Origin of the sequence: Nocardia sp. NPDC050630, from assembly GCF_044457245.1 — a bacterium.
GTDB lineage: Bacteria > Actinomycetota > Actinomycetes > Mycobacteriales > Mycobacteriaceae > Nocardia.
Map to the genome: position 1 here is coordinate 1 of NZ_JBITGN010000013.1, position 56,447 is coordinate 56,447.

Consider the following 56,447-nt stretch of genomic DNA (forward strand, 5'->3'; position numbering starts at 1 on the left):
AGCCGTCGAAGCGCATGCGCCGCAGGCGCGAGTCTCGACGGCTCGGACGCGAGACACCAGGGGGCCGCGAACACGCCGCGCCGAAGGCGCGGCAATTAAACAGAGCTCCAGCGGCCGAGGGTTTCGGCCTTGTACTCATCGAAATAGCCGCCCTCGATGCTCTCGCGGATTCGGTCGACGAGCCGAATCGTGAAGCGCTCGTTGTGAATTGTGCACAGCGTCGAGGCCAGCATCTCCTTGGCCTTGAACAGGTGGTGGATATAGGCCCGGGTGTAGTTCGCGCAGGTGTAGCAGTCGCAGGTGTCGTCGATTGGGGTGAAGTCGCGACGGAATCGGGCGGTATTGATATTGAATCTGCCCTCGGCGACATAGATCGCCGCATTGCGCGCGACCCGGGACGGATTCACACAGTCGAAGGTGTCCGCGCCGTTCTCCACCGCGACGAACATGTCCTCCGGTTCGCTGATGCCGAGCATATGCCGCGGCTTGTCCTCGGGCAGTTCGTCGCAGCACCAGCCGACAATCGCGCCGAGATTATGCTTTTCCAAAGCACCGCCGATGCCGTAGCCGTCGAAACCTGTTCCGGCACTGCCGCGCAGCGACTCCAGCTCCCGGCAGGCCTTGCGCCGCAGGTCCTCGTATTGCGCGCCTTGGATCACCGCGAACAGCGCCTGATACGGGCGATGCGTGCGCGCGGCGGTCAGCCGTTCGTGCTCATCGATGCAGCGCTGCGCCCATTCGTGCGTACGCTGCAGCGACTTCTCCTGGTAGGCCCGGGTATTCAGCAGGGTGGTCAGCTCGTCGAAGGCGAACATGATGTCCGCGCCGAGCTGATGCTGGATGCCCATCGAAATCTCGGGGGTGAATCGGTGTTTCGAGCCGTTGAGGTGCGAGCGGAAGGTGACACCGTCATCGTCGACGGTGGCGAGGCGCTCCTTGCCCGCGGCGATCACGTCATCGCTTCGGACGTTGACCGCCTCCATGGCCAGTACCTTCTTGAAGCCGACACCCAGTGACATCACCTGGAAGCCGCCGCTATCGGTGAAGGTCGGGCCCGGCCAGTTCATGAATTTGCTCAGCCCACCCGCCTCGTCCACGATGTCCGGTCCGGGCTGCAGGTAGAGGTGGTAGGCATTCGCCAGCAGCGCCTGCGCACCGAGTTCCTTCATGGTCTCCGGCAGCACCGCCTTCACCGTTGCCTTGGTGCCGACCGGAATGAACGCGGGCGTCGCGATATCCCCGTGCGGTGTACTGATCACGCCCGATCGACCGTGCCGCCCAGCCAAGCGGGCGCCGACGGTGAACGAAAAGGATTCGGGCTCAGACACCACGTCATCTTCCCAGCCCCACATCCGCGGCGACGTCGGCCCCCGGTGTGGTCGAGCCGCACCGACGGCAATCGTTACCGCCTAGGCGTCGGCGGCGGCCGCGGCGAACTGGGCGTTGTAGAGGCGGTAGTAGGCGCCGCGTTCTTCGAGTAGGCGCTCATGGGTGCCGTGTTCGACGATGCGGCCCGCCTCCATGACGACGATCAGGTCGGCGTCGCGGATGGTGGACAGGCGATGGGCGATGACGAAGCTGGTGCGGTCACGACGCAGCGCCGCGGTCGCGTGTTGGACCAGAGCCTCGGTGCGGGTGTCGACCGAACTGGTCGCCTCGTCCAAGACGAGGATGGACGGTTTGGCCAGGAAGGCGCGGGCAATGGTGATCAGCTGCTTCTCACCGGCGCTGACGCCCGAACCCTCCTCATCGATGACCGTGTCGTAACCGTGCGGCAGGGCGTGTACGAAGCGGTCGACATAAGCGGCGCGCGCGGCTTCGAGAATCTCCGCTTCGCTCGCATTCGGATTGCCGTAGGCGATGTTCTCCCGAATTGTGCCCTTGAACAGCCAAGTGTCCTGTAGCACCATGCCGATCCTGGAGCGCAGGTGATCGCGGGTGGTCTCGGTGATATCGACGCCGTCGATGGTGATGGTGCCCGCATCGAGTTCGTAGAACCGCAGCAGCAGATTCACCAGCGTGGTCTTGCCCGCACCGGTCGGGCCGACAATGGCGACCACATGTCCCGGCTCGGCGACCAGCGACAGCCGCTCGATGACCGGCTTCTCGGGTTCGTAGCGGAACGACACCGCCTCGAACTCCACCCGGCCGCGATCGACCGGCCTGGTGTTCTCCATGATCGGATCCGGCGACTGCTCCTCGGCATCGAGGATTTCGAAGATCCGCTCGGCGGATGCGACACCGGATTGCAGCAGGTTGGCCATCGCACCGATCTGGGTCAGCGGCTGACTGAACTGCCTGGAGTACTGGATGAAGGCCTGCACCTCACCGAGCGACAGATTGCCGGTCGCCACCCGCAGGCCACCGACCAGCGCCACCAGCACGAAGTTCACATTCCCGAGGAACATGATCGATGGCATGATCAGCCCGGAGATGAACTGCGCCTTGAAACTCGCCTCGTAGAGGTCGTTGTTGCGCTTATCGAATTCCTGTCCGACCTCGCGATTGCGCCCGAATGCGGTGACCACCTCGTGCCCGGTGAAGGCCTCCTCGACCTGGGCGTTCACCATGCCGGTGTACTTCCACTGGTTCACGAAGTGCGGTTTGGAGCGTTTGGCGATCTGCGTGGTCACCACGATCGCGGCGGGCACGGTGAGCAAGGCGATCAATGCGAGCAGCGGCGAGATCCAGAACATCATGATCAGGATGCCGATCACCGAGAACAGCGAAAGGATCAGCTGGCTCATGGTCTGCTGCAGGGTCTGCGACACGTTGTCGACGTCATTGGTGACGCGGCTGAGCAGGTCACCGCGCGGCGTGGAATCGAAGTAGCGCAAGGGAAGTCGATGGATCTTGTCCTCGACATCGCTGCGCAGCCGCTTCACCGTGCGGTTGATGACGATATTGAGCAGGAAGGATTGCAGCCAGCTGAAGACCGCGGCGCCGATGTAGAGCAGCAGCACCAGCATCAGCACCCGGCCGACCGCGCCGAAATCCACACCGACGCCCGGGATGACATCCATGGCGCCGAGCATGTCGGCGAGGGTGTTGTTGCCCGAAGCCCGCAGTTGCTGGATCGCCTCTTCTTTGGTGATGCCACTGGGCAATTGGCGACCGACTACACCGTCGAAGACCACATTGGTGGCCTTGCCGAGAATGTAGGGGCCCAGCGTATTCAGCACCACCGAGACGATCGCGAGCGCGACGATCACGCCGACATATACGCGCTCGGGCGCCAACCTGCGCAATAGCCGCTGCAGCGACGGACCGAACGATTTCGCCTTCGCATCCGGCGCACCGGGATTCACCGCTCCGGGTCTCATCGGATCTCCTCCTGCCGGGTCCGATACCCGTCACCGCTCGGATCGGGCGGCGATCCGTTGCGCTTGGCGAGCACGACCGCCTCATCGGCGCCGAGCTGCGAGGCGACGATCTCCTGGTATTCCGCGCAATCGCGCATCAACTGGTCATGGGTGCCGATCCCGGCCATGACGCCGTCCTCGAGCACCACGATCTGATCGGCCTCGCGGATGGTGGTAACCCGTTGCGCCACAATGATTACCGAGGCATCCCTGGTCTCCGGCCGCAATGCCGCGCGCAGCCGGGCATCGGTGGCGACATCCAGTGCGGAGAACGAATCGTCGAACAGGTAGACCCGCGGCTTCTTCACCAGCGCCCGTGCGATGGCCAACCGCTGACGCTGACCACCGGAGACTGTAGTGCCGCCCTGCGCGACCGGTGTCTGCAAACCCTGGGGCATATCACGCACGAAATCGGCGGCCTGCGCGATCTCGAGACATCGCCACAGTTCCTCGTCGGTGGCGTCCGGATTGCCGTAGCGCAGATTGCTGGCGATGGTGCCGGAGAACAGATATGCCTTCTGCGGCACCAGCCCGATCTGTTCGCGCAGCACTTCGAGGTCGATATGACGAACGTCGGTGCCACCGATATAGACCGCACCATCGGTCACATCGATGAGCCGGGGAATCAGATTGAGCAGTGTCGTCTTGCCCGCGCCGGTGGAGCCCACGATCGCCGTGGTCGTCCCCGGCTCCACCTGGAACCGGATTGCCGACAGCACCGGCTTTTCCGCACCGGGGAAAGCGAATTCGGCGAATTGCAGATCAACCTGCGCCGGATCGCCTTTGAACGCCTGCGGCAGCCGCGGCGGCAGCACCGAGGTCTCGGTCTCGAGCACCTCCCCGATCCGGTCCGCCGAGACGGCCGCGCGCGGCGCCATCATGGCCAGGAAGGAGGCCATCATGACGGCCATCAGGATTTGCAAGATGTAGGACAGCATCGCGGTGAGCGAGCCGATCTGCATTTTGTCTTCGTTGATCAGATGTCCGCCGAACCAGATCACCGCGACAGCGGTGATATTGCTGATCAGCATCACCAGCGGGAACATCAGCGCCATCAGCCGTCCGACCCGCAGCGAGGATTCGGTGAGTTCGGTATTGGCCACCCCGAAGCGCCAGGTCTCCTGCCGTTCGCGCACGAACGCACGCACCACGCGGATACCGGTGATCTGCTCGCGCAGTACCCGATTGACCTCGTCGATGCGGTGCTGCATATCACGGAAGCCGGGCACCATCTTCGCCACGATGACGCCCATTGAAATGGCAAGTGCGGGCACCGCGATGAGCAGCAGCCAGGACAGCCCGAGATCCTCGCGCAGCGCCATGAAGACGCCGCCGATACACATGATCGGTGCCATCACCAGAATGGTCGCCGACATCACGATCAGCAGCTGAACCTGCTGAATATCGTTGGTATTGCGGGTGATAAGCGAGGGCGCGCCGAATATGCCGACCTCGCGCGCGGAGAAGGTGCCGACCCGATGCAGCACCGCGCCGCGCAGATCCCGCCCCGCACCCATCGCGGCCTGCGCACCGAGATAGACCGAGCAGGCCGACGCGATGATCTGCACACCGGTGACCGCGAGCATCCACAGACCGGTGGTCCAGATGTAGCCGATATCGCCCTTGGTGACACCGTTATCGATCAGGTCGGCGTTCAAGGTCGGCAGGTACAGCATCGCGATGACCGAGATGAGTTGTAGGCCGACGACGCCCGCCAATTGGGCCCGGTATGGGGCCAGATGAGTGCGAAGCAGTCTGATCAGCATAATGAAAAGGAGGCTACCGTCATTCCGTGTGGTCCGTCGCGAACATTCCTGACCAGCACCGATGTTGGTGCGCGCGGCTTTCGGGCCGAAAGACCAGATTCGAATTATCGCCGCGCCCAGGCACCGGGATCCTCGGTGAGCGCACCGATGAATCCAGGCAGCCGATCCTCGGCGATGTCGTCGATGGAGACGTTCTCGAGCACCGCACGGATATTCACCCGCAGGGCGATCCACACCCGCTGCAACGGTTCGGCCGCACCCGGATACCGCACATCCTCCGGACGTTCACCGCGCACCGAGGCCAGGGGTCCCTCGATGGCGCGGATCACATCGGCGATGGAGATCTGCGCGGCCGGGCGGGCCAGCCAATAGCCGCCGTCCGGGCCGCGCCTACTGGTCACCAGATCAGCTCTGCGCAATTCGGCGAGAACCGTTTCGAGCACCTTGGGCGGGATATGCTGCGCGGTCGAAATCGCCTCGGCCTTCACCACCGGCGCGACCTGCACGGCAACCCGATCCGAGGCGCGGTGGGTCTGCGGTGCGCGGGCGATCTCCAATAGGGTCCGCACCGCGTAATCGACCCTCGCGGTGATGTGCACGGCGGCTACTCCCTGGCCTGTTCGGTATTCGAACGAATCTACGCGGTGTGGCAGCCGGTAAGAACACAGGTGGCCGCGTCCAGCAGTGTGCGCTCCACCACCGAATCCTCGACACCGGGCACGAGTTCGGTGGACAGCAGCGCGACCCCGAGCACTTCCAATGCCGCGCTGGCGCGCAGCTTGGCCACATCGTCGGCACCCGGTCCGGCGAGCCATTCGCGCAGTACCCGAGTCGAATCCAGCATGTCCGGATACCGGTCGGCCATGACATTGATGATCGCGACGGTGTCGCGCACACACAGCGCACCCGCGTCGCGATGGCGGATCATGCCGCGCAAGTAGGCGCGCAAAACGGCTCGCACGCCCTCCTCGTCATGGGGGACCGCATCGATATCCTCGATCACCGAGCGCATGTGATCCACGATCGGATCGACGATCGCAAGTAACAGATCCAACTTCGAGGCGTAGTGATAGTAGAGCGAAGCCTTTGTGATTCCTACCGCATCCGCGACCTCGCGCAGGCTCGTCTGCTCGAATCCCTTGGCCCCGAAGAGCTTCACCGCGGCATCGCGAATTGCCATTTTAGTGCCGCCACCTGCCACAACAGCGTTGCCCGCGTCACGAACGGTCATGGGATGATCCTCTCATCACTTATGCGCTGAGCTAACGTTGCCACCAGAATTGAGGTTGTACCTCCGTTTAGCCCCTGGGTAGTCTACCTACCGCACGGTAGGCAGAAAGCGTCAATGGAGGCGGGGTCGGCAGGGCATTCCCCGCGAGTGCTGTCTACGCGCCACGAATCAGCACGTAACGAGCCATCGCCATCGCTAGGAGAACCCCTTCGTGTCCGTTTATCTGTATAGATGGGGGAAGTTCGCTTTCCGCCGGAAATGGATAGTGCTTCCGGTCTGGATTGTCCTCTTCCTGCTGCTAGGCGGCCTCGGCGCGCAGCTCAAGGAGCCGATGACCAATGACTTCAGCATGCCGGCGCTGCCGTCCGCCCGTGCCAACGACATTCTCGACAAGCACTTTCCCGGCGCCTCCGACGCCTTCAAATTCGACGCCGTCACCGGCACCTATGTCGTTTCCGCACCCGATGGGCAGAAGCTGACCGATCCGACGAACCGGGCGGCCCTGGAGGCCTTCATCGCCGAACTCGGCGCGCTCGACATCGTCGACCACAGCAAGCCGGTGATGAATCCGGTCGAGGCCGCCGAGAAGTCGGGCTGCATCACCGACCCGGATCCGTCCAAGTGCAGTGGCGCACCGCTGAACGTGCTCAGTAAGACCGATCCCGATTCGGTGGCCTTCTTCAGCGTTCCGTTCACCATCAAAAAGTTCACCGACGTCACCGACGCGCAGCGCGAGGCCGCCTACAACGTGGCCAGCGATGCCCGCAATGCCGGGCTGCAGGTGGAGATGAGCGGTTCGATCGCGCAGAAGAACGAGGGACCCAGCGGTAAGTCCGAGCAGATCGGCATGGGCATCGCGCTGGTCGTCATGATCATCGCCTTCGGCGCCATCGTCGCCGCCTTCGTGCCGATCATCACCGCGATTGTCGGCCTCGGCGCGGCCACCTCGCTGATCTTCCTCGGTACCTCGATCATCGAGGTGCCGAGCTTCACCACCTTCCTCGCATCCATGATCGGCATCGCCCTGTCGATCGACTACGCGCTTTTCATCGTGTCGCGCTACAAACACGAACTGGCAGTGCAGGATTCGCCGGAGGAAGCGGCCGGTACCGCACTCGGCACGGCGGGTTCGGCGGTGGTGTTCGCCGGTCTGACCGTCATCATCGCGCTCGGCGGACTCAGCATCGTCGGCGTGCAATTCATGACCTTCATGGGCCTGGGTGGTGCGATCGCCGCGGCGTTCGCCGTGCTCACCGCCATCACGCTGATGCCAGCGCTGCTCGGTGCGTTCGGCCGGTTCCTGTTCAAGCCGAAGTTGCCGATCGTGGCCCAGCACGATCCCGAGGACGACAAGTCGGTCACCAACGGCATGCGTGTCGGCCGTCTGATCGGCAAGGCGCCCGCGGTCACACTGCTGCTCAGCGTGGTCGTGCTCGGCTTGCTCGCCGCACCCGCCGCCGGTCTGAACCTCGGCTTGCCCGGCGATGACAGCCAGCCCAAGACCTCCACCATCCGCAAGGCCTACGAGCTGCGCACCGAGGGCTTCGGTGAGGGCAGCAATGGCGTGCTGAATGTCGCGGTCGACCTCACCAATGTGCCCGCCGACCGGCGCGAGGCCGCGGTAACCGCCCTGCGATCCCAGCTCGCGTCCTACTCGGGCATGGATTACGTGACCGAGCCCAAGTGGAGTGGTGAGGACAAGGCGGGCGCACTGCTCGACGGCGTGCCCAAGTCGGGTCCGAACAACCAGGCCACCAAGGATCTGGTCAGTGATGCCCGCGATGCCGAGGCGCAGATGCAGTCCGAGTACGGCATCGAATACGGCATCACCGGCACCACGGCGATCTTCGCCGATGTCGACCATGTGCTGCTGAGCAAGATCGTGCCGTATCTGGCGATCGTGGCCGGTGCCGCATTCCTGCTGTTGATCCTGGTATTCCGCTCGATCCTGGTGCCGCTGACCGCGGCGCTCGGCTTCCTGCTCTCCATGGCGGCCACTTTCGGTGCGACGGTGCTGGTCTTCCAGGAGGGCAAGCTCGGGCTGATCGAGGATCCGCATCCGCTGGTCAGCTTCCTGCCGATCATGCTGATCGGTCTGGTGTTCGGCCTGGCCATGGATTACCAGGTATTCCTGGTGACCCGGATGCGCGAGGAGTTCGTCAACGGCAAGTCGCCGAAGGATGCGATGGTCGCCGGTTATCACCACGGCGCCCGGGTCGTCACCTCGGCCGCGATCATCATGATCGCCGTATTCGGTTCCTTCTTGCTGGAAACCGATATCACCGCGAAATCTATGGGCTTCGCGCTGGCGGCGGGCGTATTGATCGACGCGTTCATCGTCCGGATGGTCGTGATCCCATCGCTGCTGGTGCTGATGGGCAAGTGGTCCTGGTGGATTCCGAAGTGGCTGGATCGGATCCTGCCGGATATCGACGTCGAGGGCGCGAAGCTGCGTGAGCTGCAGCAGCGGTCCGCGGAGACGGTGCAGGTGCCGGTCGGCGTGAGCTGATCGGAGCAAGCGGCTCGGCCCCGCACCCGGATTCGGGTGCGGGGCCGAGTGCGTTCCGGAACGAGGTCGATGGTTTCGCCTCGGCCGCTGGTGTACTGCCGGACGCTTTCATCGTCCGATCGACCTTGATCCCACCGCTTTTGGTGTTGCCGGGCAAAGGGCGTGGAGTGCTGAATATCGATGTGGAAGGGGCCGAGTCGCACGAATTGCATGGGCAGTCGGTGCCCGACACGATGCGACGGCCGGTGCGGGCCGGCTGATCTACGAATTCGGTCTGCTCGCAGTGGATTTCGCTGATTAGCGCTCGAATTCCACTGGGAGACAGGTCATTACTGGCTGGGCTCCGGGATGTCACACTCCTCGATCTTGGGGTTTACACCCATGTAGTTGAGCGGACCGGCCAGCGCCGTCACGGCAATGGTGCCGAACCCAGCACAATTGATCGGGGCGCTGTCGAAGTAATGGCGCTGACCCGCGGCGAGAATACCGATGGCCAGCCAGATCAGGAGAAGCATTCCGAACAGTCGCGCACCAGCGGAAGGCGCTGGCCTGGGGCGGGTCACACGCTCGCGCATCGTCATCGCTTCCTTTCGCACTCGCGTACCAACTCGGGATACCCGCAGGCGAGACGATCACTCTCCCGCCGGATGAGCGTTTGTGCCGATCACCACAGATCGGGCATCGATCGGCAAGGTAAGCACCGTTTTCGAGCAACCGACCGGTCCACTGTCATTTACTTAGGACACCTAGCTTTCGGCTGTGAAGGTTCAGCCACGCACGGCTCGCGCGGCGCCCGCGCCCATCCTCATCCTCGCCGCTATGGTCAGTATCCAACTGGGTGCGGGCTTGGCCAAGTACCTGTTCGACATCATCGGCGCCAGCACGACGGCAAGCGTGCGACTTGCGTTCGCGGGCGCCATCGCAATGCTGCTGTGGCGGCCCTCGCTGCGCGTCGAGCGCGCGGCACTGCCCGGCATCATCGGACTCGGTACGGCCGTCGCCGGGATGAATCTCTGCTTCTATGCCGCCCTCGAACGCATACCGCTCGGTATGGCGGTCACGCTGGATTTCCTCGGACCACTCACCGTCGCGGTCATCGCCTCGCGCCGCCGGCGCAATCTGGTGTGGACGCTCGTGGCCGGGCTGGGTGTACTGCTGATGATGAAAACCGGTGGTCCGGTGTCGTGGACCGGCGTGCTGTTCGCGATTGCCGCTGGCGCTGGGTGGGGTGCCTATATCGCATGCAGTGAGGTGGTCGGCCGGCATACCTCAGGACACGACGGTTTAGCGCTGGCAATGGCGTTCGGCGGTGCACTGGTGCTACCCGTCGCCTTCGCGAACGCGAGCCCGGCACTGCTCGATCCCCTGGTGCTCGTGGCACTCGCCGGTGTCGCGGTGCTCTCGTCGCTGGTGCCGCACACCATCGAACTCGAAGCACTACGCCGGATTTCAGCGGCCACCTTCGGTGTGCTGATGAGTCTGGAACCGGCGATCGCGGCCGCGGCGGGACTGCTTCTGCTCGGCGAAGATCTCGCGCTCGTTCAGTGCGCCGGTATCGGCCTGGTCATCATCGCCTCGGCGGGCGCGGCTGGCAGTGGCTCGGCGGGCGCGGCGGACAGCGCCTCGACGGGCGCGGCGGACAGCGCCTCGACGGGCGCGGCGGACAGCGCCTCGACGGGCGCGGCTGGCAGCGCCTCGACGAGAATTCCTGAATCACAGCGGGTTCTGGATCAGGTGCCGATCTAAGGGCTCGGTTGCGGGACGTTGCAGTCGGCGATTTTCGGGTTCACGCCCATGTAGTTGAGCGGGCCTGCGAGGACAGTCAGGGCGATCGTGCCGAAGCCCGCACAGTTGATCGGACCGCTGTCGAAATAGTGCCGCTGCCCCGACGCCACAACACCGATGACCAACCAGATCACTATCAGCACACTGCCAAGTTTCATTTCGCCCATATCTCTCCCGCGAATCGCGCGCACGGGTTTCAGCGAATTATCGCATCGTGCCGCGGGCGGGCGGGCGCGCCCGACCGCACGGCATGTCGCCGCCCGGCAGAGCACGCCCTCAGCCCCGAGGGGTGGCCGAACCCTCGCAGCTCAGCCCTCAGGCGTTACTGACTTGGTTGGGGCACATTGCAATCGGCAATCTTCGGATTGACGCCCATGTAGTTGAGCGGACCGGCGATCACCGTCACCGCAATCGTGCCGAATCCGGCGCAATTGACCGGACCACTGTCGAAATAGTGCCGCTGTCCCGCGGCAACGACGCCGATCACCAGCCAGACCAGCACCAGCAGACTGCCGAATCGAAAATAAGGCTCTCTCATCTAACTCTCGCGAATCAATCGCGCGCGGCTCGACTGCACCGCATCATCGCAGCGCACCCTTCCCGCGCTTACCTAATCGCCGTATACCCGCCCGCCGCCCACTTACCCAGGAACTGCGCATCCGGCTGATGCGTTGGAGCGACATGGCGAATTTGCTGGGCTGGTCCATCCCTGGCTGGGTCCTACTCCTGATGGCCGTAGCCCTCTACGAAGTCCTGACGCGCAAGCGCCGTAAACGCCGCACCCCCGTCTCCGGCACCTTCACCGACGAGTTCACGGCCATGTTCTACGGAACCAAGCGCATGGAACTGGACCACCGAGACTCGGTGTCGATGCTGCGCGACGAACAAGAACAAGGCGTGCCGCCTGGCTTCGGCGTCGACCTGGACCGGCAGACCGTTGTCCTGCGGCGGCAGGATCCGACCGCATCGTGAATTGGTGGGGCCGAAATCGGTTGTGCATCAGTGAGCATCACTCGGGAGCCTGGGGATTACCATCGAGGTATGGGTGGTATGAGGATCCAAATTGCCGTCCGACGTCCAGAAATGGTCACGTTCATCGATGCGCACAGAGACAATCGGACCGCGAGCGTCGTGGAGGCGCTCGAGCGCGTACAACGCCGCCGATTGCCTGAAGCCGAAGCGATCACTATCGGTGTGCGCCAGGCTTTTCCGGACGCGAACTAGAAGCGATCGATCACTGGACCCGACCGAAAGCTGTGGCGGGCCCCGCGATAACTCGTGCCCACCGCTGCTGTCGCCAAGGCCAACGCGAGCGGTGTACGAACAACTGCGTTGCTCGAATCTCTCGCGCGGAATCGTGCTTTCGTGGACGGCAACAAGCGGACCGCATGGACATCGTCGGTCGTGTTCCTCGCTATCAACGACCGCGTCACGCTCGAGAACGCGCCCCTGCTCGAAACGCGCACCCTTTCGTAGTCGCCGTCACCACAGGCGAACTCGACACCATCGAACGATAGCGGCGCGACTGGCGAAGTTCGCCGGACACCTGTAGCTACCTGCATAACGACGGGCAAGCCCGCGCGCAGGCCGCTGCCCGGTCGCGGGCATCGAACCCGCGAGTTTCGACTTCCAGATCGACTACCGAAATGCCTCCGATATCGGCCAGCACATACCCTCGCCGCATAGAAAAGGACCCGGCCTGAGTCGATCAGGTCGGGTCCCTCAGCGGTGGCGGAGGGATTTGAACCCTCGGAGGGGGGTTACCCCTCACACGCTTTCGAGGCGTGCTCCTTAGGCCGCTCGGACACGCCACCGCCGACAACCATACCGGACGGGGGGCGGATCGCTAAATCGGCTGTGAACGGGGTGGGAGGGGTTAGCGTTGGGGGCGGAAGAAGGCGTCGAGGAGCGCCGCGCATTCGGCTTCGAGGATGCCGCCGCGGACTTGTGGGCGGTGATTGAGACGACGGTCACGTACTACGTCCCAAAGGGAGCCGACGGCACCGGTTTTCGGTTCCCAGGCGCCGAAGACCAGGCGGCCGACCCGGGCGAGTACCAGGGCGCCCGCGCACATGGTGCACGGTTCCAGGGTTACCGCGAGTGTGCATCCCTCCAGACGCCAACCGTCGCCGAGGACCGCGGCGGCCTGGCGCAGGGCGAGGATCTCGGCGTGCGCGGTCGGGTCGCCGAGGGCCTCCCTGGCATTGGCCGCGCGCGCGAGTTCGCGCCCGTCGGCATCGAAGACGACGGCACCGACCGGTACGTCGCGATCGCCCGCATCGGCCGCGGCGGCGATCGCGGCCCGGACCATGTCGGCGTCGTCGGTGAGCAAGCCCACCTCAGCGGGGCAGCTTGTCCAGCACCGCCGTGAGTTCGTTGGCGAAGCCGAGCCGCTGGGCGATCATGCCGAGCTGTTCATCCGGATAGAGATCGGTCTCGGCGAGGATCACACTGAGCACGGGTTCGGGCAGGCCGAGGTCGGCCAGGACGCCGAGGTCGCCCTCCTCCCATGGCTCGACATCGTCGAGTTCGTCCGGATCGATGTCCGGAATTTCGATATTGAGGGCCTCGAGGACGTCGGCGGCGATGTCGTAGTCGATCGCGGCCGTCGCATCCGAGACCAGCATCCGGGTGCCGCTCGGCGCGGGCCGGAGCACGATGAAGAACTCGTCATCGATATCCAGCAATCCGAACACCGCGCCGGAACTGCGCAATGCCTTGAGTTCTGTTTCCGCTGCGGACAAATCGGTGAGTGCCGCCTGACTCAGCGGACTGCACCGCCATTTTCCTTCTTCGCGGACAACCGCCACTGCGAACCCTTCCACGTCGTCGTAATCATCCGACGCAGCCTTGTTCGTGCCCGAGCGCTGTGCTGCCATGGCCGCAACGGTAGTCGGCTCGAGCCGAAATGTTGAAGTCGTATGCGAATCTGTTCCGATGACTCCTGACCAGAAAGCACCGGTGTGTGTCCTCGGGACAGGCTTGATCGGCGGTTCGCTGCTGCGCGCCGCCGTCGGCGCGGGCTATGACGCGTGGGGTTACAACAGGTCAGAGGCGGGTGCGCAGGCCGCACGGGCGGACGGATTCGATGTCACGGGCGAACTGCTCGATGTGCTGAGCCGGGCCGCCGATACCGATGCGCTGATCGTGGTCGCGGTGCCGATGCCCGCGGTGGACCATATCCTCGCCGAAGTAGCGACCTTCGCACCGCGCTGTTCGCTCACCGATGTGGTGAGCGTCAAGGCGCCGGTGGCCGAGGCGGTGCGCAGGCATGGGCTCGCGGCGCGCTATATCGGCGGGCATCCGATGGCGGGCACCTCCGAATCGGGCTGGGCCGCCACCGATCCCGGCCTGTTCCGTGACGCGGTGTGGGCGGTCGGCGTGGACGAGGGCACCCATCCCGAATCCTGGCTTCAGGTGGTGCGGCTGGCGTTGGCCTGCGGTGCCGTGGTCACGCCGGTGGTCGCGGACGAGCACGACCGGGCGGTGGCCCGGATCTCGCATCTGCCGCATGTCCTGGCCGAGGCGCTGGCGGTAGCCGGGGCGGCCGGCGGCGACCTGGCGCTCGGACTGGCCGCGGGCTCGTTCCGTGACGGCACCCGAGTCGCCGCCACCGCCCCCGACCTGGTCCGCGCCATCTGCGAACCGAATGCCACCGCCCTGCTCGACGTGCTCGAGGAGACGCTCACCGTGCTGAGCGCCGCCCGCGACAGCCTGCGCGACGAAGGCACCCTCGTCGACCTCGTCGAAGCCGGGCACGACGGCCGCGAGCGCTACGAAACCACGCAGCGCTGGGAGATCACCGATATCCGCCCCGGCGACCACAACTGGTTGCAGGCGCTGCGCGAGGCAGGCCAGCGCGGTGGAGTGATCACGAAACTGGACTGATCGCAACGAGGAGGCACTGCCAGCGCTCGGACTTGCCGCGGGCCCGTTCCGTGACGGCACCCGAGTCGCCCCCACCGCCTCCGATCTGGTCCGCGCCATCTGCGAACCGAATGCCACCGCCGAGCTGGACGAGCTCGGGAGACGCTCACCGCACTCAGCGCCGCCCGCGACAGCCTCCCGGACGAGGGGCGCACGGCGAGGCCCCCCTAGCCGGAGAGCGCTGCGCACACTTCGGCGCCACGCATGCGCGGCGCGCCAAAGTGTGGCGGCACCCGATCAGATGCGTTCGGCGAGGCCTGGGTAGTCGAGCAGAAAACCCTCGTCGTCGACGGTGACGGTGGCGCTGGAGACCGGGGACAGCACACTGATGCCGGTAGCGCCGCTGCTGTAGGTGAGGCTGGCTTCCTGGACCAGAAGGTCGGGGAGGCGGACATAGACGACCGGGACCTGGATGTTCTCGACGGCGTTCTGCAGGCCGAAGCGGCGGATGGGCAGGGTGTTGAAGAACGGGCTGAGCACGACGTCGACGTCGAGGGCTCCGGCGAAGGTGGAGCGGACATGCCCGCCGCCGGCGTCGACGAGCCAGTAGTCCTCCTCGTCCCTGGCGATCGAGGCCTGGCGTTCCCCGGCGGCGGTGGTGCTGCGCAGCGATAGCCGCTTGGTGACACCGTTCTCGTCGGTGACCAGGTCATAGGACGCGCTGAACGCGGGATGGTCGGCACACGCGCCGCCGATCATGCGACCGGCGGCGCGGATACGGTTGCCGTTGAGCGTCACGCGGACGGACTCCATCCGCGACGCGTTGTGCGCGCGCCATGTGAGGATCGCCGGCCACCGCGATGTCGCCGGTTGGCTGTCGGGGCCGAGGTCTCGGTTCGTCACGTATCTACCGTAAGGGACGCATGCACCGGCATCACACCAGCGCCTCACGCCATGCCGCGTGCAGGCTGGCGAACCGGCCGGTGCGCGCGATGAGCTCGGTCGGCGTGCCATCCTCGACGATCCGACCCGATTCCAGCACCAGCACCCGATCCGCGATGGCGACCGTCGAGAGCCGATGCGCGATGATCACGGCCGTGCGGTCGCGCAGCACCATCTCCAGCGCCCGCTGGATCAGCCGTTCGCTCGGAATGTCAAGGCTCGACGTGGCCTCGTCCAGCACGATCACCGCGGGATCGGCGAGGAAAACCCGGGCGAACGCAACCAGCTGACGTTGCCCCGCCGATAATCGCCCACCGCGTTTGCGCACGTCCGTGTCGAAGCCCTCCGGCAGTTGGGTGACGAAGTCGTACAGCCCGACCGCACGCGCCGCCGTGAACACCTCGGCATCACTGGCCTGCGGCCGACCGAGCCGAATATTGTCGGCCACCGATCCGGAGAACAGATACGACTCCTGGGTGACCATCACGACATTGCGCCGCAGATCCGTATCGGACAACCGCCGCAGGTCGATGCCGTCCAAGGTCACTGTGCCGCCGGAGGGGTCGTAGAACCGCGTCAGCAACTTGGCCAACGTGGATTTGCCCGCACCCGTCGCACCGACCAGCGCGATCACCTGCCCGGCCGGAATCTCCAACGAGAATTCCGGCAATACCGGGCGCGCTCGGCCATGCTCCTCGGCGTGCGGCACAACACCTCCGACCTCGGTCGACGCTGCATCGCTCACGAGCGCCGACTCGCGTGCCCCCGGATCTGTGCCCGGAGATCCGTAGCCGAACCACACTCGGTCCATTCGCACAGCACCGGTCGCCTTCACCAACGCGACCGGCTCATCCGGTTCTCGAACCGAGGGCTGCTCCTCCAGCACACCGGAGATCTTCTCCAGAGCCGCGGCCGCGGACTGGTAGGCATTGAATACCTGAGCCAGTTCATCGAGGGGACCATAGAACTCGTTGAGGTACAACAGGTATGCCGCGAGGACACCGACAGCGAGGTTGCCCTCGATCACCTGCCATGCCCCGACCACGATGACGATTACCGTGGTCAGATTGCCGAGCAGCTTGGTGAGACCGGCGTAGTCGCCCATGCCGCGCATGGCTGCGGTGGTCGCCTGCAGGTATTCGGCGTCCTCGACGGCCAGCGCCGATTCGTTGCGCGCCTCGCGACGGAAGGCCTGTACCGCGCGCATGCCGCCCATCGACTCCACGAACTGCACGACCACCTTCGCGATGGCACTGCGGGTGCGCCGGTATCCCGCCCGCTGTCTGCGCTGCGCCCAGCGGGTGACCACCATCAATGGCACGAATCCGAGCAGAACGATCGCGGCGAGGGTCTGATCGAGGTAGATCAACAGGACCGCGATGGTCAACACCGAAAGAATCGCGCTGAGAGCCTGATTCAGGGCACTCTCCAGCAGCTGCTGCAGTGTTTCGATATCACCGGTCAGTCGCGCGACGACCTTGCCGGAGGTGTACTGCTCGTGGAAGGCCACGCTGAGCCGCTGCATATGCGCGAACAGCCGGACCCGCAGATCGAAAAGCACGCTCTGGCTGAGCCTTCCGGAAATCCGCAGGAAAACGAAGGTGGTGCAGACACCGAGCCCAACCGCCCCGAGGTAACCCGCGACAGTGCGCGCCAAGGGTGCCCAATTCCCCGCGGCACCTGCGGCAATGCCGGTGTCGAGTCCGTGCGCGACGAACAGCGGCGCCGACACCATCGCGGCATTGTCGAGCACGATCAGCAGCAGGGCGAAGACCGCGAGCTTGCGATACGGCCGGACCAGACTCAACAGCAAGCGCCGAGACCGACCGGCCAGCACCAGATTTCCGGTCTCGGTGACCGCCTTGTCCTCATTGGCGATGCCGCGCCAGTCGGCGACCTCGTCGCGGTCGGCCGAATCGTCGGCGGGGACGGTGGTTTCGGTTGTGGTCACGATTCACCTCCCATCAGCTCGCGGTAGCGACTGCTGGTTTTCAGAAGTTGATCGTGTGCGCCCTCAGCGACGATCCGGCCATCGGCGAGCAGGGCCACCCGGTCGGCCAACGCTGCGGTCGAAGGTCGATGCGCGACAAGCAGTGTGGTGGCACCCACCAGCACCGTACGCAGCCGTTCCTGTACGCGCTCCTCGGTCTCCACATCGAGTGCGGACAGCGGATCGTCGAGCACCATGATTCGAGTCCGAGTCCGCTCCCCCGCGCTTGCGCGCGCCAGCACCGCGCGGGCCAGGGCCAGCCGCTGGCGCTGACCACCGGACAGGCTCAGCCCCTGCTCGCCGATTCGGGTGTCGAGTCCCCACGGCAGATCGTTCACGAAATCGGTGGCCTGGGCGACATCCAGCGCGCGCCGCACATCGTCGTCGGTGGCCTCGGGATCGCCGAGCGCGACGTTCTCCCGCACACTCGCCGAGAACAGCACCGGATCCTCGAACGCCACCGAGACCAGCGAACGCAGATCGGACACGCGCATCGACGCGATATCGATGCCGTCGATGGTGATGGCGCCGCCGGTCACGTCGTAGAGTCGCGGGATCAGGTTGAGCAGCGCCGTCTTTCCGCTACCGGTCGCGCCGACCAACGCGACCGTCTCGCCCGGACGCACCTTCAGCGAAATATCGTGCAGTACTTCGCCCTTCGCATCCGGAAAGGCGAACCGCACGCCGCGCATGGTGAGTTCACCGACGATCCGCTCGGGCAGCGCCACCGGATCCGCGGGATCGTTGATTTCGACCGGGGTGTCGATGATCTCCCAGAACCGGTCCGCCGCCGTGCGCGCATCGTTCCACTCGGCGAGCAGGAAGCCGGTCCAGATGATCGGCCACTGCAGGAAGGTCGCCAGTGTGATGCTCGCGACCAGGGTGCCGAGCGTCATCATGTGGTGTGCGACGGCGTAACCGCCGTACCCCAGCGCGAAAGCGATGGCCAGCTGCGGCAGACACACCATCGCCGACCAGAGCGTGGCGTCCAACCGCACCTTGAGCAGCTCGGTCTGCTGCAATTCCCGCGCCTGCGCGGTGAATCGCCCGCCGAAGAACGCACCGCGACCGAATGCCTTCAGCACCCGGATGCCCTGTGCGGACTCCTCGGCGGTGGTGGCCAGATCACCGGCCTGATCTTGCGAGCGCCGCGAGGCCAGGCCGTAGCGCCGCTCGAATCGCAGGCAGACATAGGAAAGCGGGATCGCGATGACCGCGAAGGTCAACCCGATCTGCCAGCTCAGCGCGAACAGCACCACCAAACCGACCGGGATCACGATGAAGTGGATGATCAGGAACGGCCCCGCGAATGCGACGAACCGCTTCATGGTGCCCATATCGTCGACCGCGCGCGAGAGCAGCTGGCCGGACTCCCAGGCATCGTGCCGTCCGATCGAAAGCGTCTGCAGCTTGCGGAATATCTTGGCGCGCATATCGATCTCGAACTGGGCCGCGGGCTTGGCGATCAGCCACCGCCGACCCCATACGCCGCAGGCCTCCAGCAGACCGAGCGTCAGCACCAGCAGCACCGGAAGTACGACGCCGCCGAAATCGCGCCGCTGGATCGGGCCGTCGATAATTCGCGCGATGACCAGTGGCAGCACGATTGCCGTCAGGGTGGCGAGCACCGCAAGCGTGGTGGCGCCGAGCAGGGTGAACCGATGCGGCCGCAGATACGGCCAGAACCGGCGCAGCGATCGCAGGCGGCCCGGCACCGCGGCGGCGGGCCGCTGCGGTCTGTCGACCTCCGTGTCGGCCAATGGCGTATCGAGCGTGACGGACAAAGCTCCCCCTCGTGATCGTCTTGGATTGGCTGTGTCGCGAACCGAACCCCGGTGATGTTCGCATCGGGGTCCGACATTTCAGCGTGGCATCAGTCCGGGGATCGGCCAACCGATTTTCCGCCACGTCCACAGCCAACAACCTCGAGCAAGCTCGAGGTCAAGCACCCCCGAATACACCGACACGACATCGGCGCCCGGATACCCGGGCGCCGATGGCCGTTACTTCGATTGTACCGTCGAATAACCCGAGCTCAGACGGTCATTTGATCCTGGTCCACCGGCGCGTCCGGGAAGTCCTGCTGCTGATAACCGCCGCGCAATGTGCCCTCCAAATACGCCGTGCGACAGGCCCGTCGGGCGATCTTGCCGCTGGACGTGCGCGGAATCGAACCCGCTGGCAACAGCAGCAGATCGCGCACCGTGACGCCGTGGCGCTGTGCGATCGCAACGCGCACGATATCGGCGATCGGCCCCGGATCCAGCTTCGCCGCACCGGTGCCGCGCTCGGCCACGATGACCAACTGCTCGGAGGTGTCATCGGCATCGAAGGTGAGTCCGGAATGGCTGCCCGGTTCGAATACCAGGGCGGGCAATTGATTCGCGGGCACCGAGAATGCCGCGATGAATCCGGGCCGCAGTGCGCTACTGGATTCCTGCGCCGAGGATTCCAGATCCTGCGGATAGTGGTTGCGCCCGTCGACGATCACCAGATCCTTCACCCGACCGGTGATATACAACTCACCGTCCAGGTAGACACCCAAATCGCCGGTGCGCATCCACTTCGCGTCCGGATCGGTTCCTTGTGCGTGGCTGCCCTCCGATAGTCGCCGCACCAGGGTGTTGTGGAAGGTCGCGGCGGTTTCGTCCGGCCGCCCCCAGTACCCGATACCCATATTGTCGCCGTGCAGCCAGATTTCACCGACCTCGCCATTACCGCGTTCGATGCCGGTTTCCGGATCGACGATCACCGCCCACTGCGATAGCGCCACATAACCGCAGGACACCTGTGCGATCGAATTCGGCGTGTCCTTAGGAACTTCCACCATCCGACCCGCATTGAGTTCATTGCGATCGACATAGACGACCTTCGCCTCGTCCTCAGCCTTGGTGGCGGAGACGAACAAGGTCGCCTCGGCCATGCCGTAGCAGGGCTTCAGCGCGGTCTTGGGCAGACCGTACGGCGCGAACGCCTCGTTGAATTTCCGCATCGACGACACCGAAACCGGCTCGCTGCCGTTGATCAGCCCGATCACATTCGAAAGATCCAGTTCTTCATCGGCTTTCGGCTTACCGCGGGCGGCCGCGTGTTCGTATGCGAAATTCGGTGCGGCCGCGAAGGTTCCGGCACCGTCGGAGGCCGCGGCCAGTTCCTTGATCCAGCGATACGGTCGCCGCACGAAGGCGCTCGGCGACATGATGGTGATGAATCCGCCGCCGACGGTCGGCAGGATCACCGACAGCAAACCCATATCGTGGAATAGCGGCAACCAGGTAACGCCGCGCGAATTCTCCTGCACCCCAATGGCATCGATCATCTGCAGCAAATTGGTGCCGACCGACCGATGGGTGATCTCGACACCGGCCGGGGTCCTGGTGGAACCCGAGGTGTATTGCAGATAGGCGACACTGTCGATATTGATATTCGGCCGGACCCAGGTCGCGCCGACACTGTCCGGAATCGCGTCCACCGCGATAATGCGCGGACGCTGCGCCGGCGGGAGATGCCGGAAAAAGTTCCGCACACCGGCCGCGGCCGAACCGACGGTAAGAATCGCCGCCGGCTTGCAGTCACCGAGCACCGCGTGCAGGCGGTCGGTGTGGCCCTGCTCTTCCGGGTCGAACAGCGGGACCGCGATATTGCCCGCATAAACCGCCGCGAAGATCGAGACGACATAATCCAACCCCTGGGGGGCCAGGATCGCCACCCGATCACCCGGCCGGGTCACCTGCTGCAGCCGAGCCGCGACGGCGCGCAGCCGAACGCCGAATTCCCGCCAGGTCAATTCGATGTACTCGCCGTCGCGCTCGCGCGAGTAGTCGATGTAGCGGTAGGCGAGCGCGTCGCCGTTCTCCATGCTGTGCTTGTCGACGAAGTCGATCAGGGTCTTGTTGCCACGAATTTTGATATTGCCCTGATCGTCCAAATAGTCGTCGAATGTCTCGTCGATCATCGCCTTATCCTTTTGTCAACGCAGGCACTCGGGCCATGCGATTACACCGAACACAGGTCGATAACGAAGTGCCGGAAGGCTAGCAGGTGCGCCTTCCCGACGTGCTCAGTACCGCCCGAAGGCGATAGCGACGTTGTGTCCGCCGAAACCGAACGAGTTGTTCACGGCGTAGTCGATTCGTCCGGAGCGGGCCTGTCCCTTGACCACATCGAGCTCGATTTCCGGATCCTGATTGTCCAGATTCAGCGTCGGCGGAACGATTCCGTCACGCACCGAGAGCACCGTCAACACCGATTCGAGGGCGCCGACCGCGCCGATCGAATGGCCGAGTGCGGATTTCGGCGCATAGACCGAAACATGATCGCCCACCGCGGCATTGATGGCCTGCGCCTCGGCGGTATCGCCGATCGGGGTCGCGGTCGCGTGCGCATTGACGTGGCCGACATCGTTTTTAGTGATCCCCGCCTTTTGAATGGCCCTGGTCATCGCCCGCGCGGCGCCCTTGCCATCGAGATCGGGTGCGACCAAATGGAAGGCGTCGGAAGTGATCCCGGCACCCATCAGCCGTGCGTGAATCGTCGCGCCGCGGGCCTTGGCGTGCTCCTCTGTTTCGATGACCATCATCGCGCCCGCCTCACCGAAGACGAATCCGTCGCGATCCTTGTCGAACGGTCGCGAGGCGGCCCTCGGGTCCTCGTTGCGGGTGCTCATGGCACGCATCATGGTGAATGCCGCGATCGGCACGGCCTGGATGGAACCCTCGACACCGCCGGCGACCACCATGTCGGCATCGCCCATCACGATCATCTGCCAGGCACTCGCGATCGCCTCCGAACCCGACGAGCAGGCCGAGACCGGTGTCACCACACCCGCTTTCGCGCCGAGTTCGAGGCCGACGCAGGCGGCCGACCCGTTGGGCATAATGCGCTGCACGGTCAGCGGCGACACCTTGCGATAGCCGCCGTTCTGCAGCCGGTCGCGCGCGGACGTAATGTATTCGCCCCCGCCGAGGCCGGTGCCGATGGCGACGCCGAGCCGATTCTTGTCCACCTCCGGACTTCCCGCATTGCGCCAGACTTCACGCGTAAGCACCACGGCCATCTGCTCCACGTACGACAGGTGTCGCGCCTCCTGCCGCGTGAGGCAATCCGACGGCTTGACCTTCAGATGTCCACCGATGCGCACGGGTAGTTCGAACTGCTCGATGAAACTGTCCTCGAGGACATCGATGCCGCTCTCACCATTGAGCAGGCCCTTCCAAGTCGAGTCGACATCACCGGCGATCGAAGTGGTCGCCGCCAGACTGGTCACTACAACGTTGGGATAGTTCCCGTTCTTGGTAGACGGAATCTGCATTTCGCTCACTTTCCTGGCGTCACTCTTGGGATAAACCGGGAACTGCGCGTGGAAGGTCATCGAACGACCGAGCAAACCATGATCCGACCGTGAGCATTGTCGGCGCATCCGGTCGGATCGGGTGCCCGACACACTACCGTGGCCGTCGCTGGTCGTCGCATCTACGGCTCGAGTAACCTGCTGAGCGGATACGCAGCGCTGGTGGTTCCGAGCGATCCGCGAGCAACCGCGAGAAGGGATGACTGTGACGGGCGGGCGGATGGTCGGGCTGTTCGCCGGTATCGGCGGGCTGGAGCTCGGCCTTGGCCACCACGGTTGGCACACCGAGCTGCTGTGCGAGATCGATCCCGGTGCGCGGGCGGTGCTCGCCGCGCGCTTTCCCGGAATTCCGCTGCAAGGCGATATCACTCGGCTACGTGCCCTGCCCGCCGGTACCCAGCTGGTCGCCGCCGGATTTCCCTGCCAGGACCTGTCACAGGCCGGACGCACCGCGGGCATCACAGGTAAGCGCTCCGGTCTCGTGGACGAGGTGTTCCGGTTGGTGCGCCGTCAGCGTGGGCCGCGCTGGCTGTTGATCGAGAATGTGCCTTTCATGCTGCAGCTGGGTCGCGGGGCCGCCATGCGGCACATCACCAGCGCGCTGGAGGAGCTCGGCTACACCTGGGCATATCGTGTGGTCGACGCGCGCGCGTTCGGGCTGCCACAGCGCCGTCAGCGGGTGCTGATGCTGGCCTCGCGCACCGAGGATCCGCGCCGGGTGCTATTCGCCGATGATGCCGGACCGCTCGATCTCGGTGACCCGGAACAGGATCCGTGCGGCTTCTACTGGACCGAGGGTGTGCGCGGGCTCGGCTGGGCGGTGAATGCGATCCCGACGCTCAAGGGCGGTTCCGCGCTGGGGATCGCGAGTCCGCCCGCGGTTCGGTTGCCATCGGGCGAGATCGTCACGCCGGGCATCATCGACGGTGAGCGCCTGCAGGGCTTCGACGCCGACTGGACCGAACCGGCGACCACGGTGGCCGGAATTCGACACGGGCACCGGTGGAAGCTGATCGGGAATGCGGTGAGTGTGCGGATGGCGTCCTGGGTGGGTGCCCGGCTGGCCGAACCGCTGGACCCGATTCCGGGCGATGAGCCGTTGCCGCCGGGGCGGCCGTGGCCGGTTGCCGCGTGGGGTCGCGCGGGCAGTGCCTATCGGGTGCCGGTTTCGACCTGGCCGGTGCACGAGCCATATGAGGATCTGCACCATTTCCTCACCGATTCGCGGCTGCTCTCGGCCCGGGCCACCGCAGGGTTCCTGCGGCGCACCGGAATGGGCAATCTACGGTTCCCGCCCGGATTTCTGGCCGACGTCGAGAGTCATCTCGATCGAATGGGTGGGTGGGCGGCATGAGGTTTGATACGTCATGAACCCGGCTCGGCGTCCGCTCACCGATGCCGCGACCAGTGCGCGGATGGCCCGCCAGCGGCGCAGCGGCACCCGGCCCGAACTCGCGCTGCGCCGGGAACTGCATCGACGTGGATTGCGCTATTTCGTCGATCGCTCCCCCCTGCGCGGGCAGCGTCGACGGGCGGATCTGGTGTTTCCCCGGCTGCGCGTGGCGGTGTATGTGGATGGATGTTTCTGGCATCGGTGTCCGCAGCATGCGACCGATCCGAAGAACAACGCACAGTGGTGGGCCGACAAATTGACCGGAAATGTGGCCCGTGACCGGGCCACCGATGCGGCAATGGCGGCCGCGGGCTGGCTGGTGATCCGAGTGTGGGAACACGAGGACGCCATCACGGCGGCCGACCGGATCCAGGCCGTATTGGCCGCGCGACGCTAGGTGACTCTTTCGAGCGCCCGACAACCCCTAGCGGCGTTCGCGCACCCGAACCAGCGTGCGAGGCGCGTGCGCGGCCAGGTAGCCCGACACCGCCATTACCGTTAGCACCAGCATTCCGGCGATGGCCGTTGTGATTGCGATCATGGGAACCTCCTTAGATCTACCAACCATCGGGGATGGACCTGACAGAAGCCTGTGTTCGAGTTGGTAATGAGGTGTGTGAAGGACCGGTTGGTGCGGACACACGCACCTACTATTGAACACCGGACCAACCAGAAGGCGGAGAATGGTCCAGTGACTGATCGCCGGAGGCTCGCCGAACGCCACGTCCGGGTCGCCTGCGGGCTCATCGCGGTCGCGATCGCGATCGCCGGACTCTGCTATTCGTCGTGGTTGCTGGAGTTCGTACTGAAGATCGACGTCGATCCGGTCAACTCTTTCCTCAGTGAACTCGATGCCGAGGGCAAACCACATCGCGAGTTGTTCGCTACCGCCGACAAGATCGTCGGCGCATTGCTGATACCCGCCGCGATCGCGGGGCTGCTGTTATTTCCGCGCCGCAGATTCACCACCATCGGCTGGGTCGCGCTGTTCTGCTTCGGCGCCGCGACCATCGGCGATGTGCTGCTCCCACTGCGCGATTGCACCCCGCAGGACAATGCCGAATGCGGCGGTGGTGGTAGCGAACTGTTCCCGCAATTGCATCAGCCGCACGCGCTGACCAGCAGCATCGCGGTCACCGCTATCGCCGTCGCGACCTTCGCGTTCAGCGTGGCCGCCTTCCGTTATCACCGCTGGCGGATTCTGCGCGAGGCCGGTTTGGTGGTGCTGGTGATCGGATCGGCGGCGACCGTGTGGATGTTGGTCGCCGACAACCTGACCGGCAATTACGCACTCGGCATCGCCCAGCGGATCCAGGTCGGATCGATGTCGCTGTGGCTGATCACATTGGCCGCCGCAGTGATTCTGGAAGGCCGCGAATGGCTCGAGAGTGATTCGGGTTAGTCGACCTTGATCTCGACCGTGCGAGTGTCGAGTTCGGCGGGCAGTTTGGTGGTATCGACCTCGAGGATTTCGCCGGTGTCCGGTAAGCCGTTGGGCAGTGTCTTGGGCTCGAGTCCGAAAGGCGGCTGCTCGCCGCTGCTGGCCGCGAGGCCGAAATCGCTGTCGTTGGCGATGTAGAGGGTTTTGCCGCCGTCGAGCGTAGCGACGCCCTCGATCTTGTCGTGACCGAAGAATTCGCCGTCGGCGTTCAGGCTGGTGACCAGGGCGGCGACATCCAGGTTCGCGGTCTTGGCGGCCGGGGTGATGCCTGCCTTCTTCAGTGCCGCGGTCGCGTCATCCGTCGAAACAGGACCGACCAACGTTTCCAGCGGCTTGCCGTCGACCTGGAGGCCACCGCGTTCCGGATCGTATTGCGCACCGGGCACCTTCGCGTCCGGGCCGACGTCGGTGGCATCGGAGATATCGATTGTCCACAGCTTCTTGTCGGCCTTCGGGGGCAGCTCGCCGTCACGTTCGTCGACCAGGAAGGTGGTGGCGCTGAGTGCGGTGATCTCGGAGTCGGCGACCTTGGTGCGCTTCGGATCATGCAGCGGGAGGACGAATTCCTTGACCAGCTTGGATTTCAGGTCGACGGTGACGATGCGGGTCATCGGGACGTCCTTGGCCGAACCGTCGAGGCCGGGGGTTTTCAGGCCGCTCTGTATGACGCCGACGAGGGTAGCGCCGTCGGGTGTGATGGTCAGGCCCTCCATGCCCTGGTTCGGAGTGCGCAGCGAAAGTTCTTTGGGCAGACCGGTTCCCGGGGCGAATCGCTCCAGTTCGGTGCCTTTGGCGTCGAAATGCACCAGGAACGGGCCGTATTCGTCGGAGACCCAGAAGGTGCCGTCCGGCAGCGCGACCAGACCCTCCGGGTCGAGGCCGTGATCGGTGGGCGGCAGGACGTTCCCGGCGAGGTCCCTGATGGTTTCGCCGGTGCTCGCGGCGATGTCGACCCGACCGTTGAACGGAGTGCCGTTCGCGGTGTGCAGTTCGATCGTGGATCGCAGGACCGCGCGATTGCCGGCCAGTTCGAATCGACCGATCTCGGGAACGAAACCTGGGATCGGGGTGAGCTTCTGATTCTTGCCCGGACCGTCCACGTTGGGCCCGCGGTCGGTGAGTCCGTAGAACTGGCCCGGTGCGCCCGGTACCGGCGTCCATGCGGAGCCGTAACCGCTGGCCTGGACGGTGGTGCCGCCGAATTCGCCGAGCGCTGCGATGTCGGCGGTGTACAGACGAACCGCGTCGGTGGTGGTGACCTTCAGCTCATCGGTACCGGCGTAGCCCGGCTTCGGCTGGTAGACCAGTGCGCCGTCGAGGCGGCGGGTCAGCGTGCCGTGGTCCGGATCGGCGATCGACACCGCGGCGGTGCCACCGACGGTCGCCAGCAGGTCATCCAGGGAGATCACCAGCGGCTGGTCCCTGGCCACGGTGAAGTCGGCCTTGCTACCCGAGGATGAGCAGCCTGCAAGCACGCCCACACAAAGGACAGCGACCGCGGTGATACGAGGGTGCGCTTTCACGATGTTTGCCTACCGCATGTCTCCGACAAAAGCCCTACGTCCGAATGACCGGTTGGTGTCATGCTTTCGCCATGGGTGATCGGATGAATATCGTGTCGGGTTCGGAGTTCGAGGATATCGTCGGCTACTCACGGGCGGTTCGCGTCGGAAATACGGTCGCCGTCAGCGGCACCACGGCCTCGCTGCCCGGAGGCAACGCGGTCGGCGGGAACGATATCGGTGAGCAGACTCGAGAAGCCCTGCGCCGCATCGGCACTGCGCTCACCGAGGCGGGCGCGAGTTTTGCCGATGTTGTTCGCACGCGCATCTTCGTCACCGATATCGCGCGCTGGCCCGAGGTCGCGAAGGCGCACGCCGAGGTATTCGGCGATATCCGCCCCGCCGCGTCGATGTACGAGATCAAGGCGCTGATCACGCCAGCACTGCTGGTGGAGATCGAGGCCGACGCGATTTGCGCGACGATTCCGCGCTCGGATCGCTAATGTCGATCCGGTGACCAGCGACGCGCCGGAGACCACCGTTCAGCTCGAAACCGTCGCCGCGGCGACGAACCGTCTGCTCGACACCATTCGCGGGCTGGACGATGACATGACTGTGCCGTCACTGCTACCCGAGTGGACGCGCGGGCATCTGCTCGCGCACCTCGCGCGCAACGCCGACAGCCTGGTCAACTTACTGCTCTGGGCGCGGACCGGGATCGAAACACCGCAGTACGCGAGCATGTTCATCCGGGATGCCGATATCGAGGCCGGTGCGTCGCGGCCACTTGCCGAGCAGTTGGCCGATAACGAAGCGGCGGCGAATCGCTGGCTGGCGCTTGCCGAGGCAATTCCCGAACAGGCGTGGACGGCGACCGTTCGGACCAGGCAGGGACGGCCCATTCCGGCGAGCGAGGTCATTTGGATGCGGCTGCAAGAGGTGGAGATCCATCATGTGGATCTGGCGGCCGGTTACCAACCTGCGGACTGGCCAGCGGATTTCGTTGCGCGGCTGCTGCCGCGAGCCGCTGCTGATCTGACGAAAGGGATTGCCGCTGGGGCTGAACCGGCAGTCACGTTCGAAGTGCGAACCACTGATACGGGCTGCACAGCGACGGTTGGGCGTGGGTCTCCTGACCACACCGTCAGCGGGCCCGCTTGTGCGGTGCTTGCTTGGCTGCTCGGTCGTTCCGACGGTGCCGAGCTGGGCGGTGTGCTGCCGACGCTGCCCTCGTGGAAATGACATCGTGAGCGGCACGTCGCCCGATTTTCGGTAGTCGAAGGGCTGGTTTCCAGCTGTGCGCATGCCCTCGACCGGACCGGCTCGACACAGCGTGGGCGATGAAGACCAGCAACCAGACGAGGATCAAGGCGACCGCCAGTCCGAGGGGGTAGTTGCGGTCCAGGACGGTCGGGTTGCTCGACATGGCGTTGCGCCGGTCGAGGACCGGGAGGGCGATCAGGACCAAGCCGACCGAGCAGATGGCACCGCAGGCGGTGACGGCCCACCAGGTAGGCGGTAGGAGATGGCGTGCGGTGAGTCCGGCCGCGACGCAGATCGGGGCGAAAACCGCATCGTGGAGCAAGATCCCGCCCGCGAACCATATCGCGACAGAGCCGAGATCTGCGGGCGGAAGGTCGAATAACGCGCTGATGCCGTACCAGCCGAGCCAGATGCCGATGAGGAGCAGCACGATACGGGCCACCGTCATGGCAGCACCTCGATTTCGGACAGCCATTTCGTTTGCAGGACGCCGGGCCGGTTGGGTGCGATCAGACGGCATGGATAGCCGTGGTCGAGATCGAGGGTTTCACCATTGATGGTCAGGGCGACCAAGGTGCTGTCGTCGACGGCATGACGCTGCGGGAGAATCGAACTCCCGTAGATGCCGGTTCGCTCCAGCGAACGGAACCGGATATCGCCACCGGAATAGTTCCCGACCACGGCCAGCAGATCCAGCAGGCGTACTCCGGACCAGTCGGCTCCGGCACTCCATCCTTCGACGCAGGCAATCGGCAGACGGGCCCGCGTCTGCGGCAGGGAAAGCAGCTCGTCCCTGGTGAAGCGGCGCTTCCGATCGCCCATGGTGACCGTCAACCGGTACCCGGGGTCGCTCGCAGGCCCACCAACGCCCGCTGCCACAGCTGATCGATTGACCGGAACCCCTTGCGGCCCATGTCCGCTGCGCGGGGCCAGTACGGCCGCCCAGCGCAGAAACGGGATCGTCTGCCCGGCAACGGCCAAGCCCGCGGCTACGGCGGCAAGACCCGCACCTGTCAGCACTGCTCGACGCGAAATATGCGGACGGGCCTCGGTGTCTGGTTCGACGAGCGAACGTCGCAGCGCGTCCCGGATGATGGGCAGCTTGACGGATAAATGCACCGCTAGCGCACCGATGGCAACGTAGGCCATGGCATAGTGCGCGGTGGTAAAGAAGAACTTCCACGGGTAGTACTGGGCGATATTGAGAAGCCCGGTCGACAGCTGGAAGAGGACCGCGCCGACCAGGATCGCGATGGAACCACGTTCGAGGATTCGCAATGGCGAACCGATGATCGGCCGCTGAAACAGCCTGGGGTACACCGCCCAGAGCTTCACCAGCAGCAGCGGGATCGCTACGACACCCGAGATCACATGGGCGCCTTGGGTGACCCGATACAGCCACACGGGATGGGCGGGCCACCAGAACCAGCTCGGCGGATGCTGAATCCAGTGACTCAGCAAACCGGTGATGAAACAGAGCAGTATCGCGCTGCCGAGAGCGATCCCGACCCGACTCGCGACCTCGGGTCCGCGTGCGGTTGTCACGGGTAAGCGCGAGGTAACCGCTTGTCCCCCAATCCTCATATCACGCACCGACTGCTCGATCAGGGCCCCATCGCAACCAAGCGATATGCCGTCCGGACACCTCCACCGCCGCCACCACGCGGAACCCCGCTGCCGCGGCCAGCTCTTCCGCGCGATCTATCCCCACCCGTGCCCACGGAAACCATTCCCCCACTCGGTCTCTCGTCTCGAGCCGAATCGGATTCGTCACCACACCGGCACCAGGACGAGCGAATTCGACCACCGCAATGCCATTGCGGGCAAGGAGTTCGCCCGCTCGGGTCAGTAGGCGGACCGGATCGCCACCGATCCCGATATTGCCGTCCGCGAGAATCGCATAGGACCAACGTCCCGAACCGGGCAGCGGCCCGAACAGATCCCGCTGCAATGCGGGCGCACCGCGAAATCTGGTGGTAGCCACGGCCATCGGCGAGATATCGACACCAAGGGCGATGATCCCGCGGCGCAGCAGCGATGCCACCAACCGACCCGGACCACATCCCAGATCCAGCGTCGGTCCATCGCAACAGCAGGTCAGCACGGCATCGGCCGGACGGTCGGCATCGTCGAAGCCCAGCCAGCGCCGGGTGCGCAGGGGATGACGCCGTCCGTCCGCATCGCGCACCCAGCAATCCTCACCCGCCAGCGCGAGATCGAAGATATCGCTCATCGATGTGCCAGCAGGGCGTGGTGCAACTGATGGATCAAGCGCGCGAACCGCCCGTCGGATTCGCGTGCCACCTGGAGTGCGTCGGCGAAGGTGTCGACATCGTTGTAGTGCGGCAGCGAGCGCACCCGGAGTCCGCAGTCCTGCAAGGCTTCTCGGGTGAGCTCACCGGTTCGTTCCGTCGACATGGGAACGTCGACGAGTATGCGCGCCGGCTGTGGTGTCGGCAGCCCGAGCGCCCACCAGCCGCCATCGTCGGCGGGGCCGAGCAGTGCGTCGCCGCGCAATACCAGTTCGCGGGCGGCCCAGCTCAGCACCTCCGGACCGATCTGCGGCGTGTCCATGCCGATCTGCAAAACCGGCAGCCCGTAGCGCGCGGCATCGGCGTGCGCATTGGCCAAGCGCTCACCGAAAGATGCGCCGCGCTGCGGAATCAGCTCGAAGTCGACTAGCGCCCTCGCTACTTCGTCCGCACACTCCGCATCGGCGAGCTCTCCGGTGAACGCGACGATGTGGTGCGCGACCGGACTGCGTGACATCGACTCCAAGGTGTCCAGCAGCGATGCAGCGGCGACTCGTGCGGCCTCACGCGGCGAAAGTTGCGGTGTCAGACGAGTTTTGGCCAGGCCGGCAATCGGCGCCTTGGCCAGCACGAGCAGTGTCGCGGCTATGGGCGAAGGCCGAAAGTAATTCATCGCAGCACCGCCAGAAAGTCGCGGGTCGCGCGCAGGGTCCCGAGCCACGATCCCGATACCTTCGAGACGCCCCCCGATCGTGGCCGATATGCGATGTCGCGCTCGACCACCCGCCACCCTGCTCCCGCCGCACCGATCAGCAGTTGCAATGGATAGCCGGAGCGCGTGTGCAACGGTCCGAGCGAGAGCAGTGCGGCGCGGCGAGCCACCCGCATGGCGCCGATATCGTGCACGGGTAGCCCGTACCGGCGACGCAGTCGCCCGGCGATTACCGAATTGCCGAGCCGCGCATGCCACGGCCACACACCCCGACGCACCGGCTTGCGCCGTCCGACCGCCAAATCGGCACCCGAACGCACCAATTCGACCAGCGGCGGCAACTCCGCCGGGTCCATCGATCCGTCACCATCGAGAAAGGCGACTAAATCCGTTCTTGCCGAGGCGATCCCGGCTTGCACGGCAGCACCGTATCCGGGCCGGGCTTCGGATACGACAGCGGCGCCGCAGCGGCGGGCCACCTCGGCTGTCGCATCGGTCGAGCCATTGTCCACGACCAACGCATGGAATCCGGCCGGGATAGCCGCGAGCACATCTGGCAACGCCTCAGCTTCGTCTCGGCACGGGATGACAACGGTCACGCCGTCCGGATTATGGAGGGTCTCGTTCACCTTTCCGACGCTATGCCAGCGCGACCGAATCGTGGCCGCAAAAGTGGTGACGAAACAGTGACATCCGCATCCAGAACCGCTGGAGCACCGGTTTTCCACGCATCGCGGCCCTATCGTGAGGTTCGTGCATGACGTGAAGGAGGCCGCGACAGCGCCGCGCGGCCGGATACGTGCCGAGTATCTCGGAGCAGGCATTGCCGCCGCACTCACCCTGGCAGCATTCCTGGTCCCGCGAATTGCCAGCGAACAATGGCGGAGCAAGCTCTACGCGGGTTCGGCTCCCATCTTCGGCAACTGGTTGCCACATGTCGGCTGGGGTTCGGTACCGGCCGTCGCTATCGCGCTACTTGTCATCGGATTCGGATCCGCCATGGCCGAGTCGCTGCCGTGGCGACGGCTGCTTGCGGTGTCTTGGTTGACCGCTCTGGCCTGGGCTTTCGCCTTGGCTATGATCGATGGCTGGCAGCGCGGATTCGTCGCGAGACTCACCGACGGCCACGAATATCTGCACGAGGTGCCCGGCGTCCGCGAGATCCCGGCCATGCTGCGCGGATTTTCCGGCCGAATCCTGGATTTCCAACCGGATTCCTGGACGACCCACGTCTCCGGGCATCCACCCGGCGCGCTGCTGTTCTTCGTCCTGCTCGATCGCATCGGCGTGCGCGGCGGAGGGTGGGCGGGACTGTCCTGTCTCGTGATCGGATCCAGCGCGATCGTCGCCGTCGCGGTCACTCTGCGCGCGCTCGGTGCCGAGGATCGAGCGCGAAAGGCATTGCCGTTTTTGACAATAGCGCCCGCCGCAGTGTGGATCGCGGTTTCGGCGGACGCCATGTTCGCGGGTGTAACGGCGTGGGCGGTGGCGCTGCTGGCGGTCGCGATCCGGCGGCCGTGGATCGCCGTTGGCTCCGGTGTGCTTTTCGGGCTCGGTATCTATCTCAGCTACGGCCTCGTGATCATGGCCGTCCTCGCCGTTGCGGTTCTGATCGCGGGCCGAACCACTAGGCCGCTGCTACCTGCCGTACTCGGCGCGCTGATCGTCGTCGTGGCATTCACAGTGGCCGGTTTCTGGTGGCTGGATGGCTATCACCTGGTGGTGCAGCGCTACTACCAGGGCATCGCCTCCGAGCGTCCGTACGCGTACTGGGTCTGGGCGAACCTCGCCGCCACCGTCTGCGCGGTCGGCCTGGCCACCGCGGGTGGTCTGCCGAGCGCGCTGCGCAGACCATTCGATGCGACCGCGCTCTTGGTGACGGCGGCCTTGTGCGCGATATTGGTGGCAGACCTCAGTGGCCTGAGCAAGGCGGAGACCGAACGCATCTGGCTGCCGTTCGACCTCTGGCTACTCGCCGCGACCGCGTTTCTGCCGCGGTCCACTGCCCGCGCCTGGCTGTTTCTGCAAGCGCTCGGCACACTCGTACTCGCCCACACGATCCTGACGAATTGGTAATCCATGTCCATTCTCATCGCCGATGACGACCCGCTGGTCCGTGATGTGGTGCGACGCTATCTCGAACGCGATGGACTCACCGTCGTGGAGACCGCGGACGGCGTCTCGACCATGGCGCAACTCACCGAACCCACCGGCGACCCCATCGAACTGGCCGTCCTCGACGTGATGATGCCCGCCCCCGACGGCATCGAAATCTGCCGCGCGGTGCGTTCCGGCCCGCGCCCGGACACCCCGATCATCCTGCTCACCGCACTCGGCGACGAGGACGATCGCGTGCTCGGTCTGGAGGCGGGCGCTGACGATTACGTCACCAAGCCGTTCAGCGCCCGCGAGCTCGCCTTGCGGGTCGCCTCGGTGCTGCGACGTTCGCAGGCGGCGCGGCAGCCGAGCACGCAGGTACTGCGCGACGGTGCGGTCGAGGTGCGACCGAATTCGCAATCGGCGCTGGTGGACGGCAGGCCGGTCGACCTGACCGCGCGCGAATACGATCTGCTCGTCTTCCTGTTGCGTCATCCGCACCAGGTGTTCAGCAGGGAGGAACTGCTGGCCAAGGTGTGGGGTTGGGATTTCGGCGACCTGTCCACCGTCACCGTGCATATCAAACGTCTTCGAGCGAAACTCGGTGCCCGGCATCGGATAGAGACAGTGTGGGGCCGCGGCTATATCTGGGGTCGGAATGGAGAATCCAGTGCCTGAGAACACCCTCCAGTTGATCGGCTACGCGCTCGGCTGTTCGCTGCCGATCGTCGCCATCGGCGCGGGAATCCTGCGCGCCACCAGCAATCGCTCGATGACCTCGAGTATGGCTGTGTTGGTGCTGATCCCCACGCTGTCCACGCTGGCGGGCATTATCGGGGTCAGCGGGTTGATGTTCACCGATGAACTCGAGCGCACGGCGGTCGTACTCGCGGTCGTCGCGGCGGTCACCGTGCCCGCCGCACTGCTACTCGGTCGCGAACAGGCCCGAAAGACGGTCTGGGAAAAGCAGATCCGCGAGCAAGAGCGGATGGCCGAGCGGTCCCGTCGCGAACTCGTCGCTTGGGTCAGCCACGATCTGCGGACCCCGCTGGCCGGTATTCGCGCGATGGCCGAGGGCCTGTCCGACGGCGTGGTCAGCGGCACCGACGATGTGGCGCGTTACGCGGAACAGATTGTGCGCGAAACGGATCGGCTCTCGGTCATGGTCGATGATCTGTTCGAAATGTCGAAGATCAATGCGGGTGCGCTGCGCTTGGAGCTGGAGCCGGTCGATCTGCGCGAGTTGATTGATGAGGTACTGGCCGCCAACCGACCGAATGCCGAACGCGCCGAAGTCCAGCTGCATGCGCAACAGCCCGACTCCGAAATCGTCGTCGCGGCCAGTGATCGAGCCCTCGGCCGGGTGCTGACCAACCTGGTCTCCAACGCCATCGCCCACACTCCACCCGGTGGCCGTGTCGCGATATCCGCGGGCACCTCCAACGGTCAGGCTTGGGCGCGCGTCGACGACACCGGCCCGGGCATCTCCGAGGCCGATCTGCCACGAATATTCGAAGTCGCCTACCGCGGTACCGCCGCCCGCTCCCCCGTCGCCTCCGACGGTGTGTCCTCCGGCAGCGGTATGGGACTCGCGATCGCCGCGGGTCTGGTCGAAGCCCACCACGGCGATATCAGCGCCGAGAACCGCGAGCAGGGCTGTCGCTTCGAAGTTCGGCTACCGCTCAGCGGAAACTGAACTACGCCACCGGCGCGCCCGCCCCCGCAACCGCGCGCAGCGGTGCGAACGCGAACTCGGCCAGGCCGTCGAGTGGATCCACCTGCGCGGTGAATCCCAGAATGCGTCGTGCCTGTTCGGGGCTCGCCACGATATGCCGCACATCGCCGGGCCGATAGCGTCCGGTGATCACCGGTTCGGGACCACCGCGCGCCGCGGCCAAGGCACTGGCGACCTCGCCGATGGTGATCGGACGTCCCGAGGCGATATTGAGCGGTACGAACCCGGAATGCGCATATTCGACCGCCGCGAGATTCGCTGCCGCGATATCGCTCACATGCACAAAATCTCGCGCCTGCCGGCCATCTTCGAAAACCTGCGGCGGGTTACCGGCCTCCAGCGCGGACCGGAAAATCGCGGCTACTCCGGAATACGGTGTATCCCTCGGCATATCGGGACCATAGACATTGTGATAGCGCAATGCGGTGACCCCGGATTCGGTTACCGCCGCCCATGCGGACGCGTAGTGTTCCTGCGCCACTTTCGCCGCCGCATAAAGACTCCGCGGCCGCAACGGCGCGGTCTCCGGCACCGGCTCCCACCCCAACACCTCATCGGAATCCGGATCCCGATGCTCGAACATGCCGTTCTCGAGATCCCCGCGCCTGCGCACCCCGACCTCGACGGCCCGAACCCCGCGATAGCGCCCCTCCCCATAAACCACCATCGACGATGCCAACACCAACCGCCGACACCCCGACCGATCCATCGCCGCCAACAAAACCGCGGTCCCCAAGTCGTTATGGCTCGCATAAGCGGGCGCATCCTGCGCACTCACCCCCGCGCCGACCACCGCGGCCTGATGACAAACCACATCGATCCCCCGCAGCACCGAATCCAGCGCAGCCGCATCCCGCACGTCAACCACTCGCACGTCCTGCGGAACAACCGCGCCGACCCCATGCGCCGCGGGCAACATCAGATCAACCGCGACCACCTCATGGCCCGCCTCCACCAACTCCCGATGCACCCGGGTCCCGATAAACCCCGCCGCGCCGGTCAGCAAGACCCGCATATCAGCACCACCCCAGACCGCAGTGCCCAACCCGCCCGCTAACCACTCCATCGTTTACCGAGGTCATGCCGCTGATTCTGCTGCCAGTACGGTGGCTTTCGCCGCAACCTGGCCACAGCGTCAGACTTTCGTCACGATCTCGAGCCGCGCTTGCGTGTCAATTCAGCGCCCACAAGCAACCAGCAGCGAGTCCCGGCGCTATTCGAGAATGCACTTGATCGACAGGAGCCAGCCGTGTGGGATCGATCGCCAAGGCAAAACGATCGGTATTGGCCGATCTCGGAAGCCTGCTGAGTTATCGAGCGCCGCGGGAAAGGTAGCGCACCGGAGGTGGGGTTCGGTAGCCGAATGCCTTGATGAAGCGTGCGCCGATCCGGGCTTGGCTGGCTTCGAGCGCTTCGGCGCCAACGGCATTCATCGCTCGGTTGATGACATTGAAAAGGGTCACTACCCAGAGAGCTTCGTCGAAGGCTTCGGCGGTGACTCCGGCCGCGCGGACCTTGTCGGCCTCACCGGGACTGAGGCCGTCGGGGTCGCGCACCATTTTGCCGACGAATTCGAGCATGGCGCGGGCTTCGGGACGCAAGGGTGAATCATCGCCGTCGGCCAAGGCTTCGTCCACCAGATTCTCAGCGATATAAGCAGCTGCGATGCCGTGGTGGGCGGACACGCAGAAGGGACATTCGTTGAACTGCGAGGCCCTCGTCGCGAAGATTTCGCGTTCGGCGACGGTCCAGAAGGACGGCCCCCGCATGGCGTCCTGGATGAGGTCGGAAAGCGGGGTACCGAAGTAGCGGTTGCGATAGCAGACGACCTTCATGACCGCGGGAACCTCGGTACGACCGAACCGCCGCATGGTCGCGAATATGATTCGGGCCGGGAGTTCCTGGCCGGATTCGACTGCGTCGAGCCACATTTTCTACCGCCCCTCCCAGCAGCGGCGGGCGGCGCGAAGCCGTCGATCGGCGGCGCCGTAGGCCGCGACCACGGCCGCCTCGAAGATCTCATCGTCGCTGCGACCCGCTTCGGCCAGCATCGTGATGTTCTTTTCGGTGAGCCGATACGAGCGTTCGGCGACCAGTTCGACGAAGTCGGCTAGATCATCGGGTACCCCGGCGGCCCCTTCTTCCCCAGCGGCCCGCGCCCGAATCGACCGCCGCACCTCGACCGGCAGCCGCGCCGGCGCAGCTTCGAGATGCGCGCCGAATTCTTCCCATTTCGAATCCATGGGACGTCGTGCCATGGCCTCATTCTTGTCCATCAACCGCCCCACCGCTGCCGAACGGCGATCAGATTTCGGCTTCGCCGCCGAAGTCCCGCCGTACGAAATTCGGGCGCAGATCGGGCTCGGGTTCGTCGTAGTAGCGGTGAAAGGTCGGGGTCACGCCCGACGAAATCGGTGGATTGACCCAGCTCCAATCGGTAGGGCATTTGCGGCCCGCTGCCTGCTCTCGATCGACGTGGTCACAGAACTGTTTGGCAACCGTATAATGGTCGACGATATACACTCCCGCCTTCCGAAAGCTGTACAGCACAGCACGATTCAATTCGACCAGCGCCTGATCGCGCCACAGTGAACGCTCGTGCCTGGTGTCCAGGCACATCATTTCTGCGATGAGCGGCAGCATGTTGTAGCGGGTGGTGTCGCTGAGATTGCGTGCGCCGATTTCGGCTCCCATGTACCAGCCGTTGAACGGCGCGAAGGGATAGGTGATGCCGCCGATCTCCAGATTCATATTCGAAACAGCGGGCAGCGCATGCCATTTCAAGCCGAGCCCGGCGAACCAGTCGAATTCGGGATGCTCGAGTTCGACCTCGCGCGCCAGTTCGGGCGGGACGTCGAACCAGCGGATCGGCTCGTCCGGGGTGCTGATGAGCACCGGCAGGATATCGAAGGGCGTGCCCGCACCACGCCAACCGAGCTTCATCGCGAATTCGGTGATCGCGATATTGGCCGGATCACCGGTTACGGTGCCGTCGCCGTTGCGATAACCGGCGTAGCGGATCAGTTGTGGGCTGACGATGCGGAATTCGCGGCCGTCGGCCTGACGCGGTGGCCCGACGGTGATCATCGATTGGATGGCGCCGCCGTTGGTCGCCATATGCAGGTGCTGCCAACAGACCTCGGCCAGGTCGCGGGCCGAGCGTACCCGTCGTGCGTCGAGCAGTTTCAGTGATCGCCAGTGTTTTCGCCCGACGCAGCGGGCGTGGTTGCGCCACGCGAGTTTGGCGCCGATAAGGATTTCCTCGGCGGTCTGCACGTAGCTGCCGGTTTGGTGGAGTTGCTCCAAAGCGGTGCGGCGGCGGTTCGCGGATAGATGCGCGAGTTCGGGCAATCGGAAGAACTCATCGCACTCCCGCATCCGCCTTCTCAGATCGATTCCGAAAGGGATTGTGTCAGCGGCACTTTCGAGCGATATGACAGGTAACGCTTGATTCACGGTGTTCTCCGGTCGGGCACGAGGTACTGCGGCTAGACAGACAGGCATTGATCGAGCAGAGAATTTCGCGCGCGGAGCGCGGCTGACACCGGGCTACGCCGGGGGGCCGCGCGATAGCCTCCGCGTTGCCGAGAACCGCCATGCGGCAGACGCTTCAGGAAGCGGGGTCACGCAGGCTGTCGGGTTGCCAGGCACGCGCGCAGCAGCATGACCTGGCTGCTGCCGTTTGCTGTCCACGATCATGCTCGTCCCAATCGACGCCTGAAAACGCCCGCATGCAGCCTAAGACCGGTGTGCTGGCCGTGTGCCCTAATTCGACGTAATGCCTGTTCGAAATCTGGCTGGCACGAGCAATTATTTGCCGATCCGTCCGGATCGGACTGACATGTACGTTGTGTGCGCCGTGCCGTCGGTCGATCAGTTCGCGGCTGCGGCACTGGACGGGACGGTAGGGCACCAGTATCTCGGGCAACTTCCTGATCATCATCGGACTGCTGAATCGTGCCTCGCTACTGGGCATTTGGCGCGTCTTCCGGTGGATGCGGCAGGGCGACTTCGACGAGGCGCGGCTCGAGCGCGGTTGGACAGCCGGGCCGCTGAACCGGGTGCTCGCGCCGGTAGTGCGGCTGGTCGAGGAGCCGTCGTCGCTGGCAGAGCGACCTTGCCGCGAAGTGGCCATTCCGGGTGGTTCACAACACGTATCGACCGGCGTGTTCATGCCTGGCGCGCCCACTTTCGCATTTCTGGCAGGATGGGCAGCATGCTGTCTCGGCGCGAGGTGCGGCGTTGGGTCTCCAGCGCCATAGTTAGCGTCGCACTGATTGCCGGTGCGGCGATGTTCGGCCCACCCCAGGTGCTAGCAGCGCCGGGCGATCAGCCGCGCCCGAATACCGGCTCGGCGGATGGTCCCTCCCCCGCGGAGCCGACCGTTCCCGGCGTGACGCGCGCTTCGATCGATCGGATCGTGCCCATCAACGACCGGTGGCTGCGGGTGTGGGTGAATTCGCCTGCGATGAGTCGCGCCGTCGAGGTGCAGGTGTTACTGCCGCGTGAGCAGAACCATCCGCGACCGACCGTCTACATGCTCGACGGGCGCAGTGCCGAGGCGGAGAGCAATAACTGGACCGAGCTCGGGCACGCGGACAAGTTCTTCGAAGATAAAGACGTGAACGTGGTGCTGACGGTCGGCGGACCGGCCAGCTTCTACACCGACTGGCAGCGCCCGGACCCGGTGCTCGGCACCAATATGTGGGAGACCTTCCTGACGAAGGAACTGCCGCCACTGATCGACGCCGAGTTCAACGGCAATGGACGCAATGCCGTCATCGGCGTCTCCATGGGCGCCGAGGCCGCGATGATGCTGGCCTTCCGGCAGCCGAAGCTGTACACGGCGGTGGCGGCGCACAGCGGATGTTTCTCGATGGGAACCGATCTCGGACAGGCGCAGGCTCGCGCGGTCATCGCGACCTACCGTGGCGGACCGGACAATATGTTCGGCGATCAGCACGATCCAGCCTGGCTGGACCATGACGTGCTACTGCACGCGGAAGCGTTGCGCGGTAAGGCGATCTATCTGTCGGTCGGCAGCGGACTGCCCGGCAAATACGACACCCCGAACAACCCGGATGTGGTGAGCACCATCGGATTCGGTGGACCGCTGGAGGCCGCGACCAATCTCTGCACCCGCAGGCTGGCCGATCGGCTCACCGCGCTCGGAATTCCGGTGACCGCGAACTTCCGGGCGACCGGGACGCATTCGTGGCCATACTGGGCCGACGAGTTGGGTTCGTCATGGCCGACGATCTCGAAGGCGTTGGGCCTCTAGCCGATTCCGAAGCGCGCCAACACATCCGGATCGGTCGCGAACCGCAGGAACTGCTCGTTCTCATGCGGATCACCGATGGTCACCCGCACGCCATCGGTGCCGTACGGCCGCAGCAGCACCCCCGCCTCCGCGCTCACCTCGCCGTATTCGGCGCTGCGCTCGCGCAGTGGCAGCCACAGGAAGTTGGACTCACTCGGGGGCACCTCGTAGCCCGCGGCGAGCAGTGTGTCGCGCACCCGATCGCGTTCGACGACGAGGCCGTCGGTGCGGTCGAGCAGTTCGTGCCGCGCCTCCAGCGAGGCGATCGCGGCGGCCTGCACGACCCGGTTCACGCTGAACGGGATGTGCACCTTCATCAGCGCGCTGATCACCGCCGGATCACCGACCGCATAACCCGCGCGCAGTCCCGCCAGACCGTACGCCTTGGAGAAGGTCCGCAGCACAACGACATTCGGTCGATTGCGCCCCAGCTCGACACCATTCGGGCGCTGCTCTGTGGTGAGCCGCATGTATTCGAAGTAGGCCTCGTCCAACACGATCAGCACGTGCTCGGGGACCGCATCCAGGAAGCGGATCAGCTCGGCCTCGCCGACCGCGGTGCCGGTCGGGTTGTTCGGATTGCAGACGAAGATCAGCTTGGTGCGCTCGGTGACCGCGGCGGCCATCGCATCCAGATCGTGCACATGCTCTCGCGTGAGCGGCACCTGCACTGCGGTCGCATTGCCGACCTGGGTGACGATCGGATACGCCTCGAAGGAGCGCCAAGCGAACAGCACCTCGTCGGTCGGTGCGTCACAGGTGATCTGCACCAGTTCCTGACACAGTGCGACGCTGCCGCACCCGACCGCCACGTTCGCCGAAGAGACGCCGAGGAAGTCCGCGAGGGCCGCGCGCAACTCGGTGACCTGATTATCCGGATAGCGGTTCGCCAGTTCCGCGGCCTCGGCGATGGCCTTCGCCGCGGACGGGAGCGGACCGAAGGTGGTCTCGTTGCTGGCGAGCTTGACCGCGCCGGGATGGTTGCGGCCGGGGACGTACGCCGGGATCGAATCGAGGTCCGGCCGGATGTGCGCTGTCACCGTTCAACCATATGCCGGATACCGGAAAATCTGCGCGTCAGGGCCGCTCACGTGCAATTTCTCGCGAAGATCAGCAGATCCACCTACTCTTGTTTCATGTCGGGCATTTACGACGATATTGCGCCGCTACGTAGTCGCGACGACATCATTTCCGGTTCGGACCCCAAACAATCGACCGACGATCGGCCTCGGACCCCCAGCGCACATGTGCCCATCACGGTGGCCGAGCCGGAGCGCGCCGCGCGCGGCGGCATCGTGATGCTGTCCGAAGCCCGGGAGTTCACCGGGCCATTGCTGGAACTCATGAAAGCCCTGGCGACCGAGGGCTGGACGGTGGTCGCGCCCGATCTGTTCCATCGCATCGACGGCGAGCCGGCGAACGAGGTTTTCGGCGACGAACTCTTCGACGATTTCGACGCCTGCTTCGACTGGCTGACTCGCCGCGGCGTCTTCCCGGACTGCATCGGCGTGCTCGGCTTCGACCATGCCGGCACCGCGGCCTTCCTGGTGGCGACCAATCGGCCCGTCGGCGCCGCGGTCAGCGTCGCCGCATCCGGCATCGTAGAACCGCTCACCGACGAAGCCGATGCCCTCATCCGCGCGGCACCCAATCTGCAGGCCCCATGGCTCGGACTGTTCGGCGCCGACGACCCGGACACCCCGCCCGCCCAAGTCGATCAACTCCGCGACGCCACCGCCCGCGCCGCGGTCGCCAGCCTCGTAGTGACCTATCCCGGCCTGCACCACCGCGCCGACCGACCCGGCGGCGACGACGACTTCGATCTCATCGATTCCCAGACCCGGATTTTCGACTGGTTCGACAGCAATCTTCGGTGATTACCTGGCGTTTTGCGATCTGGACGTCGGCTACTGTAACCTTCCTGTTCGGCGGTTCGAAAGGACCGGTGCCCTCGAAGAGAAGGCTCCAGGAGGCGTGCCAGAGCGGCCGAATGGGACTCACTGCTAATGAGTTGTCCCTTCACGGGGACCGGAGGTTCAAATCCTCTCGCCTCCGCCACACCCCGGTTCGCCGGGCTATATAACTGAACACGCATGCGCCCGTAGCTCAACGGATAGAGCATCTGACTACGGATCAGAAGGTTAGGGGTTCGAATCCCTTCGGGCGCACTTCACTCGCCACCGGCTCATGCTCACGAAGAGCGTGAGCCGGTGCTCGTTTCGTCGTGTTTTGTGGGGGTGGAACCCCCACACCCCCACCCCGAGGGCTTCGCCCCCGGACCCCCTGTCCTGCCGGAGGGCTTCGCCCCCGGCTGGATTCGGCTGCGGGTTCGGTTCGGCTCCCATCGGGCGGGCTCTTATTCAGCACCACTCAGGCTTTGGAAATCACTGACCGTCAGCTGGCATGGATCACAGCATCAGCCCATTACTCGCGAACAATACCTGTCATGAGCAATGACACGCTGGTTGCCGACACAGAACCGGTGTGGACTAGTCGAAATCGGTTCACTACTAAGCCATTTGCCCCCGTGAGGGTCCCGATGTGGTCTATGCCCTCGCCGCCAAGAGAACCGTCGCACCGGCTCCCGACCGACCGTCGACAACGTGCCCAGATCCCGCGCTGGCGCCGACACCTCCTGCCCGCCGTACCGGAACGACACCGACCACCGAGCTGGCCATCCCGCGCCAAGCCGCAACTGCGGTCGTGCCTCAACAGGAAGCGCTGCGGAAACAGCCGACTCGGTCCAACTGCACATGTGCGACCACAGCGGCTCACGGCTCAACGGCTGACAACGACGGTATGCACTCGGCGATCGTGAAAGCCGTCGAATCCCGCTGAGTAGAGCGTGTGCTCAGTCCATCGGCTGTCGTGATCGTTCTCGATTGGCGTGTCGGGACACACCACCACCTCATCCCGTTACGGTGCGGGAGTCGACCACAAAGGACTGCCGGTGGCCAGCGAGAAAAGGCCCTTGGCAGCCCGGTACTGGCGTAGACCAATTGAGAGGATCTCAACCTTGAGCGATCTTTCTCGCCGTGACCTGCTCAGGACGTCGGCGGCCGCTGGCGTCGGAGCGGTCGTTGTCGCGGGACTTACGGCCGCGGACACGCCGGATATTGCGGACGCGAGCGCCCCGGGAAGTGTGGCCGCGGGCCACCCGAGTAAGAGCCCGGGAAGCCCGCCCGCGACGCTGACCGGCCACATCGTCCGTCCGGGTGACGCGTCGTACACGGATGCGCGACTCGGCTGGGACCAGCTCTTTTCTCACTATCCGCTGGTCATCGTCTTCGCACAGGAAACCCAGGACGTGGTGAACGCCCTGACGTGGGCGCGGCAGAACAACATCGCGCTGCGGGTGCGCAGCGGCCGCCACGCCCTCGAAGGCTGGTCGAACCTCGACAACGGCATCGTTGTCGACGTCAGCCAGCTGAAGTCGGTCCAGATCGACCCTGGCGCTCGTATCGCGACGGTCGGTGCCGGGCTGAACCAACTGGAAGCGGTGACGACACTCGCGAAGCAGAACTTTGCGGTTACAACCGGGAGCGAGGGCAGCGTGAGCTTGTGTGGTGCGACGCTCGGCGGTGGCCTCGGGCCCCTCAACCGCTGGCTCGGCATGGCCTGCGACAGCCTGATGGCGGCCGAGGTCGTCGTCCCGTCGGGTCACGACTGCGCCGAGGTGATCAACGCGGACTTGCAGCACCACTCGGACCTGCTCTGGGCGCTTCGCGGGGCAGGAAACGGCAACTTCGGGATCGTCACACAACTCACCTATAAGGTGTATCCGCTCGAGCATCTCGCCTATGTGCAGGCGACATGGGATGGACTCGGGGACCTGTACGGGATCTTCGAAGCGTGGCAGCGTACGGTACCGTCCGCCGACAGCCGTCTGGGATCGGAGCTCGAGATCCACAAGTCCCAGATCCTGCTGTCCGCGTGGCTTGCGGACGGGGCAGCGGCACAGGCCACAGAGATGCTGGCTCCGATCCTGTCGGTCGGCAGGCCCGATGTCACGGTGCAGGTCGGTAACTGGGGCGACTTCTTTGCCGTAGCCCAGGTCCCGCTCGCGCAAGAGCCCGCGAACTGGAAGTTCTTCTCGGAGTTCGTCAAAGAGCGGTTCCCGAAGAAGGCGATCGACATCATCGGCGACTTCATGCGAAACGCTCCGACAGAGGAGAGCAACTACTTCGTCGATGCCTTCGGTGGGGCGATCACGAGGGAGCCGCCCGGCGGCACGGCGTTCGCGCATCGCGACGCGCTTTTCTACGGCGAGATCGGCGCGGCCTGGGGGACTCGTTCAACACAACCAGGCGTCGACGACCCGCTGACCTCGCAGGCCCAGGCATGGACCGCCGAGTTCAGCCAGGCGCTGCGGCCCTACGCGGACGGCGCCTACGTCAACGTGCCGAACGTCGGAATGCAAGAGTGGCAGACCGCCTACTGGGGGAGCCAGGGCTTCGAGCGGCTACGCAGGATCAAGGCGAAGTACGACCCCCACAACGTCTTCCAATACGAGCAGAGCATCCCGCCGTCACACTGATCGACAGTTCACCGCTGCTCCCCAACGCCCGGGCGGCCATCGGCGGCCCAGAAGATTCCGGCACGTCATCGCCAGCCTCTCGAGTAGCAGTCGATATACGCGGCTAGCCAATAGATGTATACCGCGGATTCGACCGCGTCATCTGGGTTAGGTCAGGCAGACCCAGCCCGGTGCGCGGTCGGCCAGGTTCCACTACGAAACATCTTCGGGTAACCAGGGTCAGGCGTCGCGGACGTTCAGGACTACCTTGCCGAAGGTTTCGGAGGAGTCCAGCAGGCGGTGGGCCTCGGCGGCTTCGGTGATCGGGAGTTCGGCGTGAATGACCGGGGCGATGGTGCCGTCGGCGATCAGGGGCCAGACGTGGTGGCGAAGTTCGGTGATGATGGCGGCCTTGCTGTTGGGGCCGGTGGCAGGGCGGTTGCGGACGTTGTTGGCGTGGATGGTGCCCCATTTGGAGAGCAGCGCACCGAGATTCAGTTCGGCGGTGACACCGCCCTGCATGCCGATCACTACGAGGCGGCCGTGCGGTGCCAGCGCCTCGACGTTTCGGGACAGGTAGGCGGCGCCCATGATGTCGAGGATGATGTCGGCACCGGGGCCCTCGGTGCGAACCGCGGCGACGAAATCGTCCTCGCGGTAGTTGATCAGCACGCTCGCGCCCAACTCGCGGCACCGCTTCAGCTTCTCCGGCGAGCCCGCGGTCACGGCCACCCGCGCACCTCGGCTCACCGCGACTTGAATGGCGTGCGTACCGATTCCGCTGCCGCCGCCGTGGATCAACACCAGCTGCCCCGCGTCCAGCCCGGCGGTCATCGCGAGATTCGACCACACCGTCGCGGCCGCCTCGGGCAGCGCGGCCGCCGCACCCAGGTCGAGCCCATCGGGCACCGGCAGCACCTGCGTCGCGGCAACAACAACCTTCTCCGCATACCCGCCACCGGACAGCAGCGCGCACACTCGATCACCGACGTGCCAATCGCGCACCCCATCACCGACTTCGGCGATGACCCCCGAACACTCCAACCCCATGACCTCACTGGCCCCGGGCGGCGGCGGATAGAACCCACGCCGCTGCAACAGATCCGCGCGATTCACCCCGGCCGCGGCAACCTCGATCAGCACCTCCGCATGCCCCGGCACCGGATCCGCCGCGTCGCCCCACTCCATCACCTCGGGTTCCCCGAACCCGTTCAGCTTGATAGCGCGCATCATCCCATCCTGCCCCTACCCCCGGCCTGCCCGCTGCTCACCCCTTCTCGCGAACACCCTCCGCGTAGCGTCTGTTGCCGAATCAGCGGGGATTTTGGTCGTGCCACAGGCACTTGCCTGGATTGCGCCACTGAGCAACTCGAACTTCTCGACGGCGAGGTAGAGAGCGAATCCGAGGCCGCGAACGCGACCAGGGGAGCGACGGCATCGAGACGGTAGCCGCACGTACTGTCGATGATCGGCCTCGGCCTGGCTATCGACTCGACTGCTCCCACGTGATCATTCTCGCCAGTAGCCGATTCGGTCCCAGCTGTCACGATCGGACGTAAGGCGCATTCGGCGACAGGTTCGGTACTTAGTGTGCGATTCACACATGAAGTGCGCCGTCCCGCACACTGGTCGGCGTCGTCAGGCGGGAACTATGGCGAGCAGCCTGCGGGGATGAGGGCGAGCTACTACCGTTCCGAGCGTGAGCAGCTTTGTCGACTTCCAGAACGAGATCTACCTGGGCGGACTGGGTGGCGTAGTACCCGAATTGCCATTGACCGCTGCGGGTTTGGAAGAGCGGGCACGTGAGGTGCTGAGCGAGGAAGCCTTCGCGTATGTGGCGGGGAGTGCGTCGGGGGAGCGAACGGCGGCGGCCAATCGGTCCGCATTCGACCGGTACCGGATTGTGCCGCGGATGCTGCGCGGCACCTCGGGACCTGGGGCCCGCGATCTGTCGGTGGAGGTGCTCGGGACGCGACTGGCCGCGCCGGTGCTGACCGCGCCTGTCGGGGTGCTGGAGTTGCTGCACGAGGGTGGCGAGGTGATCGTCGCGGAGGTTACGAAGGAACTCGGCGTCGGTACCGTGCTCTCGACGGCCGCCTCGTCGACCATCGAGGCCGTCGGCGCGGCGGCCGGTAGCTGGTGGTATCAGCTGTACTGGCCCGCCGATAACGAGCTGGCCAGATCCTTTGTCGAGCGCGCGGAGCGGGCGGGTGCGTCGGCGATCGTGGTCACCGTCGATACCCCGGGCCTCGGTTGGCGACCCCGTGATCTGGAGCTCGCGCACCTGCCGTTCCTGCACGGCAAGGGCATTGCCAACTATCTATCGGATCCGGTATTCCGAGCGAAGCTTTCCACACCCCCGGAACAGAGCGAGGACGCGATGCGAGCCGCGATCCTCACCTGGAGCGGCCTGTTCGGCAACCACGCCCTGCGCCCCGCCGACCTCGCGCACCTGCGGGAATGGACGGATCTGCCGATCGCGGTCAAGGGCGTCCTGCATCCGGACGACGCCCGCCAAGTCGTCGACACTGGTGCCGACGCGGTGGTCGTCAGCAACCACGGCGGCCGCCAAGTAGATGGTGCCATCGCCGCACTCGATGCCCTCCCCGCCGTGGTCGCCACCATCGGCGACCGCGCGGACGTCCTGTTCGATTCCGGCATCCGCACCGGCTCGGACATGCTCACGGCGCTGGCACTCGGCGCCAAGGCGGTGCTCTACGGTCGCCCATGGGCGTACGGTCTCGGCATCGCGGGCCGAGCAGGCGTGCGCCACGCGCTACGCGTTCTGCTCGCGGACTTCGACTCCGTCATGGGTCTGTCCGGCTGCGCGAATCCAGCCGAGCTCGACCGTTCATTGATCGCGACAAGCCGCTGATTCAGGGTTTGATCAGTCGTATGTCCAGGCCTTTCGCCAGACCCCTGGGTCTTGCATTTACCCAGTTCAGACGCGCTTAGAATGGACCATGTGCAACCAGAACCGAGCAGCTACGCGCCCGCCGAGCCGAGGTGGCTCTCGCCGTCGCAGCAGCGCGCCTGGCGGGCCTATATGGATGGTAACCAGCGCTTGGCGACAGCACTCAACCGTCAACTGCAACGCGACTCCGATCTCACCCTCGCCGAATACCGGATCCTCGTCCTGCTCTCGGAGGCCCCCGACCGTTCGTTGCGCATGAGCGAACTCGCCGACGGCGTGCTGTCATCGCGCAGTCGGCTGACCCATCAGATCCGCCGCTTGGAGACCCAGCGGATGGTCCGCCGCAACACCTGTCTCGAGGACGGCCGCGGCGTCCTCGCCGAACTCACCGAGGAAGGTATGCGTCGGCTGGAGGCCGCCGCACCCGGTCACGTCGAGGCGGTGCGCCGCAATTTCATCGACCTACTGGGTCCGGAACAACTCGAGATCGTCGGCGAGGTCTTCGCCCGCATCGACCACGAAGTAGGCAATTCCGACTGACCCCTCGTCAGACGACGCACAGCGACGGGTACTCTCGTTGGCCTGGAGACGTGGCAGAGCGGCCGAATGCACTCGCCTTGAAAGCGAGCGTCGCGAGAGCGACCGGGGGTTCAAATCCCTCCGTCTCCGCAATCCTGGCGGGTCCTTCATGTCCGAAACCTCAACGGCAGGTGGGGAATTCTGACACCGGCTGCCGAGGCGCGCGATCGACGGGTTGCGTCCCATGTGCGGCTGTGTGAAGGTTTGTCGATACCAAGCGCGGTGGGGGAGTGCCGCTGAAGGGAGGGGTTCTATGGCTGATGAGGTTCAATGCCAATCGCGCGCAGAGGAATTGGATCGCACTTACCCGGACGGTAGATAATGGCCGGTACACCTACCGAGCCGACGGCCGGTGTCGTGCACCCGGGAACACGCAAGCCCAACCGCGACCGCATCGTCACCCCCGAGGAACCGGATGAGGACGACCGCTACTTTCGCGACCGTCAGCAGAAGGGCTGGCTGGTGTGACCGAGCGGCAGAAGGTGCTGTTCGAGACGGAGGTGAATCCGGATTGGACCCCGGTTCTCACGTCTGCTCCGCTCGAACTGATTCTGGTCGAATCCATGCCCGATGTGTGCAGTGAACACGGCCGGCCGTCGGTTGAAAGTCGTTCTTTCAGAGTGCGTTCCAACGGGCCGGGATCGGAGATACCCACTGCGCGGGTCTTCTTCCGGTCCATGAGGTTGCCATGGCGGCCCCCTGAATCACGCGGGCCGGAGGCCATTCTCCGGTTCGAATGTCCGGCCTGCGAATACTGCTTGTATGAAGTCAGGCGATTCCGGCGGATCGCGTTGCTGGCATTGCTGGCAGTCGTGCTGACGTTCGGGGCAATTCTGGTCGCACGCCTGCTCCACGTCGAGCAGCTCTATGTGCCACTGGCCATCGCGGGTGTGCCCGGGTGCTTTCCTATCGTGTTGGCTGTCGCCGTGGTCGCCTGGACTAGGTCCCGCTATTTCGCGGATGTCTGGCTGACCGACACGACCGACCAGCTGATCGTGTCAGCACACCCCGACTTCGTGACAGCCGTAGATCAGCGTCGCGCAGAGTCGCACTGACGGGCGTTATCGAGCTAGGCCGCGATCCGGCGTCGAACCGAGTCGAAAGACGGTTCCGGACATGTCCAGTACCACCATTCGACTCGGCTCGATAGATGCCGCGCCACTTCGAGATAAGACCTGGTCGACGATGCGGCACCCGAACCGATCAACCGGTCGTCGTGACCATCAATTCGGTCAGCAATCGCAGTGCGTGGTCCATGTCGGCCTCGGTCATCCGAGCCATACCGCACGACGTGCTCAGCCCGCCGAACGGACGCGGGTAATACTTCCGCGCTTGCGTCAAGGCCGAGCGGATATGGTCCGCACTCGCCTGCTCGTGCACGATACCGGCGTAGATGGTCGCATCGGTGGTTAGTTGCTCCAACGGCTGATAGATATCGGGATTGTCCACGTCGGCGAACGGAAGTACGTCGGCCGCCGCCAGCGGAATATGAATGCCCTGCAGCGTTCTGCCCTCGGGCCAGGCCGCCACAATGGCATTGACCAAGAGCACCACCGGCTCGAAACCGTTGATCTGCTTCAGCCACGTGCTGTGTTCCCAGTCGCCGCGACACAGATGGATCGTGACACGGGCACCCTCCGGCATCCGGCGCACGAATGCGGCCAGATCCGAAGCCAGCTCAACAGCTTTCGCGGCCCGCTCTTGCGCCGACTCGATCACCTCGATCGTCAACATGCGCCCTGGACTCTCGAGTTGGAACACCACGTCACCGTCGAACAACCGATGGATGGCGAAGATCTCTTCCAGCGCCGGTTTCCGAAACGACTCGTAATGCTGCTCGAGTCCGGCCGGACCCAGGGCGAAGTACGCGTGATCGTACGGATCGACAATGCATGCCTGATAGCTCTTGCTGCTGCCGCGCTCCTCGATCATGCGCTCCAGAATCGGCTTGGCCGCCTCGGCTTGATCGAAATAACCCAGCAGCACCGGCGGGATCTCGAGCTCACGCTCGCCCGTGTACTCGTAACCAGGCATCCCCGGATAGGCCAATTCGATATTTCCGTCCTTCACCTTCCGCATTCCAGGAAGCGCGAAGGTACTGCGCAGCCGCGGCATGATCCAACCGGGAAAAGCCGTGTCCCCCTCCGGAAACGACGGCAGGTACTCCCACATCGTGCCGAATTTCTCCATCGCGATCTGTCGCGTCGGTGCGTTGGCGCTTCCGACCAGATATGTCACGGGAAGCGAAAGAGCTGTCGCCATCGGTTGTCCTCTCCGTACAGACGTGCGGGGGGACTATAGCGCCCGAGAGCCCGACCCGACTCCTGCTACCAGGCAGCGATCGCGGTTGAGCCCAGCATGAAAATACCTGTCTCCCAATCGAACTCACTAACTGCGCGCCCATACTCACCCCACTCCGACCATCCTCCCGCTACTGGGAACTGACGCCATCTCAGGGCCGAAGATCGCCCCCGCCGGGCACCCGCTACGCAGATCGCTTCTGTCACCGATTTCCGGCCGTCTTTCCATGCCTGCGGGCTCAGGCAAATCACCGCAACACTCTCGACGTATCCGCCTGAGCGCCGAGCGCTCAGCTCGCCGACAGCGCCTCGCGCAGAACCGCGTCGAAACCGGTCGGCTCGCGGCCGATCAACTGCGCCAATGTCGGGTCGACCCTGGCGAATTCACCGGCCCGGCTAGCGGCGAAGATATCCACCATCATGTCCGCCTGCGCGGCCGGGACGCCATTGTCCAGCATCTGGTGCCGGAATTCCTCGTCGGATACGGTGATGCGCTTGATGGTTCGACCCGTGAGCGTGGCCGCGATGGCGGCAATTTCGTCGAAATCGATGGCCTGCGCTGCGGTCAATGCCGGTGTGGGACCGTCGAATCGGCCTTCCTCGGTAAGGATCGCGGCGGCCGCGTCGGCGAGGTCGACATGTGCGGTCCAGCTCACCGCTCCATCCGCGGGCAACACGAGCTGTCCGGTCCCGGCGGCCCGCCCGAAGAACCGCATCGCACTGGCGGCGTAGAACCCGTTGCGGAGCGAGGTGAACCGAACACCGCAGGCCCGCAGCACTTCCTCGTCGATGGCGTGGTCGCGACAGGGCTCGAACTGCGAGTCCGGGCTGGCACCCATATGGCTGGTGTAGAGGATGCGGCGTGCGCCTGCGGCGGCGGCTGCTTCGATGGCAGCCCGGTGCTGTCGGACGGCCTCCGCACCGAGCTTGTCGACCGAGACGAGGAGCACCTGGCCGGCGCCCTCGAAAGCGTGAGACAAGCTGTCCGGGTCGGTGAAGCTGCCCTGTCGCACCCGTACTCCGCGCTCGGCCAAGTCCTGCGCCTTTCGCGGGTCGCGGACGCTCACACCCACCTGGTCGGCGGGCACTCGCGTCAGCAGACTCTCGACAATCCGACGGCCCAGCTGCCCGGTGGCTCCGGTCACGATGATCATGCCGCTACTCCTTGATTCCAACGGAAACATTAATACGCTAACAGTGATACTTCCGCCGGAAACAGTCAAGCGATATCGTTGATTCATGACATCGGCCATGCCACCCAGGAACGACACCACCGTCGAATCCGACAGCACGACGTCGACTCGCGAACAGCACCGCCAACGCGTCATCGAAGCCGCCGCCGACCTGCTGGAACGCGCGGGTCGCGATGCGGTGACAACTCGCGCGGTCGCCGACATGGCAGGGTTGCAACCACCGGCGATCTACCGGCTGTTCGGTGACAAGGACGGGCTGCTGGAAGCGGTGGCGGAGTACGGTTTCGCGAAATTCGTCGCCGGCAAACACCTCGACCCCGACCCCGCGGACCCCATCGAAGACCTCCGGGCCGGGTGGGACCTCGCGGTCGAGTTCGGTCTGTCCAACCCCGCGCTCTACACCCTCATGTACAGCGAACCCGCCGGCACCGAGTCGGCCGCATTCCGGGCCGGACTGGAAATCCTGCGCGGACGGGTCCGTCGCCTCGCCGCGGGTGGCTGGCTGCGTGTCGATGAACAACTTGCGGCCGGGATCATTCACGCCACCGGCCGGGGTGCGGTCCTGACCTGGCTATCCTTCCCGGAAGCCAACCGTGACCCGGCCCTGCTCACCGCACTCCGAGAGGCCATGGTCACCGCGGTCACCAACGAACGCCCGGCCATCCAAGACACCGGCGCGGCCGGCGCGGCCCGCGCCCTCCGCGCCAACCTTCCCGAGGAAACAACGCTCACCACCGCCGAGCAACACCTCCTGCGAGAGTGGCTCGACCGTCTCGCCGGCGACCACTGACCCCTCGACGCGCCAGCAGACTGGCGACAACCAGCGCCTGCATGTGACAGATAGAACCTGTCGGCCACCCGCCCAGACGGTTATTGCGTGACGCATCATCGATGTCATACTCGAATGTATGTTCGATAATCGACATCGAGACGTCTGGCGGCCGTACTCACCGCTCCTGCCGATCTACGTCGACATCGATCGTGTGCTCCCGCCGGATGGATCGCCGAGCCGCGAGGTATCGGCGCGGGTGAAGAAGTACGGTCTGGTCTTGTCCGGACGGATGGCGGCCAGACAGCGGGCGTGGCATCGGCTGGTGGACGGGCGTTGGGTGGCCAGCATCGAAGTGCCGGTCGAGACCGATGGGCGGTGGATCTATCTGGACTTCATCGCACCGGCCGACGCGGTCACACCGCGGGAGGGCGATGACACGATGCCGGAGCGACCGAGCAATCAGTGGGGGCAGCCGAAGCGATACTGACCAGCGGTACCGTCCGCGCTCACTCCAGGGCGGCCAGCGCCCGACCCAACTGATCGATTTCGAATTTCGTTGTGTACGGGGCCAAGCCGACGGTGACGGCGCCGCCTTCGTCATTGACGCCCAAGGCGTCCAACAGCCGACTGCCGCCGTGGACGCCGCTGAGGGTGCCGATGCGGGCATCGGCGAGTTTGGCGGCGACCTTCTCGGCCTGCATGCCTGCCATGGTGAAGCTGACGGTGGGGATGCGGGTGGAGGCGCGGCCTATAACGGTGAGGTTGGAGATTTTGTCGAGCACGTCCATGAGGTGCTCGAAGAGTTGGTCGTGGTAATCCTGCAGCGAGGTAATGGAGATTTCCAGGCGCTCGCGGCGGGTGCCCCTGGCGCGCTCATCGAGGCCGGCGAGGAAGTCGATGGAGGTCGTCAATCCGGCGAGCAGTGCGTATTGGTGGCCGCCGACCTCGAGGCGTTCGGCCCCTTTGGCATAGGGATTCAACGACATCGACGGAATACGGTCCAGGAAGGCCGGATCGCGGAAGACGAGCGCGCCGATCTGCGGACCACCCCAGGCGGGAGCGCTCAACGCGACCACATCGGCATTGAGTTCGTCGATATCAATGAGGGCATAGGGCGCGGCGCCGAAGCAATCGGCGACGAGCAGACCACCCACTTCGTGTACCCGATCCGCCGCGATGCGCACTCCGGGGGCCGAACCGACGATCGGCGATGCGGCGGTCAGCGCGACCAGCCGGGCAGTCGGGCCGATCAATTCCTCGAACTGCCACGACGGCATTTCGCAGGTCTCGATCTCGACCTCGGCCCAGCGCACATGCGCCCCGTAGCGGTTCGCGATCCGCAACCACGGCGCGACGTTCGCTTCATCGTCCAATCGCGACAGCACTATCCCGGTGCCGAGGCCGAGCCGCGAACTCAGCGACTCCGCCAACCAGGCCAACAACACCGCGCGGTCCGGTCCGAGCACGACGCCCGCCGGATCACCGCCGACGAGATCCGCGACGGCCTCGCGCGCCGCCTCCAGAATCGCGGCACTGCGAACGGCGGCACCATTGCGGCCGATATGGGAAAACGAAGAGGTTCGGAAACCTGTTGATACGGCACGAGATACCGAATCCGGGACCAGCATTCCGCCCTGCGGGTCGAGATGGATCCACCCGTCGCCCAGGGACGGTATCAGGCCCCGAACCCTCGCGACGTCGTAAGTCATGTTGGCCACTCTAAGGGCAGCGGGCGAGCCTGGGTAACCGCGTTCCCCCTCACCGGCGGGCGGGGGTGCAGTGAACTGGGACTCAGCATGGCAACCGACTTTCAACAAATCCGAACCACACGACCCGAACAGAATAGACGCCGCCTCCGCGCCGCGGCACCGCCCCGGTGAGCCGCTCGAAGGCGACCGACTTAGCGCGTTCGCGGCGGACACGACATGATGGGGACCATGACGCAATCGGATGGAGCACCCGAATCCATTGTCGTGATCGGACCCGACGGCAGGCCGCTGGCCATTCCGGTGGAGTCCGGTTCGGACACGCCTTTCACCGCGCAGGTCGTTACCAACGGTGATGAGAAATCCGACAATGCGGACAGTAAGGACGACGCCGAGGAATCGCTCGCCGATATGGTCGAGCAGCCGGCGAAGGTCATGCGTATCGGGACCATGATCAAACAATTGCTGGAGGAGGTCCGCGCGGCTCCGCTCGACGATGCCAGCCGGACCCGGTTGCGCGAGATCCACAAATCCTCGGTACGCGAACTCGAGCAGGGGCTGGCACCGGAATTGCGTGAGGAGCTAGAGCGACTCACGCTGCCGTTCACCGATGACGCGGTGCCGACCGATGCCGAACTCCGCATCGCTCAGGCCCAGCTCGTCGGCTGGTTGGAAGGCCTTTTCCACGGCATCCAGACGGCGCTGTTCGCCCAGCAGATGGCGGCTCGGGCGCAACTGGAACAGATGCGTCAGGGTGCGCTGCCGCCCGGCATCCACGCGACCGACGCGCGCGGTGGCCAGTCCAACCCGTCGATCGGCGGCTCCGGACAATATCTCTGAGTAGATCCGAGACGAGTGCCAGCCGGGTCGGCGGTGTCTGATTTGCGGCGATGGCGGGGGCCTACGTGGTTACGCTTCGCTTGTGCCTCCGGGCCCTGCCGTTCACGCGGCGGGAAATTGCGAGGGTAGTGTCGAGCACCGTGCCGTCCGCTGCCGCCCGCCCCGACTCGGTCCCCGATGTGAATACGGCGCGTCCCGATGAGAGCTCGGATCGTCCTGAAGAGGGTTCAGTGCGTTCAGATACCAGCCAAGCGCGTACCGACGAGAGTTCCGATGAGACCTCCGTACCTCCCGAAGAGAAGACCGCGCCGGAGCATCCGGTGAGCGCCGACGCGCAAACGCCCGCGCCGGACGAGGCCGTCGAGACTCCGATCGTCTCGGACTCGCAGACTTTCGCTCGCGCGTTCAAAGACTTCCGCAGCGGCTTCTCGCAGCGCGAACTCTGGCTGTCGCTCGGCTGGCAGGACATCAAGCAGCGCTATCGGCGCTCGGTGCTCGGCCCGTTCTGGATCACCATCGCGACCGGTGTGCAGGCCGCCGCCATCGGCATTCTGTACTCCGCGCTGCTGGGCCAGTCGATCAAGTCGTATCTGCCGTATGTGGCCATCGGCATCATCGTCTGGAATGTGATCCAGGCCAGCATCCTCGAGGGCTCGGATGTCTTCATCGCCAATGAGGGGCTGATCAAACAGCTGCCGTCAGCGCTGAGTGTGCACGTATATCGCCTGGTCTGGCGGCAGTTACTGTTCTTCGCGCACAACATGCTGATTTATCTGGTGGTACTGGCCGCGTTCGGTGTCTGGGAAAAACTGCACTGGACCGCCATTTTCGCGATCCCCGCGCTCGGGCTGCTGTTCCTCAACTCGATGTGGGTTTCGATCGTTTTCGGCATCTTCAGCACCCGCTACCGTGATATCGCGCCGATCCTCGGCAGCCTCACGTTGATGCTGTTCGTGCTCACGCCCGTCATGTGGAATACCAAAAGCCTGGAAGAGCAGGGTGGCCAGGTGAGCGAGCGAGCGAAGCTGGCCGAAATCGTGCCGACCTTCCATTACCTGGAAATCGTCCGCGCGCCGCTGCTCGGCGATGATCAGCATTTGTATCACTGGG

53 protein-coding genes, 4 tRNA genes and 2 pseudogenes (1 of these 59 running past the window's edge) are annotated in these 56,447 nt (G+C 65.0%); 28 read left to right on the forward strand and 31 right to left on the reverse strand.

The annotated features are described in order from the left end of the window. Positions 1–95: 95 nt before the first annotated feature. The 5 genes and pseudogenes from tgt to ACIBG0_RS27985 all read right to left on the reverse strand — a co-directional run bounded on the left by tgt (position 96) and on the right by ACIBG0_RS27985 (position 6,359). Complete coding sequence (tgt, locus tag ACIBG0_RS27965) at positions 96–1,352, reverse strand: tRNA guanosine(34) transglycosylase Tgt (RefSeq protein ID WP_397036276.1); 1,257 nt, start codon at positions 1,350–1,352, stop codon at positions 96–98. A gap of 57 nt (positions 1,353–1,409) precedes the next feature. Next, positions 1,410–3,323, reverse strand: a complete 1,914-nt coding sequence (locus ACIBG0_RS27970; RefSeq protein ID WP_397036277.1) for an ABC transporter ATP-binding protein — start codon at positions 3,321–3,323, stop codon at positions 1,410–1,412. A gap of 77 nt (positions 3,324–3,400) precedes the next feature. Next, positions 3,401–5,128, reverse strand: a pseudogene (locus ACIBG0_RS27975) (ABC transporter ATP-binding protein); the annotation flags it as partial. 104 nt (positions 5,129–5,232) lie between these two features. Continuing rightward, positions 5,233–5,727, reverse strand: a complete 495-nt coding sequence (locus tag ACIBG0_RS27980; protein WP_397036278.1) for an RrF2 family transcriptional regulator — start codon at positions 5,725–5,727, stop codon at positions 5,233–5,235. Positions 5,728–5,765: 38 nt separating this feature from the next. Then, positions 5,766–6,359 (reverse strand): TetR/AcrR family transcriptional regulator, encoded by a 594-nt coding sequence (locus tag ACIBG0_RS27985; protein WP_397036280.1) that lies wholly within the window; start codon positions 6,357–6,359, stop codon positions 5,766–5,768. Positions 6,360–6,570: 211 nt separating this feature from the next. Here ACIBG0_RS27985 and ACIBG0_RS27990 point away from each other — a divergent pair, with 211 nt between their 5' ends. Then, positions 6,571–8,868 carry an MMPL family transporter gene (locus ACIBG0_RS27990; protein WP_397036282.1) on the forward strand — a complete coding sequence of 766 codons (2,298 nt, stop codon included), beginning with the start codon at positions 6,571–6,573 and terminating at the stop codon, positions 8,866–8,868. A gap of 329 nt (positions 8,869–9,197) precedes the next feature. On the opposite strand, the gene ACIBG0_RS27995 is transcribed toward ACIBG0_RS27990, so the two are convergent. Further along, positions 9,198–9,443, reverse strand: coding sequence for a hypothetical protein (locus ACIBG0_RS27995; RefSeq protein ID WP_397036284.1), 246 nt, complete (start codon positions 9,441–9,443; stop codon positions 9,198–9,200). A 184-nt stretch (positions 9,444–9,627) separates the two neighbouring features. On the opposite strand from ACIBG0_RS27995, the gene ACIBG0_RS28000 reads away from it, so the two are divergent. Further along, positions 9,628–10,614: an EamA family transporter gene (locus tag ACIBG0_RS28000; protein ID WP_397036286.1), complete on the forward strand. Its 987-nt coding sequence runs from the start codon at positions 9,628–9,630 to the stop codon at positions 10,612–10,614. Here the strand turns inward: ACIBG0_RS28000 and ACIBG0_RS28005 are convergent. Together ACIBG0_RS28005 and ACIBG0_RS28010 are read right to left on the reverse strand one after the other, a co-directional pair. Beyond that, the gene (locus ACIBG0_RS28005; protein WP_364356943.1) at positions 10,611–10,811 is read right to left on the reverse strand and encodes a hypothetical protein; all 201 of its coding nucleotides are present in this window, start codon (positions 10,809–10,811) and stop codon (positions 10,611–10,613) included. The genes ACIBG0_RS28000 and ACIBG0_RS28005 overlap by 4 nt on opposite strands. A gap of 164 nt (positions 10,812–10,975) precedes the next feature. Beyond that, a complete protein-coding gene (locus ACIBG0_RS28010; protein ID WP_397036287.1) occupies positions 10,976–11,191 on the reverse strand; it encodes a hypothetical protein in 216 nt (71 codons plus the stop codon). Between the two features lie 143 nt (positions 11,192–11,334). On the opposite strand from ACIBG0_RS28010, the gene ACIBG0_RS28015 reads away from it, so the two are divergent. Together ACIBG0_RS28015 and ACIBG0_RS28020 are read left to right on the forward strand one after the other, a co-directional pair. Next, a complete protein-coding gene (locus ACIBG0_RS28015) occupies positions 11,335–11,625 on the forward strand; it encodes a DUF6191 domain-containing protein (protein ID WP_397036289.1) in 291 nt (96 codons plus the stop codon). A 348-nt stretch (positions 11,626–11,973) separates the two neighbouring features. Further along, positions 11,974–12,075 (forward strand): annotated as a pseudogene (locus tag ACIBG0_RS28020) (Fic family protein); the annotation flags it as partial. Positions 12,076–12,379: 304 nt separating this feature from the next. Here the strand turns inward: ACIBG0_RS28020 and ACIBG0_RS28025 are convergent. The 3 genes from ACIBG0_RS28025 to ACIBG0_RS28035 all read right to left on the reverse strand — a co-directional run bounded on the left by ACIBG0_RS28025 (position 12,380) and on the right by ACIBG0_RS28035 (position 13,532). Then, positions 12,380–12,467: transfer RNA gene (locus ACIBG0_RS28025), tRNA-Ser, on the reverse strand. A 62-nt stretch (positions 12,468–12,529) separates the two neighbouring features. Continuing rightward, on the reverse strand, positions 12,530–12,964 hold the full coding sequence (locus ACIBG0_RS28030) for a nucleoside deaminase (protein WP_397036612.1): 435 nt from the start codon (positions 12,962–12,964) through the stop codon (positions 12,530–12,532). Positions 12,965–12,992: 28 nt separating this feature from the next. After that, positions 12,993–13,532, reverse strand: a complete 540-nt coding sequence (locus tag ACIBG0_RS28035) for a tRNA adenosine deaminase-associated protein (protein ID WP_397036291.1) — start codon at positions 13,530–13,532, stop codon at positions 12,993–12,995. A 58-nt stretch (positions 13,533–13,590) separates the two neighbouring features. On the opposite strand from ACIBG0_RS28035, the gene ACIBG0_RS28040 reads away from it, so the two are divergent. Further along, positions 13,591–14,541 carry a prephenate dehydrogenase gene (locus ACIBG0_RS28040; RefSeq protein WP_397036293.1) on the forward strand — a complete coding sequence of 317 codons (951 nt, stop codon included), beginning with the start codon at positions 13,591–13,593 and terminating at the stop codon, positions 14,539–14,541. 276 nt (positions 14,542–14,817) lie between these two features. On the opposite strand, the gene ACIBG0_RS28045 is transcribed toward ACIBG0_RS28040, so the two are convergent. From ACIBG0_RS28045 to ACIBG0_RS28065, 5 genes are all read right to left on the reverse strand, one after another. Beyond that, positions 14,818–15,333, reverse strand: a complete 516-nt coding sequence (locus tag ACIBG0_RS28045; RefSeq protein WP_397036614.1) for a putative glycolipid-binding domain-containing protein — start codon at positions 15,331–15,333, stop codon at positions 14,818–14,820. Positions 15,334–15,454: 121 nt separating this feature from the next. Further along, positions 15,455–17,413 (reverse strand): ABC transporter ATP-binding protein, encoded by a 1,959-nt coding sequence (locus tag ACIBG0_RS28050; RefSeq protein ID WP_397036295.1) that lies wholly within the window; start codon positions 17,411–17,413, stop codon positions 15,455–15,457. Next, complete coding sequence (locus tag ACIBG0_RS28055) at positions 17,410–19,236, reverse strand: ABC transporter ATP-binding protein (RefSeq protein ID WP_397036297.1); 1,827 nt, start codon at positions 19,234–19,236, stop codon at positions 17,410–17,412. The genes ACIBG0_RS28050 and ACIBG0_RS28055 overlap by 4 nt, the downstream gene beginning before the upstream one ends. 251 nt (positions 19,237–19,487) lie before the next feature. Beyond that, the gene (gene fadD32, locus ACIBG0_RS28060; protein ID WP_397036298.1) at positions 19,488–21,407 is read right to left on the reverse strand and encodes a long-chain-fatty-acid--AMP ligase FadD32; all 1,920 of its coding nucleotides are present in this window, start codon (positions 21,405–21,407) and stop codon (positions 19,488–19,490) included. Between the two features lie 105 nt (positions 21,408–21,512). Next, positions 21,513–22,763 (reverse strand): KasA/KasB family beta-ketoacyl-ACP synthase, encoded by a 1,251-nt coding sequence (locus ACIBG0_RS28065; protein ID WP_397036300.1) that lies wholly within the window; start codon positions 22,761–22,763, stop codon positions 21,513–21,515. Between the two features lie 238 nt (positions 22,764–23,001). Between ACIBG0_RS28065 and ACIBG0_RS28070 the strand changes: the two genes are divergently transcribed. From ACIBG0_RS28070 to ACIBG0_RS28080, 3 genes are all read left to right on the forward strand, one after another. Next, positions 23,002–24,156: a DNA cytosine methyltransferase gene (locus ACIBG0_RS28070; RefSeq protein WP_397036302.1), complete on the forward strand. Its 1,155-nt coding sequence runs from the start codon at positions 23,002–23,004 to the stop codon at positions 24,154–24,156. A gap of 13 nt (positions 24,157–24,169) precedes the next feature. Beyond that, positions 24,170–24,592 (forward strand): very short patch repair endonuclease, encoded by a 423-nt coding sequence (locus tag ACIBG0_RS28075; RefSeq protein ID WP_397036303.1) that lies wholly within the window; start codon positions 24,170–24,172, stop codon positions 24,590–24,592. A 294-nt stretch (positions 24,593–24,886) separates the two neighbouring features. Beyond that, entirely contained in the window at positions 24,887–25,597 is a 711-nt protein-coding gene (locus tag ACIBG0_RS28080) for a DUF998 domain-containing protein (protein ID WP_397036305.1), read from the forward strand. Here the strand turns inward: ACIBG0_RS28080 and ACIBG0_RS28085 are convergent. Beyond that, entirely contained in the window at positions 25,594–27,159 is a 1,566-nt protein-coding gene (locus ACIBG0_RS28085; protein ID WP_397036306.1) for an esterase-like activity of phytase family protein, read from the reverse strand. The two genes, ACIBG0_RS28080 and ACIBG0_RS28085, sit on opposite strands and share 4 nt — an antisense overlap. 71 nt (positions 27,160–27,230) lie before the next feature. Between ACIBG0_RS28085 and ACIBG0_RS28090 the strand changes: the two genes are divergently transcribed. Together ACIBG0_RS28090 and ACIBG0_RS28095 are read left to right on the forward strand one after the other, a co-directional pair. Next, positions 27,231–27,641 (forward strand): RidA family protein, encoded by a 411-nt coding sequence (locus ACIBG0_RS28090; RefSeq protein WP_397036308.1) that lies wholly within the window; start codon positions 27,231–27,233, stop codon positions 27,639–27,641. 10 nt (positions 27,642–27,651) lie between these two features. Then, entirely contained in the window at positions 27,652–28,380 is a 729-nt protein-coding gene (locus ACIBG0_RS28095) for a maleylpyruvate isomerase family mycothiol-dependent enzyme (RefSeq protein ID WP_397036310.1), read from the forward strand. On the opposite strand, the gene ACIBG0_RS28100 is transcribed toward ACIBG0_RS28095, so the two are convergent. The 5 genes from ACIBG0_RS28100 to ACIBG0_RS28120 are packed head-to-tail and all read right to left on the reverse strand — an operon-like array spanning position 28,283 to position 31,994. After that, entirely contained in the window at positions 28,283–28,849 is a 567-nt protein-coding gene (locus ACIBG0_RS28100) for a hypothetical protein (protein ID WP_397036311.1), read from the reverse strand. The genes ACIBG0_RS28095 and ACIBG0_RS28100 overlap by 98 nt on opposite strands. Next, a complete protein-coding gene (locus ACIBG0_RS28105; RefSeq protein ID WP_397036313.1) occupies positions 28,846–29,946 on the reverse strand; it encodes a molybdopterin-dependent oxidoreductase in 1,101 nt (366 codons plus the stop codon). The genes ACIBG0_RS28100 and ACIBG0_RS28105 overlap by 4 nt, the downstream gene beginning before the upstream one ends. 40 nt (positions 29,947–29,986) lie before the next feature. Next, on the reverse strand, positions 29,987–30,634 hold the full coding sequence (locus ACIBG0_RS28110) for a methyltransferase domain-containing protein (RefSeq protein WP_397036315.1): 648 nt from the start codon (positions 30,632–30,634) through the stop codon (positions 29,987–29,989). Continuing rightward, entirely contained in the window at positions 30,631–31,326 is a 696-nt protein-coding gene (locus tag ACIBG0_RS28115; protein WP_397036317.1) for a DUF2064 domain-containing protein, read from the reverse strand. The genes ACIBG0_RS28110 and ACIBG0_RS28115 overlap by 4 nt, the downstream gene beginning before the upstream one ends. Next, positions 31,323–31,994, reverse strand: coding sequence for a glycosyltransferase family 2 protein (locus tag ACIBG0_RS28120; RefSeq protein WP_397036318.1), 672 nt, complete (start codon positions 31,992–31,994; stop codon positions 31,323–31,325). The genes ACIBG0_RS28115 and ACIBG0_RS28120 overlap by 4 nt, the downstream gene beginning before the upstream one ends. A 124-nt stretch (positions 31,995–32,118) precedes the next feature. Here ACIBG0_RS28120 and ACIBG0_RS28125 point away from each other — a divergent pair, with 124 nt between their 5' ends. From ACIBG0_RS28125 to ACIBG0_RS28135, 3 genes are read left to right on the forward strand one after another with little or no spacing between them, the layout of a single operon-like run. After that, positions 32,119–33,441: a hypothetical protein gene (locus ACIBG0_RS28125; RefSeq protein ID WP_397036320.1), complete on the forward strand. Its 1,323-nt coding sequence runs from the start codon at positions 32,119–32,121 to the stop codon at positions 33,439–33,441. A 3-nt stretch (positions 33,442–33,444) separates the two neighbouring features. Further along, complete coding sequence (locus ACIBG0_RS28130) at positions 33,445–34,140, forward strand: response regulator transcription factor (RefSeq protein WP_397036322.1); 696 nt, start codon at positions 33,445–33,447, stop codon at positions 34,138–34,140. After that, positions 34,133–35,158 (forward strand): sensor histidine kinase, encoded by a 1,026-nt coding sequence (locus ACIBG0_RS28135; RefSeq protein ID WP_397036324.1) that lies wholly within the window; start codon positions 34,133–34,135, stop codon positions 35,156–35,158. The genes ACIBG0_RS28130 and ACIBG0_RS28135 overlap by 8 nt, the downstream gene beginning before the upstream one ends. Position 35,159: 1 nt before the next feature. On the opposite strand, the gene ACIBG0_RS28140 is transcribed toward ACIBG0_RS28135, so the two are convergent. From ACIBG0_RS28140 to ACIBG0_RS28155, 4 genes are all read right to left on the reverse strand, one after another. After that, positions 35,160–36,212, reverse strand: coding sequence for an NAD-dependent epimerase/dehydratase family protein (locus ACIBG0_RS28140; RefSeq protein WP_397036615.1), 1,053 nt, complete (start codon positions 36,210–36,212; stop codon positions 35,160–35,162). A 295-nt stretch (positions 36,213–36,507) separates the two neighbouring features. Continuing rightward, positions 36,508–37,068: a carboxymuconolactone decarboxylase family protein gene (locus tag ACIBG0_RS28145; RefSeq protein ID WP_397036326.1), complete on the reverse strand. Its 561-nt coding sequence runs from the start codon at positions 37,066–37,068 to the stop codon at positions 36,508–36,510. 63 nt (positions 37,069–37,131) lie between these two features. Next, positions 37,132–37,455 (reverse strand): hypothetical protein, encoded by a 324-nt coding sequence (locus ACIBG0_RS28150; RefSeq protein WP_397036328.1) that lies wholly within the window; start codon positions 37,453–37,455, stop codon positions 37,132–37,134. 46 nt (positions 37,456–37,501) lie between these two features. Then, positions 37,502–38,575 (reverse strand): nitric oxide synthase oxygenase, encoded by a 1,074-nt coding sequence (locus ACIBG0_RS28155; protein ID WP_397036330.1) that lies wholly within the window; start codon positions 38,573–38,575, stop codon positions 37,502–37,504. 539 nt (positions 38,576–39,114) lie between these two features. On the opposite strand from ACIBG0_RS28155, the gene ACIBG0_RS28160 reads away from it, so the two are divergent. Both ACIBG0_RS28160 and ACIBG0_RS28165 read left to right on the forward strand, forming a co-directional pair. After that, a complete protein-coding gene (locus tag ACIBG0_RS28160; protein ID WP_397036617.1) occupies positions 39,115–39,459 on the forward strand; it encodes a hypothetical protein in 345 nt (114 codons plus the stop codon). Continuing rightward, the gene (locus ACIBG0_RS28165) at positions 39,414–40,478 is read left to right on the forward strand and encodes an alpha/beta hydrolase (protein WP_397036332.1); all 1,065 of its coding nucleotides are present in this window, start codon (positions 39,414–39,416) and stop codon (positions 40,476–40,478) included. Before ACIBG0_RS28160 ends, ACIBG0_RS28165 begins: the two co-directional genes overlap by 46 nt. Here the strand turns inward: ACIBG0_RS28165 and hisC are convergent. Continuing rightward, positions 40,475–41,557, reverse strand: a complete 1,083-nt coding sequence (gene hisC, locus ACIBG0_RS28170) for a histidinol-phosphate transaminase (RefSeq protein WP_397036334.1) — start codon at positions 41,555–41,557, stop codon at positions 40,475–40,477. The genes ACIBG0_RS28165 and hisC overlap by 4 nt on opposite strands. Before the next feature lie 96 nt (positions 41,558–41,653). On the opposite strand from hisC, the gene ACIBG0_RS28175 reads away from it, so the two are divergent. The 4 genes from ACIBG0_RS28175 to ACIBG0_RS28190 all read left to right on the forward strand — a co-directional run bounded on the left by ACIBG0_RS28175 (position 41,654) and on the right by ACIBG0_RS28190 (position 45,054). Next, a complete protein-coding gene (locus ACIBG0_RS28175) occupies positions 41,654–42,394 on the forward strand; it encodes a dienelactone hydrolase family protein (protein WP_397036336.1) in 741 nt (246 codons plus the stop codon). A gap of 91 nt (positions 42,395–42,485) precedes the next feature. After that, positions 42,486–42,575 (forward strand) — tRNA-Ser (locus ACIBG0_RS28180). 37 nt (positions 42,576–42,612) lie between these two features. Next, positions 42,613–42,685, forward strand: a tRNA-Arg gene (locus ACIBG0_RS28185). Positions 42,686–43,467: 782 nt separating this feature from the next. Beyond that, on the forward strand, positions 43,468–45,054 hold the full coding sequence (locus tag ACIBG0_RS28190; RefSeq protein ID WP_397036338.1) for an FAD-binding oxidoreductase: 1,587 nt from the start codon (positions 43,468–43,470) through the stop codon (positions 45,052–45,054). Positions 45,055–45,273: 219 nt separating this feature from the next. Here the strand turns inward: ACIBG0_RS28190 and ACIBG0_RS28195 are convergent, their stop codons facing one another. Next, on the reverse strand, positions 45,274–46,263 hold the full coding sequence (locus ACIBG0_RS28195; RefSeq protein WP_397036340.1) for an NAD(P)H-quinone oxidoreductase: 990 nt from the start codon (positions 46,261–46,263) through the stop codon (positions 45,274–45,276). Positions 46,264–46,732: 469 nt separating this feature from the next. On the opposite strand from ACIBG0_RS28195, the gene ACIBG0_RS28200 reads away from it, so the two are divergent. From ACIBG0_RS28200 to ACIBG0_RS28220, 5 genes are all read left to right on the forward strand, one after another. Beyond that, a complete protein-coding gene (locus ACIBG0_RS28200) occupies positions 46,733–47,908 on the forward strand; it encodes a lactate 2-monooxygenase (protein WP_397036342.1) in 1,176 nt (391 codons plus the stop codon). Positions 47,909–47,989: 81 nt separating this feature from the next. Beyond that, positions 47,990–48,487, forward strand: coding sequence for a MarR family winged helix-turn-helix transcriptional regulator (locus ACIBG0_RS28205; RefSeq protein WP_397036344.1), 498 nt, complete (start codon positions 47,990–47,992; stop codon positions 48,485–48,487). A gap of 44 nt (positions 48,488–48,531) precedes the next feature. Next, positions 48,532–48,616: transfer RNA gene (locus ACIBG0_RS28210), tRNA-Ser, on the forward strand. A gap of 231 nt (positions 48,617–48,847) precedes the next feature. Continuing rightward, on the forward strand, positions 48,848–48,994 hold the full coding sequence (locus tag ACIBG0_RS28215; RefSeq protein ID WP_397036346.1) for a hypothetical protein: 147 nt from the start codon (positions 48,848–48,850) through the stop codon (positions 48,992–48,994). A 290-nt stretch (positions 48,995–49,284) separates the two neighbouring features. After that, positions 49,285–49,581: a hypothetical protein gene (locus ACIBG0_RS28220; protein ID WP_397036348.1), complete on the forward strand. Its 297-nt coding sequence runs from the start codon at positions 49,285–49,287 to the stop codon at positions 49,579–49,581. A gap of 148 nt (positions 49,582–49,729) precedes the next feature. On the opposite strand, the gene ACIBG0_RS28225 is transcribed toward ACIBG0_RS28220, so the two are convergent. Together ACIBG0_RS28225 and ACIBG0_RS28230 are read right to left on the reverse strand one after the other, a co-directional pair. Continuing rightward, the gene (locus tag ACIBG0_RS28225; RefSeq protein ID WP_397036350.1) at positions 49,730–50,788 is read right to left on the reverse strand and encodes a hypothetical protein; all 1,059 of its coding nucleotides are present in this window, start codon (positions 50,786–50,788) and stop codon (positions 49,730–49,732) included. A 328-nt stretch (positions 50,789–51,116) separates the two neighbouring features. After that, positions 51,117–51,980, reverse strand: a complete 864-nt coding sequence (locus ACIBG0_RS28230) for an NAD(P)H-binding protein (protein ID WP_397036352.1) — start codon at positions 51,978–51,980, stop codon at positions 51,117–51,119. Between the two features lie 85 nt (positions 51,981–52,065). Here ACIBG0_RS28230 and ACIBG0_RS28235 point away from each other — a divergent pair, with 85 nt between their 5' ends. Both ACIBG0_RS28235 and ACIBG0_RS28240 read left to right on the forward strand, forming a co-directional pair. Then, positions 52,066–52,809 carry a TetR/AcrR family transcriptional regulator gene (locus ACIBG0_RS28235; protein WP_397036353.1) on the forward strand — a complete coding sequence of 248 codons (744 nt, stop codon included), beginning with the start codon at positions 52,066–52,068 and terminating at the stop codon, positions 52,807–52,809. Positions 52,810–52,927: 118 nt separating this feature from the next. Further along, positions 52,928–53,278 carry a hypothetical protein gene (locus ACIBG0_RS28240; protein ID WP_397036355.1) on the forward strand — a complete coding sequence of 117 codons (351 nt, stop codon included), beginning with the start codon at positions 52,928–52,930 and terminating at the stop codon, positions 53,276–53,278. A 19-nt stretch (positions 53,279–53,297) separates the two neighbouring features. On the opposite strand, the gene ACIBG0_RS28245 is transcribed toward ACIBG0_RS28240, so the two are convergent. After that, positions 53,298–54,500, reverse strand: coding sequence for a cysteine desulfurase-like protein (locus ACIBG0_RS28245; protein ID WP_397036356.1), 1,203 nt, complete (start codon positions 54,498–54,500; stop codon positions 53,298–53,300). Positions 54,501–54,728: 228 nt separating this feature from the next. Between ACIBG0_RS28245 and ACIBG0_RS28250 the strand changes: the two genes are divergently transcribed. Together ACIBG0_RS28250 and ACIBG0_RS28255 are read left to right on the forward strand one after the other, a co-directional pair. Further along, positions 54,729–55,337: a bacterial proteasome activator family protein gene (locus ACIBG0_RS28250; RefSeq protein WP_397036358.1), complete on the forward strand. Its 609-nt coding sequence runs from the start codon at positions 54,729–54,731 to the stop codon at positions 55,335–55,337. A gap of 320 nt (positions 55,338–55,657) precedes the next feature. After that, positions 55,658–56,447, forward strand: partial view of an ABC transporter permease gene (locus ACIBG0_RS28255; protein ID WP_397036619.1) — the 5' portion only. The gene runs 89 nt beyond the window's last position; only the first 790 of its 879 coding nucleotides appear in the window; the start codon lies at positions 55,658–55,660; its stop codon lies beyond the right edge, outside the window.

What these genes read in the sequence shown, in the direction of transcription:
- tgt (WP_397036276.1), bottom strand. Translation starts at nt 1,352, where the DNA reads ATGTGGGGCTGGGAAGATGACGTGGTGTCTGAGCCCGAATCCTTTTCG.
- ACIBG0_RS27970 (WP_397036277.1), bottom strand. Translation starts at nt 3,323, where the DNA reads ATGAGACCCGGAGCGGTGAATCCCGGTGCGCCGGATGCGAAGGCGAAA.
- ACIBG0_RS27985 (WP_397036280.1), bottom strand. Translation starts at nt 6,359, where the DNA reads ATGACCGTTCGTGACGCGGGCAACGCTGTTGTGGCAGGTGGCGGCACT.
- ACIBG0_RS27995 (WP_397036284.1), bottom strand. Translation starts at nt 9,443, where the DNA reads ATGCGCGAGCGTGTGACCCGCCCCAGGCCAGCGCCTTCCGCTGGTGCG.
- ACIBG0_RS28005 (WP_364356943.1), bottom strand. Translation starts at nt 10,811, where the DNA reads ATGAAACTTGGCAGTGTGCTGATAGTGATCTGGTTGGTCATCGGTGTT.
- ACIBG0_RS28010 (WP_397036287.1), bottom strand. Translation starts at nt 11,191, where the DNA reads ATGAGAGAGCCTTATTTTCGATTCGGCAGTCTGCTGGTGCTGGTCTGG.
- ACIBG0_RS28015 (WP_397036289.1), top strand. Translation starts at nt 11,335, where the DNA reads ATGGCGAATTTGCTGGGCTGGTCCATCCCTGGCTGGGTCCTACTCCTG.
- ACIBG0_RS28030 (WP_397036612.1), bottom strand. Translation starts at nt 12,964, where the DNA reads ATGGTCCGGGCCGCGATCGCCGCCGCGGCCGATGCGGGCGATCGCGAC.
- ACIBG0_RS28035 (WP_397036291.1), bottom strand. Translation starts at nt 13,532, where the DNA reads ATGGCAGCACAGCGCTCGGGCACGAACAAGGCTGCGTCGGATGATTAC.
- ACIBG0_RS28040 (WP_397036293.1), top strand. Translation starts at nt 13,591, where the DNA reads ATGACTCCTGACCAGAAAGCACCGGTGTGTGTCCTCGGGACAGGCTTG.
- ACIBG0_RS28045 (WP_397036614.1), bottom strand. Translation starts at nt 15,333, where the DNA reads ATGGAGTCCGTCCGCGTGACGCTCAACGGCAACCGTATCCGCGCCGCC.
- fadD32 (WP_397036298.1), bottom strand. Translation starts at nt 21,407, where the DNA reads ATGATCGACGAGACATTCGACGACTATTTGGACGATCAGGGCAATATC.
- ACIBG0_RS28065 (WP_397036300.1), bottom strand. Translation starts at nt 22,763, where the DNA reads ATGCAGATTCCGTCTACCAAGAACGGGAACTATCCCAACGTTGTAGTG.
- ACIBG0_RS28070 (WP_397036302.1), top strand. Translation starts at nt 23,002, where the DNA reads ATGACTGTGACGGGCGGGCGGATGGTCGGGCTGTTCGCCGGTATCGGC.
- ACIBG0_RS28075 (WP_397036303.1), top strand. Translation starts at nt 24,170, where the DNA reads ATGAACCCGGCTCGGCGTCCGCTCACCGATGCCGCGACCAGTGCGCGG.
- ACIBG0_RS28090 (WP_397036308.1), top strand. Translation starts at nt 27,231, where the DNA reads ATGGGTGATCGGATGAATATCGTGTCGGGTTCGGAGTTCGAGGATATC.
- ACIBG0_RS28100 (WP_397036311.1), bottom strand. Translation starts at nt 28,849, where the DNA reads ATGACGGTGGCCCGTATCGTGCTGCTCCTCATCGGCATCTGGCTCGGC.
- ACIBG0_RS28110 (WP_397036315.1), bottom strand. Translation starts at nt 30,634, where the DNA reads ATGAGCGATATCTTCGATCTCGCGCTGGCGGGTGAGGATTGCTGGGTG.
- ACIBG0_RS28115 (WP_397036317.1), bottom strand. Translation starts at nt 31,326, where the DNA reads ATGAATTACTTTCGGCCTTCGCCCATAGCCGCGACACTGCTCGTGCTG.
- ACIBG0_RS28130 (WP_397036322.1), top strand. Translation starts at nt 33,445, where the DNA reads ATGTCCATTCTCATCGCCGATGACGACCCGCTGGTCCGTGATGTGGTG.
- ACIBG0_RS28140 (WP_397036615.1), bottom strand. Translation starts at nt 36,212, where the DNA reads ATGCGGGTCTTGCTGACCGGCGCGGCGGGGTTTATCGGGACCCGGGTG.
- ACIBG0_RS28145 (WP_397036326.1), bottom strand. Translation starts at nt 37,068, where the DNA reads ATGCGGCGGTTCGGTCGTACCGAGGTTCCCGCGGTCATGAAGGTCGTC.
- ACIBG0_RS28150 (WP_397036328.1), bottom strand. Translation starts at nt 37,455, where the DNA reads ATGGCACGACGTCCCATGGATTCGAAATGGGAAGAATTCGGCGCGCAT.
- ACIBG0_RS28155 (WP_397036330.1), bottom strand. Translation starts at nt 38,575, where the DNA reads ATGCGGGAGTGCGATGAGTTCTTCCGATTGCCCGAACTCGCGCATCTA.
- ACIBG0_RS28165 (WP_397036332.1), top strand. Translation starts at nt 39,414, where the DNA reads ATGCTGTCTCGGCGCGAGGTGCGGCGTTGGGTCTCCAGCGCCATAGTT.
- ACIBG0_RS28175 (WP_397036336.1), top strand. Translation starts at nt 41,654, where the DNA reads ATGTCGGGCATTTACGACGATATTGCGCCGCTACGTAGTCGCGACGAC.
- ACIBG0_RS28195 (WP_397036340.1), bottom strand. Translation starts at nt 46,263, where the DNA reads ATGCGCGCTATCAAGCTGAACGGGTTCGGGGAACCCGAGGTGATGGAG.
- ACIBG0_RS28205 (WP_397036344.1), top strand. Translation starts at nt 47,990, where the DNA reads ATGGACCATGTGCAACCAGAACCGAGCAGCTACGCGCCCGCCGAGCCG.
- ACIBG0_RS28215 (WP_397036346.1), top strand. Translation starts at nt 48,848, where the DNA reads ATGGCCGGTACACCTACCGAGCCGACGGCCGGTGTCGTGCACCCGGGA.
- ACIBG0_RS28225 (WP_397036350.1), bottom strand. Translation starts at nt 50,788, where the DNA reads ATGGCGACAGCTCTTTCGCTTCCCGTGACATATCTGGTCGGAAGCGCC.
- ACIBG0_RS28230 (WP_397036352.1), bottom strand. Translation starts at nt 51,980, where the DNA reads ATGATCATCGTGACCGGAGCCACCGGGCAGCTGGGCCGTCGGATTGTC.
- ACIBG0_RS28235 (WP_397036353.1), top strand. Translation starts at nt 52,066, where the DNA reads ATGACATCGGCCATGCCACCCAGGAACGACACCACCGTCGAATCCGAC.
- ACIBG0_RS28240 (WP_397036355.1), top strand. Translation starts at nt 52,928, where the DNA reads ATGTTCGATAATCGACATCGAGACGTCTGGCGGCCGTACTCACCGCTC.
- ACIBG0_RS28245 (WP_397036356.1), bottom strand. Translation starts at nt 54,500, where the DNA reads ATGACTTACGACGTCGCGAGGGTTCGGGGCCTGATACCGTCCCTGGGC.
- ACIBG0_RS28250 (WP_397036358.1), top strand. Translation starts at nt 54,729, where the DNA reads ATGACGCAATCGGATGGAGCACCCGAATCCATTGTCGTGATCGGACCC.